This window comes from Pseudomonas sp. Marseille-P9899 (assembly GCF_903166565.1).
GTDB lineage: Bacteria > Pseudomonadota > Gammaproteobacteria > Pseudomonadales > Pseudomonadaceae > Aquipseudomonas > Aquipseudomonas huaxiensis.
In genome coordinates, this window is the sequence record NZ_CAESCG010000004.1 from 111,882 (window position 1) to 169,552 (window position 57,671).

27 protein-coding genes (2 of these 27 cut by a window edge) are annotated in these 57,671 nt (G+C 63.0%); 10 read left to right on the forward strand and 17 right to left on the reverse strand.

The genetic code is table 11. The annotated features are described in order from the left end of the window. Positions 1 to 905: the end of a cyclic di-GMP receptor LapD gene (gene lapD / locus HWV67_RS20350; protein ID WP_175652558.1), read on the forward strand. The gene continues 1,027 nt to the left of window position 1, outside the view; 905 of the gene's 1,932 nt are visible here — the last part of the coding sequence; the start codon falls outside the window, past its left edge; its stop codon occupies positions 903 to 905. A gap of 31 nt (positions 906 to 936) precedes the next feature. On the opposite strand, the gene HWV67_RS20355 is transcribed toward lapD, so the two are convergent. Beyond that, on the reverse strand, positions 937 to 1,278 hold the full coding sequence (locus tag HWV67_RS20355; protein WP_110973413.1) for a tryptophan synthase subunit beta: 342 nt from the start codon (positions 1,276 to 1,278) through the stop codon (positions 937 to 939). Positions 1,279 to 1,430: 152 nt separating this feature from the next. Beyond that, positions 1,431 to 28,712: a retention module-containing protein gene (locus HWV67_RS20360; RefSeq protein ID WP_175652559.1), complete on the reverse strand. Its 27,282-nt coding sequence runs from the start codon at positions 28,710 to 28,712 to the stop codon at positions 1,431 to 1,433. Between the two features lie 346 nt (positions 28,713 to 29,058). Here HWV67_RS20360 and HWV67_RS20365 point away from each other — a divergent pair, with 346 nt between their 5' ends. From HWV67_RS20365 to HWV67_RS20375, 3 genes are read left to right on the forward strand one after another with little or no spacing between them, the layout of a single operon-like run. Beyond that, the gene (locus tag HWV67_RS20365; protein ID WP_175652560.1) at positions 29,059 to 30,411 is read left to right on the forward strand and encodes a TolC family outer membrane protein; all 1,353 of its coding nucleotides are present in this window, start codon (positions 29,059 to 29,061) and stop codon (positions 30,409 to 30,411) included. Positions 30,412 to 30,445: 34 nt separating this feature from the next. After that, positions 30,446 to 32,599 carry a type I secretion system permease/ATPase gene (locus HWV67_RS20370; protein ID WP_110970667.1) on the forward strand — a complete coding sequence of 718 codons (2,154 nt, stop codon included), beginning with the start codon at positions 30,446 to 30,448 and terminating at the stop codon, positions 32,597 to 32,599. Then, positions 32,589 to 33,962 carry an HlyD family type I secretion periplasmic adaptor subunit gene (locus tag HWV67_RS20375; RefSeq protein ID WP_175652561.1) on the forward strand — a complete coding sequence of 458 codons (1,374 nt, stop codon included), beginning with the start codon at positions 32,589 to 32,591 and terminating at the stop codon, positions 33,960 to 33,962. Before HWV67_RS20370 ends, HWV67_RS20375 begins: the two co-directional genes overlap by 11 nt. Positions 33,963 to 34,048: 86 nt before the next feature. On the opposite strand, the gene xpt is transcribed toward HWV67_RS20375, so the two are convergent. Together xpt and rep are read right to left on the reverse strand one after the other, a co-directional pair. Then, positions 34,049 to 34,618, reverse strand: a complete 570-nt coding sequence (xpt, locus tag HWV67_RS20380) for a xanthine phosphoribosyltransferase (protein ID WP_095159861.1) — start codon at positions 34,616 to 34,618, stop codon at positions 34,049 to 34,051. 66 nt (positions 34,619 to 34,684) lie between these two features. Next, positions 34,685 to 36,694 (reverse strand): DNA helicase Rep, encoded by a 2,010-nt coding sequence (gene rep / locus HWV67_RS20385; protein ID WP_175652562.1) that lies wholly within the window; start codon positions 36,692 to 36,694, stop codon positions 34,685 to 34,687. 266 nt (positions 36,695 to 36,960) lie between these two features. On the opposite strand from rep, the gene HWV67_RS20390 reads away from it, so the two are divergent. Then, entirely contained in the window at positions 36,961 to 38,625 is a 1,665-nt protein-coding gene (locus HWV67_RS20390) for a putative bifunctional diguanylate cyclase/phosphodiesterase (RefSeq protein WP_175652563.1), read from the forward strand. Between the two features lie 372 nt (positions 38,626 to 38,997). Here the strand turns inward: HWV67_RS20390 and HWV67_RS20395 are convergent, their stop codons facing one another. Beyond that, on the reverse strand, positions 38,998 to 40,380 hold the full coding sequence (locus tag HWV67_RS20395) for a NorM family multidrug efflux MATE transporter (RefSeq protein WP_175652564.1): 1,383 nt from the start codon (positions 40,378 to 40,380) through the stop codon (positions 38,998 to 39,000). Then, positions 40,358 to 40,513, reverse strand: coding sequence for a hypothetical protein (locus HWV67_RS20400; protein WP_159985348.1), 156 nt, complete (start codon positions 40,511 to 40,513; stop codon positions 40,358 to 40,360). Before HWV67_RS20400 ends, HWV67_RS20395 begins: the two co-directional genes overlap by 23 nt. Between HWV67_RS20400 and HWV67_RS20405 the strand changes: the two genes are divergently transcribed. Further along, the gene (locus HWV67_RS20405; RefSeq protein WP_110970672.1) at positions 40,512 to 41,456 is read left to right on the forward strand and encodes a LysR substrate-binding domain-containing protein; all 945 of its coding nucleotides are present in this window, start codon (positions 40,512 to 40,514) and stop codon (positions 41,454 to 41,456) included. The genes HWV67_RS20400 and HWV67_RS20405 overlap by 2 nt on opposite strands. A 149-nt stretch (positions 41,457 to 41,605) precedes the next feature. Beyond that, a complete protein-coding gene (locus HWV67_RS32380; RefSeq protein WP_175652565.1) occupies positions 41,606 to 43,585 on the forward strand; it encodes a methyl-accepting chemotaxis protein in 1,980 nt (659 codons plus the stop codon). Positions 43,586 to 43,690: 105 nt separating this feature from the next. On the opposite strand, the gene hglS is transcribed toward HWV67_RS32380, so the two are convergent. Both hglS and HWV67_RS20420 read right to left on the reverse strand, forming a co-directional pair. Continuing rightward, complete coding sequence (hglS, locus tag HWV67_RS20415) at positions 43,691 to 45,079, reverse strand: 2-oxoadipate dioxygenase/decarboxylase HglS (RefSeq protein ID WP_175652566.1); 1,389 nt, start codon at positions 45,077 to 45,079, stop codon at positions 43,691 to 43,693. Positions 45,080 to 45,177: 98 nt separating this feature from the next. After that, positions 45,178 to 46,077, reverse strand: a complete 900-nt coding sequence (locus tag HWV67_RS20420) for a LysR family transcriptional regulator (protein ID WP_110970675.1) — start codon at positions 46,075 to 46,077, stop codon at positions 45,178 to 45,180. A 138-nt stretch (positions 46,078 to 46,215) separates the two neighbouring features. On the opposite strand from HWV67_RS20420, the gene amaB reads away from it, so the two are divergent. Together amaB and amaA are read left to right on the forward strand one after the other, a co-directional pair. Then, on the forward strand, positions 46,216 to 47,706 hold the full coding sequence (amaB, locus tag HWV67_RS20425) for an L-piperidine-6-carboxylate dehydrogenase (RefSeq protein ID WP_175652567.1): 1,491 nt from the start codon (positions 46,216 to 46,218) through the stop codon (positions 47,704 to 47,706). A gap of 100 nt (positions 47,707 to 47,806) precedes the next feature. Next, complete coding sequence (amaA, locus tag HWV67_RS20430; protein ID WP_175652568.1) at positions 47,807 to 49,093, forward strand: L-pipecolate oxidase; 1,287 nt, start codon at positions 47,807 to 47,809, stop codon at positions 49,091 to 49,093. Here the strand turns inward: amaA and HWV67_RS20435 are convergent. After that, a complete protein-coding gene (locus HWV67_RS20435) occupies positions 49,090 to 50,520 on the reverse strand; it encodes a mechanosensitive ion channel family protein (RefSeq protein WP_175652569.1) in 1,431 nt (476 codons plus the stop codon). The two genes, amaA and HWV67_RS20435, sit on opposite strands and share 4 nt — an antisense overlap. A gap of 348 nt (positions 50,521 to 50,868) precedes the next feature. Here HWV67_RS20435 and HWV67_RS20440 point away from each other — a divergent pair, with 348 nt between their 5' ends. Then, a complete protein-coding gene (locus HWV67_RS20440) occupies positions 50,869 to 51,186 on the forward strand; it encodes a DUF6124 family protein (RefSeq protein WP_175652570.1) in 318 nt (105 codons plus the stop codon). Here HWV67_RS20440 and HWV67_RS20445 read toward each other — a convergent pair. The 8 genes from HWV67_RS20445 to HWV67_RS20480 all read right to left on the reverse strand — a co-directional run. Next, entirely contained in the window at positions 51,155 to 51,463 is a 309-nt protein-coding gene (locus tag HWV67_RS20445; protein WP_175652571.1) for a Txe/YoeB family addiction module toxin, read from the reverse strand. The two genes, HWV67_RS20440 and HWV67_RS20445, sit on opposite strands and share 32 nt — an antisense overlap. Continuing rightward, positions 51,444 to 51,713 (reverse strand): type II toxin-antitoxin system Phd/YefM family antitoxin, encoded by a 270-nt coding sequence (locus HWV67_RS20450; RefSeq protein WP_095159874.1) that lies wholly within the window; start codon positions 51,711 to 51,713, stop codon positions 51,444 to 51,446. Before HWV67_RS20450 ends, HWV67_RS20445 begins: the two co-directional genes overlap by 20 nt. A gap of 106 nt (positions 51,714 to 51,819) precedes the next feature. Next, the gene (locus tag HWV67_RS20455; RefSeq protein ID WP_175652572.1) at positions 51,820 to 53,316 is read right to left on the reverse strand and encodes a YifB family Mg chelatase-like AAA ATPase; all 1,497 of its coding nucleotides are present in this window, start codon (positions 53,314 to 53,316) and stop codon (positions 51,820 to 51,822) included. A gap of 260 nt (positions 53,317 to 53,576) precedes the next feature. Then, complete coding sequence (gene dmeF, locus HWV67_RS20460) at positions 53,577 to 54,512, reverse strand: CDF family Co(II)/Ni(II) efflux transporter DmeF (protein ID WP_175652573.1); 936 nt, start codon at positions 54,510 to 54,512, stop codon at positions 53,577 to 53,579. A 16-nt stretch (positions 54,513 to 54,528) separates the two neighbouring features. Beyond that, positions 54,529 to 54,804: a metal/formaldehyde-sensitive transcriptional repressor gene (locus tag HWV67_RS20465; protein WP_175652574.1), complete on the reverse strand. Its 276-nt coding sequence runs from the start codon at positions 54,802 to 54,804 to the stop codon at positions 54,529 to 54,531. A gap of 162 nt (positions 54,805 to 54,966) precedes the next feature. Beyond that, the gene (locus HWV67_RS20470; protein ID WP_175652575.1) at positions 54,967 to 55,797 is read right to left on the reverse strand and encodes a hypothetical protein; all 831 of its coding nucleotides are present in this window, start codon (positions 55,795 to 55,797) and stop codon (positions 54,967 to 54,969) included. Then, positions 55,798 to 57,495: a PXPV repeat protein gene (locus HWV67_RS20475; protein WP_175652576.1), complete on the reverse strand. Its 1,698-nt coding sequence runs from the start codon at positions 57,493 to 57,495 to the stop codon at positions 55,798 to 55,800. A 15-nt stretch (positions 57,496 to 57,510) separates the two neighbouring features. Continuing rightward, positions 57,511 to 57,671, reverse strand: the 3' portion of a protein-coding gene (locus HWV67_RS20480; protein ID WP_256680160.1) for an OmpA family protein. It continues 1,513 nt past the right edge of the window; the window shows 161 of its 1,674 coding nt (coding positions 1,514-1,674); its start codon lies off the right edge, out of view; its stop codon occupies positions 57,511 to 57,513.

Here is a 57,671-nt window from a genome sequence, read left to right on the forward strand (position 1 = left end):
CCGGCTTGCGCGGCATTTCTGATGTCACCCCGTCGGCGTGCATCGGTCTGGCACCGTTCAGTCCGGGAGATGAGCCCAAGGCCCTGCTGGCGTTGGCGGACGAAGCCCTTGCGCGTGCGCAGAGCCAGCCGGAGCCGTCGTGGGTTTGCCTGGAGCAGGGCTCGGCGACGCAGGCCAGTGATATCCATCGCCAGTGGCACTCGTTGCTGGACGAGGCACTGAATCAGGGCCGCTTCGAGCTGTTCTTCCAGCCTGTGGTAGACAGCAACGCGCTTGACCGGGTGTTGCACTACAAGGTGCTTTCGCGGCTGATCGATGACAAGGGCGAGGCCATTGCCGCCGGCCGCTTCCTGCCGGCGCTGGAGCGTTTCGGCTGGGCGACCCGGCTCGACCTGATGATGCTGGAGAAAGTCCTCAAGCAGATGCATGGCCACGACCAGTCGCTGGCGCTCAACCTCTCGGCGACGACCGTCGTCAATCCGGCCAGCCAGCAAAAAGTCCTGGACCTGTTGGCTCAACACGCCGTCCTTGGTCCGCGGCTGACCCTGGAAATTGCCGAAGAGCAACTGCCGGAACAGTCGGTGCTGGAACAATTGACCCGTCGCCTGCGCACCCAGGGCTTCAGCCTGAGCCTGCAGCACTTCGGCGGGCGCTTCAGCATGATCGGCAACCTGGCTCATCTCGGCCTCGCCTACTTGAAGATCGACGGCAGCTACATTCGCGCCATCGACGAAGAACAGCACAAGCGCATCTTCATCGAGGCCGTGCAGCGCGCAGCCCACAGCATCGACCTGCCACTGATCGCCGAGCGCGTGGAGACGGAAGGGGAGTTGAGGGTGTTGCGGGAGATGGAGATCCAGGGCGTGCAGGGCCGGCTGGTGGGAGAACCGGCACCCTGGGCGTGAAACCCGGCCCTGTTGTCAGGGCCGGCGGAATTCAGATCAGGCCGCCGTGCTCGTCTTCGTCAATCAGGTTGTTCAGCCCGCCGAGGGCAGCACGGGCGGTGTTGCGGTTGAGCAACTTGGCCTGAGCGCCGGGCGGCAGGTCGGTGATGCTGATCACGCCTTTGGTGGTCAGCACATCGATCAAGTCTTCCAGCACCCGAATCATGTCCAGGTCGCTCTGCTTGAGCTGCTTGAGGCTGTTCTCGACCACATCGTCGGCAAACCACTCCAGAACTTCGGCGTGATCGGCGGGCAGTGTTTCCGTGGCTTCGGCAAAGGCGGCGGCTTCGACCCGAAGCAACTGGCCTGCCATGTCGCGTTGCACGTAGAACATGGTCATCCCTCGTGATTGTGGTTCCATCATCTTCTTCTTAAAGCACTCAGCAGCTTAGGCCATAAACGGCGCACGAGTATGCGCCGCCTATGGCCGCCAGGCAAAAACCGCAGTGTTGTGCCGGCCCGCGAGGGCCGGCACACGCCAAGCGATTACGTGTTGTTGTGGTCGATCTTGATCGTTGGGTCGGCACCGGTTACCAGCGAGTTGATCGAGGTAGAGGACCAGTTCACCCCTTCGAGCTTGATCGTCACGTCCGCGTTGGCGATACCGCCGGCGGCATTGAGCTTGCCTTCGGAGCTGACCTGCAGCGTCGACTCGCCGTTGACCGTGGTGATCTTCAGGTAGTTGTCGATGGTGCTGGCCTTCTCGCCCTGGAGCAGGTCGCTCAGGTCCAGACGGTCGCCTTCGGCCGGCTTGAAGTCCTTGATGATGTCGTTGCCGATATCACCCGCCTTCCAGACGAAGGTGTCGGCACCGCTGCCGCCGGTCATGGTGTCGTTGCCCTGACCGCCGAACAGGATGTCGTTGCCCTCGCCACCCAGCAGGGTGTCGTTGCCGGTACCACCGAGCAGGATGTCATTGCCCTTGCCGCCATCCAGATAATCGTTACCGCCCTGGCCGAACAGAATGTCGTTGCCATCGCCGCCGTACAGCGTGTCGTTGCCGTCACTGGTACGCGAGATATCGAACTCGCTGACGTGCTCGGTGACGTACTGGTGCATGGCCTTGCTGTCCACCGCACTGGCATCCAGCCCGGTCTTCAGTGCGACGTAGCTTTGCAGCGCTTCCACGCCGTTGCCCGACACCTGCGAGAACATGATCAGGTCGCCGAACACGATGTCGTTGCCGTCGCCGGCATTGACCGTGTCGTTGCCTGGCAGCGTCGCCTCGGTGTGGCCGAGGATGGCGTTGGCCAGGTTGCTCGGGTCGATGTTGGTCTGCGGGCTGTTGTCGGAGTCGTACGGTTTCAGGTCGTTGACGTCCACGCCGCTGCCGATGCCGATGGCCTCGATGGTCGGCGAGAGCGCCTTGAGTACCGCGTAGGCGCTCTTCGAGTTGGCGGTGGTGTCGGAGTCGGTATAGCTACCTTGGCCGGCCAGGCTCGACAGTTCGTAGGTCCCGTCGCCCTGAGCGTGCAGGGTACCGCTGAGGGACGAATACCAGCTGCCGTTCTTGTACAGGTTCAGGTTGCCGCTGCTGTCGATGGTCAGCTTGTTGCTGCTGTCCAGGTTGACGTTGATCACCTGGCCGATCTTGTAATTGATCGACGTGAGGTAGGTGTCCATCGTCAGGTTGGCCTTGCTGCCGCTGTAGGTGATCAGCGTCGGGTTGGTGCGTTCGCCGGTCTGGTAGTAGGTCGGCTGGCCGTCGGTAATGAAGAACGTCTGGTTGGTACCGGTGGCACCGGAGTCCTTGAGGGCCTGGAACCAGTTGGCCGTGGTCTTGAAGGCGTCCTCGTAGTTGGTGCCGCCGTTGGCCGTCATGGCGGTCAGGGCGTTTTTCAGGGTCTGCAGGGAGCCGCTGTCGGCCAGGTTGACCGAAACCGTGGTCTTGACCTGCGTGGCGAAGTCCACCAGCAGGATGTTGACCGTACCGGAGCTGGCGCCCTGGACGCTGTTGGACAGCGTGGTGAATACCGACTGCAGGGCTTTCTGCGCCGCGTCCACCGAGTCTTTCATACTGCCCGAGGTGTCGACGATGAACGCCAGGTTGTAGTTCTGCCCGGCGACCACATGCAGGCCGTTGATGTCGGCGGCGATGATGTCGTTGCCATCGGTACCGTTCCAGTTGTCACTGTCGGCGGTGGCGTTGGTCGCCACGGCGTAAGTGTCGCCGTAGACGGTGACCTTGATGGTGCCAGGGGGGTTGGCAGTGCTGCCGTTGATGGTCTCGGTGGACGTGGCGTTGACCGTCACATCGAAGCTGCCGCTGTAGTAGGCCGGCGGCTTGATGGTCAGGGTGCTCAGGTTCCAGCCGGTGACGTCCACCGCGGTTGCGCCGACGGAGATGCTGTGACCGGCGCCGTCGCTGATCACCGAGCCGCTCGGGATACCGGCGAGATTGACCGCCAGGGTCTCGGAGCCGTCGGTGTCGGTCAGCGCCGAGCTGATGCCCACCAGCTTGACGGTGCCGTTCTCGCGGCCTTCGTTGAGTTTGTAGCCGTCGTAGTAGCCCTTGCCGCTGGAGCCGTGCAGGTCGGAGACGGTGACGCCGGCCGCTGCCAGTGCGGCGACGGTCGGGTACAGCGCGGTGCCGACCTGGCTGACGTCGATGGTCGCCCCGCCGTTGACCGACAGGTTGACGTCGTAGCTGCCCGGACCTGCCTGGTTGTAGTGGTAGATCTCGACGGTGTAGTAACCGCTCTTGGTCGGCGTGAAGGTGCCGCTGAGCTGGCCACCGGCGCCCCAAGTGGTGCTGGCCACGTCTTTACCGCCGACCACTACCGCCAGGCTGTCGTCGCCGACGCCGGTGAATTTGTAGGTCGAGCCGGCTTCCATGTACATCAGGCCGGAGGTCTTCGAGGCGATGCCCGGCGCCACGTCTCCGGTGGAGGCGACGTTGGTGGCGATGGCACTGGTCTGGCCTTTGCCGGCAGCGTCGATCACCGATTTCAGGGTGGCTGCGTCGGCGCCGTTGCCGTTGGTGCCCAGGCCGGACAGGCCGGTGCAGGTTTCTTTGGTCAGGCCGATCGAGGCCACGGCGTTGCTGCCGATGGTCAGGGTCGGTTTGTCGGCAACCGGGGTGATGTCGATTTTCAGCGTGGCTTCGTTGCCCAGATCCTTGCCGTCGAACGGCTTGTACTTGATCTGTGCGTAGTCGGCCTGCTGGTTGCCCACGCCGGTGCCGCCGTTGGCGGTAATGCCGGATTCGTTGGCTTTGGGCACGAACTTCAGGTTGCCGGCGTCGATGTCCGCCTTGCTGAAGACCTTGCCGGCATCGGCGCTGGTCAGGGTCTTCCAGGTGGTGCCGTCTTTGTATTGCAGGGTGCCGTTGGCGGGAAGCTGGGTGATGGTGACGCCCAAGGCGCTCTGCACGTTGTCCAGGTCGGTGACGCCGAGGCTGCTCCAGGTCACGGCCAGGTCGGTGTCTTCGGTGCCCGTCAGTTCGCCACCGGTGGCGGTTGGCGCGTCGTTCACCGGAATCACGTTGACCGTGGTGGTGGCGACGTTGGAGGTGTTGACCCCGTCGGTCACCGTCACGGTGATGATCCGTGGCGTGCTGCTCGGGTCATCGCTGGTGTTGATGAACGTGATGTTCTTCAGCGCCTGGATGTAGTTGGCGATCGTGGCGTTGCCGGACAGCGTCAGCACCACTTTGTCGTTGGTGTTGACCGCATTGATGGTGATGCCGTTGACGCTGTTGCCCAGGTTCAGCGCATCGCCAGCCATGCGGTTGGTCAGGGTGACGGTGGCACCGGTCATGTTGGTGCTGTCGATATCGGTGATGCTCAGGTCGACATCGCCGATGGACACGCCGCTGCCGGCCTGGCCTTCGGTGAAGGTGACCTGGTAATCCGCGCCGGTCTTGCCGCTGGAATCGTTGGCGTCCAGATCCAGAATTGGTGCTGGTTCGAAGATCTGCGTCGTCACGCTGCCCGCAGTACCGCTGACCACCACGCTCTCGAAGTTACCACCGGTGGCCGAATCGACCTTGACGGTGAACTGCTCGGTGCCTTCGGTGATGTTGTCCTTGATGGTCGGGATGGTGAAGTCGACCTTGCTGGCGCCGGCCGGGATGGTCACGGTGGTCACACCGGTGTAGTCCGAGCCGTTGGTGGCGGTACCGGAATAGCTCAGCTTGACCGTCACGGCAGTCTGCGACGGGTTGCTCAGGTTGATCGTGTAGGTCGCGGTGCCGCCCTCGGCCACCGAGGTAGTACCGGTGATGCTGATGGTGGTCGGGGTGTTGGTATCCGTGACCTGAGTCACCGCCGCCGTGGTGCTGTAGGCCAGGTTCTCGAAGCCGCCGCCGCTTGCGCCAGTGATCTTGGTGCTCAAGGTGGTGGCGTCGATGTACGGCGTATCCGCTGGTGCCGGCACGGTGATGCTGTTGGACAGTTGGTCCTTGCCGATGACGATGGTCGAACCGTTGGACAGGGTCACGGTCACTGGCGACGCGGCCGGGTTGGTCAGCGTTGCGGTGTAGGTGATCTGGCCGCCTTCGGCTACCGAGCTGGTGGCGCTCAGGCTGACGGTGGTGGTGTCGATCGGGCCGTCGGTGACCGTGGTGCTTGGCGTACCGGCGGGGACCAGGTTCTCGTAGTTGCCGCCGCTGGTGCTGGTGATGCTGTTGGTCAGCGCCGGGTTGGCGGTGTAGACGTTGTTCGGCGCGGTGTAGTTGACCGTGCCGGTGCTCTGGCCGACCAGGATGGTGATGGTCTGGTTGTTGGCCAGGGTCACTACCAGGTTCGAGCCGGTGACCGGCGCGCTGACGGTCGCGGTATAGGTGACGACGCCGCCCTCTACCACGCTTGGCGTTGCCGTCAGGGTCACGGTCGAGGTGTCGATGGTGTCGGTGACCGCGGTAACCGCAGGCGCCGAGCTGACATTCAACTTCTCGAAATCGCCGCCAGTGGTGCCGGTGATCGTGGCACTGACGTTGCCGCCATCCACATACACGGTGTTTTTCGGGCCATCGATAGTCACGCTGCCTTCGGTAGCGTTCTTGGCGATGGAGATGGTCGAGCCGTTGCTCAGGGTCACGGTCATCGCGGTGCCGGCCGGGTTGGTCAGCTTCGCGGTGTAGGTGATCTGGCCGCCTTCCTGGATAGTGCCGGTCGCGGTCAGCGATATGCCGGTGGTGTCGAGGTTGTTCGGGTTGTCATTGACGGTGGTCGACGGCGTGCCGGTGGTCACCAGCTTCTCGTAGTTACCGCCCGTGACACCGGTGATGCTGTTGGTCAGCGCCGGGTTGGTGGCGTAGATGTTGTTCGGCGCGACGTAGTCGACCGAGCCGCTGCTGGCGTTGACCGCGATGGTGATCGACTGGCCGTTGGCCAGGCTGATGACCAGCGGCGAGCCGGTTACCGGAGCAGTGACGGTGGCGGTGTAAGTCACGACGCCGCCTTCGGTCACGCTTGGGGTAGCGGTCAGCGTCACGGTCGAGGTATCGATCGTGTCGGTGACGGCGGTGACCGCAGGCGTCGAGCTGACATTCAACTTCTCGAAATCACCACCGCTGGTGCCAGTGATGGTGGCGCTGACGTTGCCGCCGTCCACGTACACGGTGTTTTTCGGGCCATCGATGGTCACGCTGCCTTCGGTAGCGTTCTTGGCAATGGTGATGGTCGAACCGTTGCTCAGGGTCACGGTCATCGCGGTGCCGGCCGGGTTGGTCAGCTTCGCGGTGTAAGTGATCTGGCCGCCTTCCTGGATGGTGCCGGTCGCAGTCAGCGATACGCCAGTGGTGTCCAGGTTGTTCGGGTTGTCATTGACGGTGGTCGACGGGGTGCCGGCAGTGACCAGCTTCTCGTAGTTACCGCCGGTGACACCGGTGATGCTGTTGGTCAGCGCCGGGTTGGTGGCGTAGACGTTGTTCGGCGCGACGTAGTCGACCGAGCCGCTGCTGGCATTGATCGCGATGGTGATCGACTGACCGTTGGCGAGGCTGATCACCAGCGGTGCGCCGGTGACCGGAGCACTGACGGTAGCGGTGTAGGTGACGACGCCGCCTTCCACCACGCTCGGGGTCGCAGTCAGAGTCACGGTCGAGGTGTCGATGGTGTCGGTGACCGCGGTAACCGCCGGGGCCGAGCTGACATTCAACTTCTCGAAATCACCACCGCTGGTGCCGGTGATGGTGGCGCTGACGTTGCCGCTGTCGACGTAGACCGTGTTTTTCGGCGCATCGATAGTCACGCTGCCTTCGGTAGCGTTCTTGGCGATGGTGATGGTCGAGCCGTTGCTCAGAGTTACCGTCATCGCGGTGCCGGCCGGGTTGGTCAGCTTCGCGGTGTAGGTGATCTGCCCGCCTTCCTGCACGGTGCCGGTCGCGGTCAGCGATACGCCAGTGGTGTCCAGGTTGTTCGGGTTGTCATTGACGGTGGTCGATGGCGTGCCGGTGGTCACCAGCTTCTCGTAGTTGCCGCCCGTGACGCCGGTGATGCTGTTGGTCAGCGCCGGGTTGGTGGCGTAGATGTTGTTCGGCGCGACGTAGTCGACCGAGCCGCTGCTGGCGTTGACCGCGATGGTGATCGATTGACCGTTGGCCAGGCTGATCACCAGCGGCGAGCCGGTGACCGGAGCAGTGACGGTGGCGGTGTAAGTCACCACGCCGCCCTCGGTCACGCTCGGCGTGGCGGTCAGCGTCACGGTGCTGGTGTCGATGGTATCGGTCACGGCCGTCACGGCTGGCGTGCTGCTGACGTTCAACTTCTCGAAATCACCACCGCTGGTGCCCGTGATGGTCGCGCTGACGTTGCCGCTGTCGACGTACACGGTGTTTTTTGGCGCATCGATGGTCACGCTGCCTTCGGTCGCGTTCTTGGCGATGGAGATGGTCGAGCCGTTGCTCAGCGTCACCGTCATCGCGGTGCCGGCCGGGTTGGTCAGCTTCGCGGTGTAAGTGATCTGGCCGCCTTCCTGGACGCTGCCGGTCGCGGTGAGGCTTACACCGGTGGTGTCGAGGTTGTTCGGGTTGTCGTTGACGGTGGTCGACGGGGTGCCCGCAGTGACCAGCTTCTCGTAGTTGCCGCCGGTGACGCTGGTGATGCTGTTGGTCAGCGCCGGGTTGGTAGCGTAGACGTTGTTCGGGGCGACGTAGTCGACTGAACCGCTGCTGGCGTTGACCGCGATAGTGATGCTCTGGCCGTTGGCCAGGCTGATCACCAGCGGCGAGCCGGTTACTGGAGCAGTGACGGTGGCGGTGTAGGTGACGACTCCGCCCTCTACCACGCTTGGCGTTGCCGTCAGGGTCACGGTTGAGGTGTCGATGGTGTCGGTGACGGCGGTAACCGCAGGCGCCGAGCTGACATTCAGCTTCTCGAAATCGCCGCCAGTGGTGCCCGTGATGGTGGCACTGACGTTGCCGCCGTCCACATACACAGTGTTTTTCGGCGCGTCGATGGTCACGCTGCCTTCGGTGGCGTTCTTGGCGATGGTGATGGTTTCACCATTGCTCAGGGTCACTTTCATCTCGGTGCCGGCCGGATTGGTCAGTTTCGCGGTGTAAGTGATCTGACCGCCTTCCTGGACGTTGCCGGTCGCGGTGAGGCTTACACCGGTGGTGTCGAGGTTGTTCGGGTTGTCGTTGACGATGGTCGACGGGGTGCCGGCGGTGACCAGCTTCTCGTAGTTGCCGCCCGTCACACCGGTGATGCTGTTAGTCAGCGCCGGGTTGGTGGCGTAGATGTTGTTCGGCGCGACGTAGTCCACCGAGCCGCTGCTGGCGTTGACCGCGATGGTGATCGACTGGCCGTTGGCCAGGCTGATGACCAGCGGCGAGCCGGTTACCGGAGCAGTGACGGTGGCGGTGTAAGTCACCACGCCGCCTTCGGTCACGCTCGGGGTGGCAGTCAGAGTCACGGTCGAGGTGTCGATCGTGTCGGTGACGGCGGTGACCGCAGGCGTCGAGCTGACATTCAGCTTCTCGAAATCGCCGCCAGTGGTGCCGGTGATGGTGGCGCTGACGTTGCCGCCATCCACGTACACGGTGTTTTTCGGCCCATCGATGGTCACGCTGCCTTCGGTGGCGTTCTTGGCGATGGTGATGGTCTCACCATTGCTCAGGGTCACCTTCATCTCGGTACCGGCCGGGTTGGTCAGTTTCGCGGTGTAGGTGATCTGGCCGCCTTCCTGGATGGTGCCGGTCGCAGTGAGGCTCACCCCGGTGGTGTCCAGGTTGTTCGGGTTGTCGTTGACGACGGTCGACGGGGTGCCGGCGGTGACCAGCTTCTCGTAGTTGCCGCCGGTCACGGCAGTAATGCTGTTGGTCAGCGTTGGGTTGGTGGCGTAGACGTTGTTCGGTGCGACGTAGTCGACCGAGCCGCTGCTGGCGTTGACCGCAATGGTGATCGACTGGCCGTTGGCGAGGCTGATGACCAGTGGCGCGCCGGTGACCGGAGCAGTGACGCTGGCGGTGTAAGTCACTACGCCGCCTTCGGTCACGCTTGGGGTGGCAGTCAAGGTGACGGTGCTAGTGTCGATGCTGTCGGTGACAGCAGTGACCGCAGCAGTCGGGCTGACTTCGAGGTGCTCGAAGTCACCGCCAGTGGTGCCGGTGATGGTCACGCTGACACTGCCGGCGTCGACGTACACGGTGTCTTTTGGTGCGGCGAAGGTGACAGAGCCTTCGGTGGCGTTCTTGGCAATGGTGATGGTCTCACCGTTGCTCAAGGTGATCTTCATTTCGGTGCCGGCTGGGTTGGTCAGCTTGGCGGTGTAGACGATGTTGCCGCCTTCTTGGACAGAACCGGTGGCGGACAGGGTCAGGCCGGTGGTGTCCAAACGGGCCGGATCGTCAGTGACGACGGTCGTCGGAGTGCCAGCGGTTTCCAGGTGTTCGTAGTTACCGCCAGTCACACCGGTGATGCTGTTGGTCAGCGGGGTGTTGGTATTCAGTACGTTGTTCGGGGCGATGAAATCGACCGAACCACTGCTCGCATTGACCGGGATGGTGATCGACTGGCCGTTGGCCAGAGTGATGACCAGTGGTGCGCCGGTTACCGGAGCCGTTACCGAAGCGGTGTAGGTCACCACACCACCTTCAACAGCACTGGCAGTCGCCGTCAGTGTGACGGTCGAAGTGTCGATGCTGTCGGTGACTGCCGTCACGGCAGCAGTCGGGCTGACTTCCAAGTGTTCGAAATCACCACCGGTGGTGCCGGTGATGGTCACGCTGACGCTACCGGCATCCACGTAAACAGTGTCTTTCGGCGCGGCGAAGGTGACGCTGCCTTCAGTCGCATCCTTGGCGATGGTGATGGTTTCACCGTTGCTCAAGGTGATCTTCATCTCGGTGCCAGCTGGGTTAGTCAGCTTGGCGGTGTAAACGATGTTGCCGCCTTCCTGGACAGAGCCAGTCGCGGACAAGGTCAGGCCAGTGGTGTCCAGACGGGCTGGGTCATCGGTCACGACGGTGGTCGGAGTACCGGCAGTTTCCAGATGCTCGTAGTTACCGCCAGTCACACCGGTGATGCTGTTGGTCAGCGGGGTGTTGGTGTTGAGCACGTTGTTCGGAGCGATGAAATCGACCGACCCGCTGCTCGCGTTAACTGGGATGGTGATCGACTGGCCGTTGGCCAGAGTGATGACCAGCGGGGCACCGGTCACCGGAGCCGTAACGTTCGCGGTGTAAGTCACTACGCCACCTTCAACCGCGCTAGCGGTGGCAGTCAGCGTGACGGTCGAGGTATCAATCGAATCCGTTACCGCAGTAACCGCAGCGGTTGGGCTGACTTCGAGGTGTTCGAAATCACCACCGGTGGTGCCGGTGATCGTCACGCTAACGCTACCGGCGTCGACGTACACGGTGTCTTTCGGTGCAGCGAAGGTGACAGATCCTTCGGTCGCATCCTTGGCAATGGTGATGGTTTCACCATTGCTCAAGGTGATCTTCATCTCGGTGCCAGCTGGATTGGTCAGCTTGGCGGTGTAGACGATGTTGCCGCCTTCCTGGACGGAGCCGGTGGCGCTGAGCGTCAGACCGGTGGTGTCGAGGCGAGCTGGATCATCGGTGACGACGGTGGTCGGAGTACCGGCAGTTTCCAAGTGCTCGTAGTTACCGCCAGTCACGCCAGTAATGCTGTTGGTCAGCGGGGTGTTGGTGTTGAGCACGTTGTTCGGTGCGATGAAGTCGATCGAGCCGCTCGAAGCGTTGACCGGAATAGTGATCGATTGGCCGTTGGCCAGAGTGATGACCAACGGAGCACCGGTGACCGGAGCAGTGACGCTCGCGGTGTAAGTGACCACGCCGCCTTCAACAGCGCTGGCAGTCGCCGTCAGCGTTACGGTCGAAGTATCGATGCTGTCGGTGACCGCAGTCACGGCCGCAGTCGGGCTGACTTCCAGGTGTTCGAAATCACCACCGGTGGTGCCAGTGATAGTCACGCTGACGCTGCCGGCATCTACATAAACAGTGTCTTTCGGTGCAGCGAAGGTGACGGAACCTTCGGTGGCGTCCTTGGCGATGGTGATGGTTTCACCATTGCTCAGGGTGATCTTCATCTCGGTGCCGGCTGGGTTGGTCAGCTTGGCGGTGTAGACGATGTTGCCGCCTTCCTGGACCGAGCCAGTGGCGGACAGGGTCAGGCCGGTGGTGTCCAAACGGGCCGGATCGTCGGTGACGACGGTGGTCGGAGTGCCTGCGGTTTCCAGGTGCTCGTAGTTACCGCCAGTCACGCCAGTGATGCTATTGGTCAGCGGGGTGTTGGTGTTGAGCACGTTGTTCGGGGCGATGAAGTCGACCGAACCGCTGCTCGCGTTAACCGGGATGGTTATCGACTGGCCGTTGGCCAGAGTGATGACCAGTGGTGCGCCAGTCACTGGAGCAGTGACCGAAGCGGTGTAGGTCACGACGCCACCTTCGACCGCGCTAGCGGTGGCAGTCAGCGTGACGGTCGAGGTATCAATCGAATCCGTTACCGCAGTAACCGCAGCGGTTGGGCTGACTTCGAGGTGTTCGAAATCACCACCGGTGGTGCCGGTGATCGTCACGCTAACGCTACCGGCGTCGACGTACACGGTGTCTTTCGGTGCAGCGAAGGTGACAGATCCTTCGGTCGCATCCTTGGCAATGGTGATGGTTTCACCATTGCTCAAGGTGATCTTCATCTCGGTGCCAGCTGGATTGGTCAGCTTGGCGGTGTAGACGATGTTGCCGCCTTCCTGGACGGAGCCGGTGGCGCTGAGCGTCAGACCGGTGGTGTCGAGGCGAGCTGGATCATCGGTGACGACGGTGGTCGGAGTACCGGCAGTTTCCAAGTGCTCGTAGTTACCGCCAGTCACGCCAGTAATGCTGTTGGTCAGCGGGGTGTTGGTGTTGAGCACGTTGTTCGGTGCGATGAAGTCGATCGAGCCGCTCGAAGCGTTGACCGGAATAGTGATCGATTGGCCGTTGGCCAGAGTGATGACCAACGGAGCACCGGTGACCGGAGCAGTGACGCTCGCGGTGTAAGTGACCACGCCGCCTTCAACAGCGCTGGCAGTCGCCGTCAGCGTTACGGTCGAAGTATCGATGCTGTCGGTGACCGCAGTCACGGCCGCAGTCGGGCTGACTTCCAGGTGTTCGAAATCACCACCGGTGGTGCCAGTGATAGTCACGCTGACGCTGCCGGCATCTACATAAACAGTGTCTTTCGGTGCAGCGAAGGTGACGGAACCTTCGGTGGCGTCCTTGGCGATGGTGATGGTTTCACCATTGCTCAGGGTGATCTTCATCTCGGTGCCGGCTGGGTTGGTCAGCTTGGCGGTGTAGACGATGTTGCCGCCTTCCTGGACCGAGCCAGTGGCGGACAGGGTCAGGCCGGTGGTGTCCAAACGGGCCGGATCGTCGGTGACGACGGTGGTCGGAGTGCCTGCGGTTTCCAGGTGCTCGTAGTTACCGCCAGTCACGCCAGTGATGCTATTGGTCAGCGGGGTGTTGGTGTTGAGCACGTTGTTCGGGGCGATGAAGTCGACCGAACCGCTGCTCGCGTTAACCGGGATGGTTATCGACTGGCCGTTGGCCAGAGTGATGACCAGTGGTGCGCCAGTCACTGGAGCAGTGACCGAAGCGGTGTAGGTCACGACGCCACCTTCGACCGCGCTAGCGGTGGCAGTCAGCGTGACGGTCGAGGTATCAATCGAATCCGTTACCGCAGTAACCGCAGCGGTTGGGCTGACTTCGAGGTGTTCGAAATCACCACCGGTGGTGCCGGTGATCGTCACGCTAACGCTACCGGCGTCGACGTACACGGTGTCTTTCGGTGCAGCGAAGGTGACAGATCCTTCGGTCGCATCCTTGGCAATGGTGATGGTTTCACCATTGCTCAAGGTGATCTTCATCTCGGTGCCAGCTGGATTGGTCAGCTTGGCGGTGTAGACGATGTTGCCGCCTTCCTGGACGGAGCCGGTGGCGCTGAGCGTCAGACCGGTGGTGTCGAGGCGAGCTGGATCATCGGTGACGACGGTGGTCGGAGTACCGGCAGTTTCCAAGTGCTCGTAGTTACCGCCAGTCACGCCAGTAATGCTGTTGGTCAGCGGGGTGTTGGTGTTGAGCACGTTGTTCGGTGCGATGAAGTCGATCGAGCCGCTCGAAGCGTTGACCGGAATAGTGATCGATTGGCCGTTGGCCAGAGTGATGACCAACGGAGCACCGGTGACCGGAGCAGTGACGCTCGCGGTGTAAGTGACCACGCCGCCTTCAACAGCGCTGGCAGTCGCCGTCAGCGTTACGGTCGAAGTATCGATGCTGTCGGTGACCGCAGTCACGGCCGCAGTCGGGCTGACTTCCAGGTGTTCGAAATCACCACCGGTGGTGCCAGTGATAGTCACGCTGACGCTGCCGGCATCTACATAAACAGTGTCTTTCGGTGCAGCGAAGGTGACGGAACCTTCGGTGGCGTCCTTGGCGATGGTGATGGTTTCACCATTGCTCAGGGTGATCTTCATCTCGGTGCCGGCTGGGTTGGTCAGCTTGGCGGTGTAGACAATGTTGCCGCCTTCCTGCACGGAGCCGGTGGCGCTGAGGGTCAGGCCAGTGGTGTCCAGACGAGCCGGGTCGTCGGTCACTACGGTGGTCGGAGTACCGGCGGTTTCCAGATGCTCGTAGTTGCCGCCCGTCACACCGGGGATGCTGTTGGTCAGCGGGGTGTTGGTATTCAGTACGTTGTTCGGGGCAATGAAGTCCACCGAACCGCTGCTCGCATTGACCGGAATGGTAATCGACTGACCGTTGGCCAGAGTGATGACCAGTGGAGCGCCGGTTACCGGAGCAGTGACGCTCGCGGTGTAAGTAACGACGCCGCCTTCAACAGCACTGGCAGTCGCAGTCAGCGTGACGGTCGAGGTATCAATCGAATCCGTTACAGCAGTAACCGCGGCGGTTGGGCTGACTTCGAGGTGCTCGAAGTCGCCGCCAGTGGTGCCGGTGATGGTCACGCTGACGCTACCGGCGTCGACGTAAACAGTGTCTTTCGGCGCGGCGAAGGTGACGGAGCCTTCGGTGGCATCCTTGGCAATGGTGATGGTTTCACCGTTGCTCAAGGTGATCTTCATCTCGGTGCCAGCTGGATTGGTCAGCTTGGCGGTGTAGACGATGTTGCCGCCTTCCTGGACGGAACCGGTGGCGCTGAGCGTCAGGCCGGTAGTGTCCAGACGGGCCGGATCATCGGTGACGACGGTGGTTGGAGTACCGGCGGTTTCCAAATGCTCGTAGTTACCGCCAGTCACACCGGTGATGCTGTTGGTCAGTGGCGTGTTGGTGTTCAACACGTTGTTCGGGGCGATGAAATCGACCGAGCCGCTCGAAGCATTCACTGGAATGGTGATCGACTGGCCGTTGGCCAGAGTGATGACCAGTGGTGCGCCGGTTACCGGGGCCGTTACGCTCGCGGTGTAAGTCACTACGCCGCCTTCAACAGCGCTAGCAGTAGCGGTGAGGGTCACGGTGCTGGTGTCGATGCTGTCGGTGACAGCGGTAACCGCGGCAGTCGGGCTGACTTCCAGGTGTTCGAAGTCACCACCGGTGGTGCCGGTGATCGTCACGCTGACGCTACCGGCATCCACGTAAACAGTGTCTTTCGGCGCGGCGAAGGTGACAGAACCTTCAGTGGCATCCTTGGCAATGGTGATGGTTTCACCGTTGCTCAAGGTGATTTTCATCTCGGTGCCAGCTGGGTTAGTCAGCTTGGCGGTGTAGACGATGTTGCCGCCTTCCTGGACAGAACCGGTGGCGCTGAGAGTCAGGCCGGTGGTGTCCAAACGGGCCGGATCGTCGGTGACGACGGTGGTCGGAGTACCTGTGGTTTCCAGGTGCTCGTAGTTGCCGCCAGTCACGCCGGTGATGCTGTTGGTCAGCGGCGTGTTGGTATTCAACACGTTGTTCGGGGCGATGAAGTCGATCGAGCCGCTCGAAGAGTTCACTGGAATGGTGATCGACTGGCCATTGGCCAAGGTGATGACCAGTGGAGCACCGGTTACCGGAGCAGTAACCGAAGCGGTGTAGGTGACCACGCCACCTTCAACGGCGCTCGCAGTGGCAGTCAGGGTTACGGTCGAGGTATCAATCGAATCCGTAACCGCAGTAACCGCAGCAGTCGGGCTGACTTCGAGGTGTTCGAAGTCGCCGCCAGTGGTGCCAGTGATGGTCACGCTGACGCTACCTGCGTCGACGTACACGGTGTCTTTTGGCGCTGCGAAGGTGACAGAGCCTTCGGTCGCATCCTTGGCGATGGTGATGGTTTCACCGTTGCTCAAGGTGATTTTCATCTCGGTGCCGGCTGGGTTAGTCAGCTTGGCGGTGTAAACAATGTTGCCGCCTTCCTGGACGGAGCCGGTGGCACTGAGGGTCAGGCCAGTGGTGTCCAAGCGCGCTGGATCGTCGGTCACGACAGTCGTCGGAGTGCCAGCAGTTTCCAGGTGCTCGTAGTTGCCACCGGTGACGCCAGTGATGCTGTTAGTCAGCGGCGTGTTGGTGTTCAACACGTTGTTCGGGGCAATGAAGTCCACCGAGCCGCTCGAAGCATTCACTGGAATGGTGATGCTTTGGCCGTTAGCCAGAGTAATGACCAGCGGGGCACCGGTTACCGGGGCAGTGACCGAAGCGGTGTAAGTAACCACACCGCCTTCAACAGCGCTAGCAGTCGCGGTGAGGGTCACGGTGCTGGTGTCGATGCTGTCGGTGACAGCAGTGACCGCAGCAGTTGGGCTGACTTCCAGGTGTTCGAAGTCACCACCGGTGGTGCCGGTGATCGTCACGCTGACGCTACCGGCATCCACGTAAACAGTGTCTTTCGGCGCGGCGAAGGTGACGGAGCCTTCGGTGGCGTCCTTGGCAATGGTGATGGTCTCACCGTTGCTCAGGGTGATCTTCATCTCGGTGCCAGCTGGGTTGGTCAGCTTGGCGGTGTAAACGATGTTGCCGCCTTCCTGAACGGAGCCGGTGGCGGACAAGGTCAGACCAGTGGTGTCCAGACGGGCTGGATCGTCGGTCACGACAGTCGTCGGAGTACCTGCGGTTTCCAGGTGCTCGTAGTTACCGCCAGTTACGCCAGTAATGCTGTTGGTCAGCGGGGTGTTGGTGTTCAACACGTTGTTCGGGGCGATGAAATCAACCGAGCCGCTGCTCGCATTGACCGGAATGGTGATGCTTTGGCCGTTAGCCAGAGTAATGACCAGCGGGGCGCCGGTCACTGGCGCGGTAACCGAAGCGGTGTAGGTGACTACGCCACCTTCAACAGCACTGGCAGTCGCGGTCAGGGTGACGGTCGAGGTATCAATCGAATCCGTTACAGCAGTAACCGCTGCGGTTGGGCTGACCTCGAGATGCTCGAAGTCGCCGCCAGTGGTGCCAGTGATGGTCACGCTGACGCTACCTGCGTCGACGTACACGGTGTCTTTTGGCGCTGCGAACGTGACGCTGCCTTCGGTGGCCTCCTTGGCAATGGTGATGGTCTCACCGTTGCTCAAGGTGATCTTCATCTCGGTGCCGGCTGGGTTAGTCAGCTTGGCGGTGTAAACAATGTTGCCGCCTTCCTGGACGGAGCCGGTGGCGCTGAGCGTCAGGCCGGTAGTGTCCAGACGGGCCGGATCATCGGTGACGACGGTGGTCGGAGTACCTGCGGTTTCCAGGTGCTCGTAGTTGCCACCAGTTACGCCAGTAATGCTGTTGGTCAGCGGCGTGTTGGTGTTGAGCACGTTGTTCGGTGCGATGAAGTCGATCGAGCCGCTCGAAGCGTTGACCGGGATGGTGATCGACTGACCGTTAGCCAGAGTAATGACCAGCGGGGCACCGGTTACCGGGGCAGTGACCGAAGCGGTGTAGGTCACTACGCCGCCTTCAACCGCACTGGCAGTAGCCGTCAGAGTGACAGTCGAAGTGTCGATGCTGTCGGTTACTGCAGTTACTGCTGCGGTTGGGCTGACTTCCAAGTGTTCGAAGTCGCCACCGGTGGTTCCGGTGATGGTCACGCTGACGCTGCCGGCGTCGACATACACGGTGTCTTTTGGTGCGGCGAAGGTCACGGAGCCTTCGGTGGCGTCCTTGGCGATGGTGATGGTTTCACCGTTGCTCAAGGTGATCTTCATTTCGGTGCCAGCCGGGTTAGTCAGCTTGGCGGTGTAGACGATGTTGCCGCCTTCCTGAACGGAACCGGTGGCGCTGAGGGTCAGGCCGGTGGTGTCGAGGCGAGCCGGGTCGTCGGTCACTACGGTGGTCGGAGTGCCGGCGGTTTCCAGGTGCTCGTAGTTGCCGCCGGTGACGCCGGTGATGCTGTTGGTCAGCGGGGTGTTGGTATTCAACACGTTGTTCGGGGCGATGAAATCGACCGAACCGCTCGAAGCATTCACTGGAATGGTGATCGACTGGCCGTTGGCCAGGGTGATGACCAGTGGAGCACCGGTCACCGGAGCCGTAACGCTCGCGGTGTAAGTCACTACGCCGCCTTCAACAGCGCTAGCCGTGGCGGTGAGGGTCACGGTGCTGGTGTCGATGCTATCGGTCACCGCAGTGACGGCCGCAGTCGGGCTGACTTCGAGGTGCTCGAAGTCACCGCCAGTGGTGCCGGTGATGGTGACGCTGACGCTACCCGCATCCACGTACACGGTGTCTTTCGGCGCTGCGAAGGTGACGGAACCTTCGGTGGCGTCCTTGGCGATGGTGATGGTTTCACCGTTGCTCAAGGTGATCTTCATTTCAGTGCCAGCTGGGTTGGTCAGCTTGGCGGTGTAGACGATGTTGCCGCCTTCCTGGACGGAACCAGTGGCGCTGAGCGTCAGGCCGGTAGTGTCCAGGCGCGCTGGGTCATCGGTGACGACGGTAGTCGGCGTGCCGGCGGTTTCCAGGTGCTCGTAGTTGCCGCCGGTGACGCCGGTGATGCTGTTGGTCAGCGGGGTGTTGGTGTTGAGCACGTTGTTCGGTGCGATGAAGTCCACCGAGCCGCTGCTTGCATTAACCGGGATGGTAATCGACTGACCGTTGGCCAGAGTAATGACCAGTGGTGTGCCGGTGACCGGAGCAGTGACGCTCGCGGTGTAAGTCACTACACCACCCTCGACTGCGCTGGCCGTGGCGGTGAGGGTCACGGTGCTGGTGTCGATGCTATCGGTCACCGCAGTGACGGCGGCAGTCGGGCTGACTTCGAGATGTTCGAAGTCGCCACCAGTGGTGCCGGTGATGGTCACGCTGACGCTGCCGGCGTCGACATACACGGTGTCTTTTGGTGCGGCGAAGGTCACGGAGCCTTCGGTGGCATCCTTGGCAATGGTGATGGTTTCACCGTTGCTCAAGGTGATCTTCATCTCGGTGCCAGCTGGGTTGGTCAGCTTGGCGGTGTAGACGATGTTGCCGCCTTCCTGGACGGAACCAGTGGCGCTGAGCGTCAGGCCGGTAGTGTCCAGGCGCGCTGGGTCATCGGTGACGACGGTAGTCGGCGTGCCGGCGGTTTCCAGGTGCTCGTAGTTGCCGCCGGTGACGCCGGTGATGCTGTTGGTCAGCGGGGTGTTGGTGTTGAGCACGTTGTTCGGTGCGATGAAGTCCACCGAGCCGCTGCTTGCATTAACCGGGATGGTAATCGACTGACCGTTGGCCAGAGTAATGACCAATGGTGCGCCGGTTACCGGAGCAGTGACGCTCGCGGTGTAAGTCACTACGCCGCCTTCAACAGCGCTAGCCGTGGCGGTGAGGGTCACGGTGCTGGTGTCGATGCTATCGGTCACCGCAGTGACGGCCGCAGTCGGGCTGACTTCGAGGTGCTCGAAGTCACCGCCAGTGGTGCCGGTGATGGTGACGCTGACGCTACCCGCATCCACGTACACGGTGTCTTTCGGCGCTGCGAAGGTGACGGAACCTTCGGTGGCGTCCTTGGCGATGGTGATGGTTTCACCGTTGCTCAAGGTGATCTTCATTTCAGTGCCAGCTGGGTTGGTCAGCTTGGCGGTGTAGACGATGTTGCCGCCTTCCTGGACGGAACCAGTGGCGCTGAGCGTCAGGCCGGTAGTGTCCAGGCGCGCTGGGTCATCGGTGACGACGGTAGTCGGCGTGCCGGCGGTTTCCAGGTGCTCGTAGTTGCCGCCGGTGACGCCGGTGATGCTGTTGGTCAGCGGGGTGTTGGTGTTGAGCACGTTGTTCGGTGCGATGAAGTCCACCGAGGCGCTGCCTTCATTAACCGGGGTGGTAAGCGGCGGACCGTTGGCAAGAGTAATGACCAGTGGTGTGCCGGTGACCGGAGCAGTGACGCTCGCGGTGTAAGTCACTACACCACCCTCGACTGCGCTAGCAGTAGCGGTGAGGGTCACAGTGCTGGTGTCGATGCTATCGGTCACCGCAGTCACGGCGGCAGTCGGGCTGACTTCCAGATGTTCGAAGTCGCCACCAGTGGTGCCGGTGATGGTCACGCTGACGCTGCCGGCGGCGACATACACGGTGTCTTTTGGTGCGGCGAAGGTCACGGAGCCTTCGGTGGCATCCTTGGCAATGGTGATGGTTTCACCGTTGCTCAAGGTGATCTTCATCTCGGTGCCAGCTGGGTTGGTCAGCTTGGCGGTGTAGACGATGTTGCCGCCTTCCTGGACGGAACCAGTGGCGCTGAGCGTCAGGCCGGTAGTGTCCAGGCGCGCTGGGTCATCGGTGACGACGGTAGTCGGCGTGCCGGCGGTTTCCAGGTGCTCGTAGTTGCCGCCGGTGACGCCGGTGATGCTGTTGGTCAGCGGGGTGTTGGTGTTGAGCACGTTGTTCGGTGCGATGAAGTCCACCGAGCCGCTGCTTGCATTAACCGGGATGGTAATCGACTGACCGTTGGCCAGAGTAATGACCAGTGGTGTGCCGGTGACCGGAGCAGTGACGCTCGCGGTGTAAGTCACTACACCACCCTCGACTGCGCTAGCAGTAGCGGTGAGGGTCACAGTGCTGGTGTCGATGCTATCGGTCACCGCAGTCACGGCGGCAGTCGGGCTGACTTCCAGATGTTCGAAGTCGCCACCAGTGGTGCCGGTGATGGTCACGCTGACGCTGCCGGCGTCGACATACACGGTGTCTTTTGGTGCGGCGAAGGTCACGGAGCCTTCGGTGGCATCCTTGGCAATGGTGATGGTTTCACCGTTGCTCAAGGTGATCTTCATCTCGGTGCCAGCTGGATTGGTCAGCTTGGCGGTGTAGACGATGTTGCCGCCTTCCTGAACGGAACCGGTGGCGCTGAGCGTCAGGCCGGTAGTGTCCAGACGGGCCGGATCATCGGTGACGACGGTGGTCGGAGTGCCGGCGGTTTCCAGGTGCTCGTAGTTGCCGCCGGTGACGCCGGTGATGCTGTTGGTCAGCGGGGTGTTGGTGTTGAGCACGTTGTTCGGTGCGATGAAATCGATCGAACCGCTGCTCGCATTGACCGGAATGGTGATCGACTGGCCGTTGGCCAGGGTGATGACCAATGGTGCGCCGGTTACCGGAGCAGTGACGCTCGCGGTGTAAGTCACTACGCCGCCTTCAACAGCGCTAGCCGTGGCGGTGAGGGTCACGGTGCTGGTGTCGATGCTGTCGGTGACAGCGGTAACCGCGGCAGTCGGGCTGACTTCCAGGTGTTCGAAGTCACCACCGGTGGTGCCGGTGATCGTCACGCTGACGCTACCGGCGTCGACGTACACGGTGTCTTTCGGCGCGGCGAAGGTGACAGAGCCTTCGGTGGCGTCCTTGGCAATGGTGATGGTTTCACCATTGCTCAAGGTGATCTTCATCTCGGTGCCGGCTGGGTTGGTCAGCTTGGCGGTGTAAACGATGCTGCCGCCTTCCTGAACCGAGCCAGTCGCGGACAGGGTCAGGCCAGTGGTGTCCAGGCGGGCCGGATCATCGGTGACGGCGGTGGTCGGAGTACCTGCGGTTTCCAGGTGCTCGTAGTTGCCACCAGTTACGCCAGTAATGCTGTTGGTCAGCGGCGTGTTGGTGTTGAGCACGTTGTTCGGTGCGATGAAGTCGATCGAGCCGCTCGAAGCGTTGACCGGGATGGTGATCGACTGACCGTTAGCCAGAGTAATGACCAGCGGGGCACCGGTTACCGGGGCAGTGACCGAAGCGGTGTAGGTCACTACGCCGCCTTCAACCGCACTGGCAGTAGCCGTCAGAGTGACAGTCGAAGTGTCGATGCTGTCGGTTACTGCAGTTACTGCTGCGGTTGGGCTGACTTCCAAGTGTTCGAAGTCGCCACCGGTGGTTCCGGTGATGGTCACGCTGACGCTGCCGGCATCCACATAAACGGTGTCTTTCGGCGCGGCGAAGGTGACGGAGCCTTCGGTGGCGTCCTTGGCAATGGTGATGGTTTCACCATTGCTCAGGGTGATCTTCATCTCAGTGCCAGCTGGGTTGGTCAGCTTGGCGGTGTAAACGATGCTGCCGCCTTCCTGGACAGAGCCGGTCGCGGACAGGGTCAGGCCGGTGGTGTCCAGACGAGCTGGGTCATCGGTGACGAGGGTGGTCGGAGTGCCGGCGGTTTCCAGGTGCTCGTAGTTGCCACCGGTGACGCCGGTGATGCTGTTGGTGAGCGGCGTGTTGGTATTCAACACGTTGTTCGGAGCGATGAAATCGACCGAACCGCTGCTCGCGTTAACCGGGATGGTGATCGACTGGCCGTTGGCCAAAGTGATCACCAACGGAGCGCCAGTCACTGGTGCGGTAACCGAAGCGGTGTAGGTGACGACGCCGCCTTCAACGGCACTGGCAGTCGCAGTCAACGTGACAGTCGACGTGTCGATGCTGTCGGTGACAGCAGTCACGGCGGCAGTCGGGCTGACTTCCAGGTGTTCGAAGTCACCACCGGTGGTGCCAGTGATGGTCACGCTGACGCTACCGGCATCCACGTAAACGGTGTCTTTCGGCGCTGCGAACGTGACGCTGCCTTCGGTGGCGTCCTTGGCAATGGTGATGGTCTCACCGTTGCTCAGGGTGATCTTCATTTCAGTGCCGGCTGGGTTAGTCAGCTTGGCGGTGTAGACGATGTTGCCGCCTTCTTGGACAGAACCGGTGGCGCTGAGCGTCAGGCCGGTAGTGTCGAGGCGAGCTGGGTCATCGGTGACGACGGTAGTCGGAGTACCTGCGGTTTCCAGATGCTCGTAGTTACCGCCAGTCACGCCAGTGATGCTGTTGGTCAGCGGGGTGTTGGTGTTGAGCACGTTGTTCGGAGCGATGAAATCGACCGAACCGCTGCTCGCATTGACCGGGATGGTGATCGATTGGCCGTTGGCCAAGGTGATGACCAGTGGTGCGCCGGTGACCGGGGCGGTGACCGAAGCGGTGTAAGTAACGACGCCGCCTTCAACAGCGCTGGCAGTCGCAGTCAGTGTGACGGTCGAGGTATCAATCGAATCCGTTACAGCAGTAACCGCTGCGGTTGGGCTGACTTCGAGGTGCTCGAAGTCGCCGCCAGTGGTGCCGGTGATGGTCACGCTGACGCTACCGGCGTCGACGTAAACAGTGTCTTTCGGCGCGGCGAAGGTGACGGAGCCTTCGGTGGCATCCTTGGCAATGGTGATGGTTTCACCGTTGCTCAAGGTGATCTTCATCTCGGTGCCAGCTGGATTGGTCAGCTTGGCGGTGTAGACGATGTTGCCGCCTTCCTGGACGGAACCGGTGGCGCTGAGCGTCAGGCCGGTAGTGTCCAGACGGGCCGGATCATCGGTGACGACGGTGGTTGGAGTACCGGCGGTTTCCAAATGCTCGTAGTTACCGCCAGTCACACCGGTGATGCTGTTGGTCAGTGGCGTGTTGGTGTTCAACACGTTGTTCGGGGCGATGAAGTCGACCGAACCGCTGCTCGCGTTAACCGGGATGGTTATCGACTGGCCGTTGGCCAGAGTGATGACCAGTGGTGCGCCAGTCACTGGAGCAGTGACCGAAGCGGTGTAGGTCACGACGCCACCTTCGACCGCGCTAGCGGTGGCAGTCAGCGTGACGGTCGAGGTATCAATCGAATCCGTTACCGCAGTAACCGCAGCGGTTGGGCTGACTTCGAGGTGCTCGAAATCACCGCCGGTGGTGCCAGTGATGGTCACACTGACGCTACCCGCATCCACGTACACGGTGTCTTTCGGCGCTGCGAAGGTGACGGAACCTTCGGTGGCGTCCTTGGCGATGGTGATGGTTTCACCGTTGCTCAAGGTGATTTTCATCTCGGTGCCGGCTGGGTTGGTCAGCTTGGCGGTGTAAACGATGTTGCCGCCTTCCTGGACCGAGCCCGTGGCGGACAAGGTCAGGCCAGTGGTGTCCAAACGAGCTGGGTCATCGGTGACGACGGTGGTTGGCGTGCCGGCGGTTTCCAGGTGCTCGTAGTTGCCGCCAGTGACACCGGTGATGCTGTTGGTCAGCGGGGTGTTGGTGTTCAACACGTTGTTCGGGGCGATGAAATCGATCGAGCCGCTGCTCGCATTAACCGGGATGGTGATCGATTGGCCGTTGGCCAAGGTGATGACCAGTGGTGCGCCGGTGACCGGGGCGGTGACCGAAGCGGTGTAAGTAACGACGCCGCCTTCAACAGCGCTGGCAGTCGCAGTCAGTGTGACGGTCGAGGTATCAATCGAATCCGTTACAGCAGTAACCGCTGCGGTTGGGCTGACCTCGAGGTGCTCGAAATCGCCGCCAGTGGTGCCGGTGATGGTCACGCTGACACTGCCGGCATCCACGTACACGGTGTCTTTTGGCGCTGCGAACGTGACGGAGCCTTCAGTCGCATCCTTGGCAATGGTGATGGTCTCACCGTTGCTCAGGGTGATCTTCATTTCGGTGCCAGCTGGGTTAGTCAGCTTGGCGGTGTAGACGATGTTGCCGCCTTCCTGGACGGAGCCAGTTGCGGACAGGGTCAGACCGGTGGTGTCGAGGCGAGCTGGGTCATCGGTGACGACGGTAGTCGGAGTACCTGCGGTTTCCAGATGCTCGTAGTTACCGCCAGTCACGCCGGTGATGCTGTTGGTCAGTGGCGTGTTGGTGTTCAAGACGTTGTTCGGGGCAATGAAGTCCACCGAGCCGCTCGAAGCGTTAACCGGAATCGTGATGCTTTGGCCGTTAGCCAGGGTAATGACCAGCGGGGCACCGGTTACCGGAGCAGTGACGCTCGCGGTGTAAGTAACCACACCGCCTTCAACAGCACTGGCAGTCGCCGTCAGGGTTACGGTCGACGTATCAATCGAATCCGTAACAGCAGTAACCGCTGCGGTTGGGCTGACTTCCAGGTGTTCGAAGTCACCGCCAGTGGTGCCAGTGATGGTCACGCTGACGCTGCCAGCATCCACGTACACAGTGTCTTTTGGTGCGGCGAAGGTGACAGAACCTTCGGTCGCATCCTTGGCAATGGTGATGGTTTCACCGTTGCTCAAGGTGATCTTCATTTCGGTGCCAGCCGGGTTAGTCAGCTTGGCGGTGTAAACGATACTGCCGCCTTCCTGAACAGAGCCAGTCGCGGACAACGTCAGTCCGGTGGTGTCCAGACGAGCCGGATCATCGGTCACGACGGTAGTCGGAGTACCCGCAGTTTCCAGGTGCTCATAGTTGCCACCCGTCACACCAGTGATGCTATTGGTCAGCGGCGTATTGGTATTCAACACGTTGTTCGGCGCAATGAAGTCCACCGAACCACTCGAAGCATTGACCGGAATAGTGATCGACTGACCGTTGGCCAGAGTGATCACCAACGGAGCGCCAGTCACTGGCGCAGTAACCGAAGCGGTGTAAGTAACCACACCACCTTCAACAGCACTGGCAGTAGCCGTCAGAGTAACGGTCGACGTATCAATCGAATCCGTAACAGCAGTAACCGCTGCAGCCGGGCTGACTTCCAGGTGCTCGAAGTCACCACCAGTGGTGCCGGTCACGGTCACGCTGACGTTTCCGCCATCTACGTACACCGTGTCTTTCGGCGCCGCGAAGGTCACGCTGCCTTCAGTCGCATCCTTGGCAATGGTGATGACCTCACCGTTGCTCAAGGTGATCTTCATCTCGGTGCCAGCCGGATTGGTCAGCGTGGCGGTGTAAACGATGCTGCCGCCTTCCTGAACAGAGCCAGTCGCGGACAAGGTCAGGCCAGTGGTGTCGAGGCGAGCCGGATCATCGGTGACCGTGGTGGTGGTCGTGCCGGTGCCTGCAACGAGATTTTCGTAGTTGCCACCGCTGACACCGGTGATGCTGTTGGTCAGCGCCGGGTTGGTGACGGTGACGTTGTTCGGTGCGGTGAAGTCAACCGAGGCCGAACTCTGGCCGACCGGGATCACGATGGTCTGGCCATTGGCGAGGGTGACGGTGACCGGGGTGCCGGTAACCGGCGCAGTCACGGACGCGGTGTAGGTCACCACGCCGCCTTCGGTCACGCTCGGGGTGGCGGTGAGGACGACGGTGCTGGTGTCGAACGTGTCGGTCACGCTGGTGACGGCAGGCGTACCACTGACCGCCAGGTTCTCGAAGTTGCCGCCATCGACTTTGTCGACAGTGACGCTGATGTTCCCCGCGCTTTTGTAAACGTCGTCCGCCGGGGCGGCGACCGCCACGCTGTTGGTGGTCTGGCCGGCGGCGATGACGATGATCGCGCCGTTGGACAGGGTGACGGTGGTCGCGGTGCCGGCCGGGTTGGTCAGGGTGGCGGTGTAGATGATCTGGCCGCCTTCGGCGACGGTACCGGTGGCGCTGATGCTCAGGCCGGTGGTGTCGGTGCTTTCGGTGACGGTGGTCACCGCCGGGGCAGTATTTGGTACCAGGCTTTCGAAGTCGCCGCCGCTCACACCGGTGATGGTGGTGCTGATCGGCGTCTCGCCCTTGTAGACGTCATTTGGCGCAGTGAACTGTGCGGTGCCGCTGCTGCTGCCGACCGGGATGGTGATCGACAGTCCGTTGGACAGGGTCACAACCACCGGGGCGCCGGTCACCGGCGAGGTGACGCTGGCGGTGTAGGTGATCACGCCGTTTTCGGCCACGCTCGGGCTGGCGCCCAGGCTGACGGTGGTGGTGTCGGTCGAGTCGGTAACGGTGGTTACGGCCGGCGCCGGGTTCGGCACCAGGTTTTCGAAGTTGCCACCGGTCACGCCGGTGATGGTGGTGCTGATCGGCGCGGCGCCGTTATAGACGTCGTTTGGTGCGGTGAACTGCACGGTGCCGCTGGTGCTGCCGACCGGGATGGTGATGGTCTGACCGGTGGACAGGGTGACGATCACGGGTGCGCCGGTCACCGGCGAGGTGACGCTGGCGGTGTAGGTGATCACGCCATTTTCGGCAACGCTCGAGTTGGCGCCGAGGGTGACAGTGGTGGTGTCCACGCTGTCGCTGACGGTGGTCACGGCCGGCGCTGGATTCGGTACCAGGCTTTCGAAGTTGCCGCCAGTTACGCCGGTGATGGTGGTGCTGATCGGCGTAGCGCCGTTGTAGACGTCGTTCGGTGCGGTGAATTCAACGCTGCCGCTGCTGCTGCCAACCGGAATGGTGATGGTCTGGCCGTTGGACAGGGTCACGACCACGGGTGCGCCGGTCACCGGCGAGGTGACGCTGGCGGTGTAGGTGACCACGCCGTTTTCCGCCACGCTCGGGCTCGCGCCCAGACTGACGGTGGTGGTGTCGGTCGAGTCGGTAACGGTGGTGACCGCTGGCGCCGGGTTCGGCACCAGGCTTTCGAAGTTGCCACCGGTCACGCCGGTGATGGTGGTGCTGATCGGCGCGGCGCCGTTATAGACGTCGTTCGGTGCGGTGAATTGCACGCTGCCGCTGGTGCTGCCGACCGGGATGGTGATGGTCTGGCCGGTGGACAGGGTGACGATCACCGGAGCGCCGGTCACTGGAGAGGTGACGCTGGCGGTGTAGGTGATCACGCCATTTTCGGCAACGCTCGGGTTGGCGCCGAGGGTGACGGTGGTGGTGTCCACGCTGTCGGTGACGGTGGTGACGGCCGGGGTGGTGCTCGGCACCAGGCTTTCGTAGTTACCGCCGGTCACGCCGGTGATGGTAGTGCTGATCGGCGTGGCGCCGTTGTAGACGTCGTTCGGCGCGGTGAACTCCACGCTGCCGCTGCTGCTGCCGACCGGAATGGTGATGGTCTGGCCGTTGGACAGGGTGATGACCACAGGCGAGCCGGTCACCGGCGCGGTGACGCTGGCGGTGTAGGTGATCACGCCGTTTTCGGCAACGCTGGCGCTGGCGCCCAGATTGACGGTAGTGGTGTCGATGGAGTCGGTGATGGTGGTGACGGCAGGCGTCGTGCTCGGCTCCAGGTTCTCGAAGTTGCCCCCCGACGCGCCGGTGATGGTCACGCTGACGGTGCTGCCGTTGGCGTACACGTCATTGGCTGGGGTCGGCACTTGTACGGTGCCGGTCACTTCGCCGGCCGCGATGGTGATCACTGCGCCGTTGGACAGGGTCACGGTCACCGGCGTTTGCGCCGGGTTGGTCAGGCTGGCGGTGTAGGTGATCACGCCGCCTTCGGTGACGCTGCCGCCCGCGGTCAGATTGAGCGTGGTGGTGTCGAGAGTGTCGACGATCTGGGTGACCGCCGGGGTGGTGTTCGGGGTGAGGGTCAGACCGTCGCCACCGGTGGTGCCGGTGATGGTGGTGGAGATCTGGCGGTCATCCAGGTAGACGTTGTCGCTGGACGGAATCACCACGGTGACATTGCCGGTCAGCTGGCCAGCGGAAATGACGATGACCTGGCCGTTGGACAGGGTCACGCGCAGATCGGAGGTCGGCGCCTGGGTCAGGGTCGCGGTGTAGACGATCGCGCCGCCGGCCTCGGACACGCTTGGCGTGGCGCTCAGCGTCAGGCTGCTTTCCTGGGTGGTGGCGGTGGCGTCGAGGGCCTGGGTGGTGGTATCAGGCGCGCCCGTGAAGTCTTCATTCAGCGTGGCGGCAAAGTTCAGGCCTTCGGTTTCATAACCAATAACCGGCGCCACCGAACCGGCAGTCGCATCCAGCATCACCACACTGTGACCACCACCCGCAGCACCACCGCCTTGGGACTGCGGACCGGCCGCAGTCGCTTCAAGGTCTTGCGTCGGGTCAGCACCGGCGGCGATGGCCTGCTGCAGCTCCTCGACCGAAGGCGCGGCCTGAGCGGCGATCTCCTCGATGTTGGTGGTGCTGTCCGGAGAGTCTGCGCTCCACTGCGTATCACGACCCAGGTCGATGGTGCGCCCGTCGGTCAACTCCAGGGTGATAGCGCCGGAGAGGCCCGTCAAAACCTGGTCGCCGGCAAACAGGCGGTCGCCTTCTACCAGTACACGTTGAACACCTTCAGGGGATACAGCCATTACCTGGCCAATAACACGTTGGACGATGGCGACAACACTGCTCATGACACTCTCCGAACTAACCGTTCTAATGTGGCTTCCATACGCATTGGGCTGTTGTTGCCGCTATCTGCTTGGAATGTTTCGCAAGACGTTCTGACTTACTGTCAAACTTATGGCGCCGAGTTCTTTTTAATTCTTTTGAGTCAAACTATTGACCCGGTGGTCGCCATCCTAAACAATCGGCCTACTAATGTCACATTGATATTTCAACCGGTGAAGCCCTGTTGATCTGTGATGTGGTTCTCATTAGGAAATTTCCGACACGCGGTTTCTTTTTATAGCCATTTTCTGGCGAGATGCCATGTTTTGCGCTGATTTGGGACAAAAAGGTCCCTGGGGAAAATACGAAATGCGTTTGCCCGTCCTGACTGCCGCAGCACTGTTTTTTGGCGCCAATTTTTGTTCCGCACAGACCCTGCCCCAAGCCATGCAACAAGCCCTCGAAACGCACCCGGAAATCCAGGCTGGAGTGAACGGTAGACTCGCGGCCGACAAACAGGTTCGCGTCGCCCAGGGCGGCTACCTGCCCAAGGTCGATGTGCTGGCCGGCTACGGCCGCGAAAGCACCGACAGCACCACCACCCGTGCCGCTGGCGGGAGCGACCACTGGGAAACCCTGAATCGCGGCGAGTCCAGCGTCCGTCTGCGGCAGATGGGGTTCGACGGCTTCGCCACCTCCAATGAAGTGGGTCGCCAGCAGGCCACCGCCAACTCCCGCGCCTATGCGCTGCTGGATTCCTCCGAGCGCACCGGCCTGGCCGTGTCCCGGGTCTACCTCGATGTGCTGATGCGCCGCGACATGGTGCGTCTGTCCGAGGACAACCTGCGCAGCCACGAACGCATTTACGACCAGATCCGCCTGCGCACCTCTCGCGGTGTAGGACGCCAGGCCGACATGGACCAGGCCGAAGCGCGCCTGGCCTCGGCAAAAAATAACCTGCTGACGGAACAAACCAACCTGGCCGACGCACAAACCAATTACCTGAGTGTCGTTGGTCAACTGCCCGATGAACTGAGCCCGCCCCCGCCGTTCATCGACCTGCTGCCCGCGACCCTCGATGAAGCCCGCCATCAAATGGTCGAAAGCAACCCGGCCCTGCGCTCGGCGGAATCGGACATCGCCGCCGCCGACAAGCAATACGAAACTGCCAAATCACGGTTCTACCCGCGCTTCGACGCCGAACTGGGCCGCAGCGCGAACAACAACGTCGACGGCGTGAGCGGGCACAACAACGAGTGGCAGGCCATGGTGCGGATGAGCTTCAACCTGTACGACGGCGGTAGCGACAAGGCGGACCTGGAATCCAAGTCCTACATGGCGAGCCAGGCGCTGGATATTCGCAACAATGCCTTGCGTCAGCTCAATGAGGAGTTAGGCTTGGCGTGGAATGCTAAGCAGAACGCCGATGCGCAGGTGCCGATCGCTCAGCAATATGTTCAGCACAGCAGCAACGTGCGGACCGCCTACCAGAGCCAGTTTGGCCTCGGTGAGCGCACACTGCTCGACCTGCTCGACAGCGAGAACGAATTGTTCAGTGCCCAGCGCCGTCTGGCGGAAGTCAAAACCGTTCAACTGTTTACTCAGTACCGGATCAAAGCGACCATTGGTCAGTTACTCCGGAGCCAGGGCGTCGTGGCACCGATGGCAACCGTCGTACAGAACGACATCAAGCCCAGAGTAAACTTGCCCGGGCTCAACTGATTAACGGCCCCCCCTAGCCAGCAAGGAAGTCCGCGTGGATTCATCTGTCAGCAGAAACCTCACCCATGACCCGCGAAGCCTGCACGACGATCCGCTGCTGGACAGCCTGCTGTCGCTCTGCGTGTTGCACCAGAAACCCGCCAGCCGCGCCATGCTCACCACGGGCCTGCCGCTGCCAGCGCAGCGCCTGAGTCCCGAGCTGCTCTCGCGAGCGGCGGCCCGGGCCGGGCTGCAAGGGCGCCTGTTGCAGCGCAAGCTGGAGCACATCCCGAGCATCGCCATGCCGACCATGCTGCTGCTCAAAGATGGGCGCAGCACCGTCCTGCTCGGCTGGGAGAATGAAAACACCGCGCGCTTGCTGCTCAGCGAGAGCGACGGCGGCGAGGTGCATGTCAGCCGCGAGGCACTGGAAGCGGACTACGCAGGCCGGGTGTTCTTCGCTCAGCCGCAGCACAAGTTCGATGTGAACCACGGCAACCTGATCCCCCGGGCCCGTTCCTGGTTCCGCGACACCCTCAAGCGCTCGCGCTGGCTCTACGCCGACGCCATCGCCGCCAGCCTGATCATCAACATCATCGCCATGGCCGCGCCGCTGTTCGTGATGAACGTCTACGATCGCGTGGTCCCCAACCAGGCCACCTCGACCCTGTGGGTGCTGACGATCGGCATCGCCGGCGCCTACGTCTTCGACCTCATCCTCAAGGGCTTGCGCAGCCTTTGCCTCGATCTCGCCGGGAAAAAGACCGACCTGATCATTTCCGCCACGCTGTTCGAACGCATCGTCGGCATGTCGATGAAATACCGCCCGGCGCGGGTCGGCAGCTTTGCGCAGAACATCCATGAGTTTCAGGGCCTGCGCGACTTCCTCGCGTCATTGACCCTCGCCAGCCTGATCGACCTGCCGTTCACCCTGCTGATCCTGATGGTGATCGGCATCATCGGCGGCCATCTGGTGTGGGTGCCGATCGTTGCCTTCCCGTTGGCCCTCGGCATCGGCTATGCCCTGCAGCGGCCGCTGACGGCGACGTTGGAGCGAACCATGGCCCTGGCCTCCGAGCGCCAGTCGAGCCTGATCGAAACCCTCGCCGGGCTGGACGCGGTCAAGGTCAACAACGCCGAAAGCGAACGCCAGTACATGTGGGAGCAGACCATCGGTACGCTCAGCCGCCTCGAACTGCGGGTGAAAGTGCTGTCGGGCCTGGCCATGAACATCACCTTGCTGATCCAGCAACTGGCCGGTGTCGCGCTGATCTGCTTCGGTGTCTACCAGATCATGGCCGGCAACCTCAGCATGGGCGGCCTGATCGCCTGCTACATGCTCAGCGGCCGCGCTCTTGGTCCGCTGGGCCAACTGGCCGGTCTGCTGACCCGCTACCAGCAGGCCAAGGTGACCATGGTGTCCACCGACCAGATGATGGAGCTGCCGCAGGAGCGCAATTTCGAAGAGCGCCCGCTGAGCCGTCAGGTCCTGCAAGGCGCCCTGGAATTCCGCGGTGTCGACTTCACCTACCCGAACCAGCAGAACCCCGCGCTGAAGAACATCAGCATGGCCATCCGTCCCGGCGAGAAGGTCGGCATCATCGGCCGCAGTGGCTCGGGCAAAAGCTCGCTGGCCAAGCTGGTGGTGGGCCTGTACGAGGCCGACGCCGGCTCGCTGCTGGTAGACGGCGTGGACATTCGCCAGATCGACGTCAGCGAACTGCGCCACAACCTCGGCTATGTACCGCAGGACATTCAACTGCTGGCCGGCACCCTGCGTGACAACCTGGTCAGCGGCGCCCGTTACGTCGAAGACGAGATGGTCCTGCAGGCCGCCGAACTGGCCGGCGTGCACGAGTTCGCCCGGCTTCACCCGCAAGGCTATGAACTGCAGGTCGGCGAGCGCGGCCAGAATCTCTCCGGTGGTCAGCGGCAGAACGTTGCCCTGGCCCGGGCGCTGCTGCTCAACCCGCAGGTCCTGCTGCTCGACGAGCCCACCGCGGCTATGGACAACACCGGTGAAGAGCGCCTCAAACAGCGCCTGCAAGCCGTTATCGAACACAAGACGGTGGTGCTGGTGACACACCGCGCCTCGTTGCTGTCACTGGTAGACCGGTTGATCGTCATCGACCGCGGCCAGATCGTTGCCGATGGCCCGAAAGCGGCCGTCATGGATGCGCTCAAGAAGGGGCAGATCAGTGTTGCTTAAGTCAGGAGTTGGGCGCTTCAAGGATGTCTTGCGCGGCTATTTCAAGGGGTCGCAATCGTTCGGCGGCGAGCCGCTGCCAGAGGTCAACAAGGCATTGGTGGAGGATGCGCCGCGCATCGTCCGGCTGACCATCTGGGGCATCATCTGCTTCTTCCTGTTCCTCGTGCTGTGGGCCAACTTCGCCGTGCTGGACGAAGTGACCCGCGGCGACGGCAAGGCCATCCCGTCCTCGAAACTGCAAAAGATCCAGAACCTGGAAGGCGGCATCGTCGCGCAGATTTACATTCACGAAGGCCAGGTGGTCGAGGCCGGTGCGCCGTTGCTGCGCCTGGACGACACCCGCTTCGTCTCCAACGTTGGCGAGACCGAGGCCGACCGCGTGGGTCTGTCGCTGCGGGTCGAGCGCCTGAGCGCCGAGGCCGAGGACCGGCCGTTGAACATCGATGCCGAGCTGCGCAAGGCCGCGCCGAGCCAGGCGTCCAGCGAAGAGTCCCTGTATCAGAGCCGACGTCAGCAATTGCAGGACGAAGTCGGCGGTCTGCAGGAGCAACTGGTGCAGCGTCAGCAAGAGCTTCGCGAGTTTTCCTCCAAGCAGTCGCAGTACCGCAACAGCCTGCAACTGCTGCGCCAGGAGATCGGCATGTCCGAGCCGCTGGTGGCGCAGGGCGCGGTGTCCCCGGTGGAAGTGCTGCGGCTCAAGCGCGCCGAGGTGGAAAACCGTGGCCAGCTTGATGCAACGTCCCTGGCGATCCCGCGGGCCGAGTCGGCGATCAAGGAAGTCGAGCGCAAGATCGACGAAACCCGCGGCAAGTTCCGCAGTGACGCGCTGACCCAGCTCAACGAGGCGCGCACCGACCTGAACAAGACCCAGGCCACTGGCAAGGCGCTGGAAGACCGGGTCAGCCGTACGCTGGTCACCTCGCCGGTGCGGGGCATCGTCAAGCAGGTGCTGGTCAACACCATCGGTGGCGTGATCCAGCCGGGCAGCGACCTGGTGGAAATCGTGCCGCTGGACGACACCTTGCTGGTGGAAGCGCGGATCCGTCCGCAGGACATCGCCTTCCTGCACCCGGGCCAGGAAGCCATGGTCAAGTTCACGGCGTATGACTTCACGATCTATGGCGGCCTGAAGGCCAAGCTGGAGCAGATCGGCGCCGACACCATCACCGATGAAGAGGGCAACACCTTCTACCTGATCAAGCTGCGTACCGATCGCAGCCACCTGGGCACGGATGAGAAGCCGCTGCTGATCATCCCAGGCATGGTGGCTTCGGTGGATATCATCACGGGCAAGAAGAGTGTGCTGAGCTACCTGCTCAAGCCGATTATCCGGGCGCGGGCGGAGGCTCTTCGGGAGCGGTGATCAAGGTTTAACGCCCCAGCCATGAAAAAGCCCGCCGCCACATCACTGTGGCGGCGGGCTTTTTACATCCGGGCCGAGGGGCTCGGTCAGAGGAAGGTGACCTGGCCGCCTTCCAGCGATTTGACCCGGGCCAGCGACTCAACGCGGTAACCCTGGCTGTCCAGCTCGGCACGGCCGCCCTGGAACGACTTCTCGATGACGATACCCAGGCCGGCAACGGTCGCGCCCGCCTGCTTGATGATCGAGATCAGCGCCTGGGACGCCTTGCCGTTGGCCAGGAAATCGTCGATGACCAGTACGCGGTCGCTGCTGTTGAGGTGACGCGGCGAGATGGCCACGGTGTTCTCGGTCTGCTTGGTGAAGGAATACACCGAGGCGGTCAGCAGGTTTTCAGTCAGGGTCAGGGACTGATGCTTGCGCGCGAACAGCACCGGCACGCCGAGCTTCAGGCCGGTCATCACCGCCGGGGCGATGCCCGAGGCTTCGATGGTGACGATCTTGGTCACGCCGGAGTCGGCGAACAGGCGGGCGAACTCGTCACCGATCAGTTGCATCAGCGCAGGGTCGATCTGATGGTTGAGAAACGCATCGACTTTCAGTACCTGGTCGGAAAGCACGATGCCTTCTTCGCGAATCTTCTGGTGCAGTGCTTCCACTGGTGTTTCCTCGGATGTAAGCAAAAGGCCCCGGCAATGAGCCAGGGCGATTAAAGGGGTGATTATCTACCGTTTGAGCATGGCACGGATATCGGCCAATGCCGTATTGCCTCGCGCTGCCTTGACCTCGGTGGGTGCGTCGTCCAGGCCTTCCCAGGCCAGATCGTCGGCCGGCAGCTCATCCAGGAAGCGGCTCGGCGAACAATCAATGATCTCGCCGTACTGCTTGCGCTTGGCGGCGAAGGTGAAGGCCAGGGTCTGGCGAGCCCGGGTAATACCGACATACGCCAGGCGGCGTTCTTCCTCGATGGTGTCGGCTTCGATGCTGGAGCGGTGCGGAAGAATCTCCTCCTCCATGCCCATGATGAACACGTAGGGGAATTCCAGGCCCTTGGACGCGTGCAACGTCATCATCTGCACGCCCTCGGCGCCGTCCTCTTCTTCCTGCTGGCGCTCCAGCATGTCGCGCAGCACCAGCTTGCCGATGGCGTCCTCGATGGTCATGTCGCCTTCTTCGTCCTTCTCCAGCGTGCTTTTCAGCGCGTCGATCAGGAACCAGACGTTGCCCATGCGGAAGTCCGCGGCCTTGTCGCTGGAACTGTTGGTGCGAATCCAGTTTTCGTAATCGATGTCCATCACCATGCTGCGCAGCGCGGCGATCGGGTCTTCCAGCGCCACCTGCTCGCGGACCTTGTCCATCCAGGTCTTGAAGCGGTGCAGGCGGTCGGTGAAGCGGGTATCGAGATGCTCGCGCAGGCCCAGTTCTTCGCTGGCGGCGTACATCGAAATCTTGCGCTCAGTGGCGTAGTTGCCGAGCTTTTCCAGGGTGGTCGAGCCGATTTCCCGGCGCGGCACGTTGATCACCCGCAGGTAGGCGTTGTCGTCGTCCGGGTTCACCAGCAGGCGGAAGTAGGCCATCAGGTCCTTCACTTCCTGGCGGCCAAAGAAGCTGTTGCCGCCCGACAGGCGGTACGGCACCTGGTGGTGCTGCAATTTCAGCTCGATCAGCTTGGCCTGGTAGTTGCCGCGGTAGAGGATGGCGAAATCGCTGTACGGGCGGTCGGTGCGCAGGTGCAGGCTGAGGATTTCCATGGCCACCCGCTCGGCCTCGGCTTCCTCGTTCTTGCAGCGGATCACGCGGATCTCGTCACCGTGGCCCATCTCGCTCCACAGCTGTTTCTCGAACGCGTGCGGGTTGTTGGCGATCAGCACGTTGGCGCAGCGCAGGATGCGGCTGGTGGAGCGGTAGTTCTGCTCCAGCATGACCACTTTGAGCGACGGGTAGTCGTCCTTGAGCAGCATCAGGTTTTCCGGCCGCGCGCCGCGCCAGGCGTAGATCGACTGGTCGTCGTCGCCCACCACGGTGAACTGGTTGCGCGTGCCGATCAGCATTTTCACCAGCAGGTACTGGCTGGCGTTGGTGTCCTGGTATTCGTCCACCAAGAGGTAACGCACCCGGTTCTGCCACTTTTCGAGGATGTCGGCGTGCTCTTCGAAGAGCTTCACCGGCAGCAGGATCAGGTCGTCGAAGTCCACCGCGTTGAACGCCTTCAGCGTGCGCTGGTAGTGGGCGTAGACGATGGCGGCGGTCTGCTCCTTGGGATTGCGGGCTTTTTCCAGTGCTTCGGGCGGCAGGATCAGGTCGTTTTTCCAGGCGCCGATCATGTTCTTGATCTCGTCGACGCCGTCTTCCCCGGAGTATTCCTTCTGCATGATGTCGGTCATCAGGGCTTTCACGTCGGTTTCATCGAAGATCGAGAAACCGGGCTTGTAGCCCAGCCGCTGGTGTTCCTTGCGGATGATGTTCAACCCCAGGTTGTGGAAGGTCGACACCGTCAGGCCACGGCCCTCGCCCTTGCGCAGCAGGGTGCCGACCCGCTCCTTCATCTCCCGCGCGGCCTTGTTGGTGAAGGTCATGGCCACGATGTACTGGGCACGAATCCCGCACTGCTGGATCAGGTAGGCGATCTTGCGGGTGATCACGCTGGTCTTGCCGGAGCCCGCGCCGGCAAGTACCAGAAGCGGGCCGCCGACGTAGTTCACGGCTTCTTGCTGCCGGGGATTGAGTCGGGACATGACGTAAACCGGGGGTGGTTGAAAAATAGCCGCGCAGTTTAACAGGGGATCGTCGCCATGGCGCGACCGTCTGACAGTGTGACGCAGCACAATATCCAGATTTGCCGGCTTTGCTACTTTCCATCAGGATGCGTGCCCGGATTGAACGGTTTTCTGGAAACGGCAATACCGTGTTCCAAGTGAAAATCATTTACATTAGTGCGTGGTGTCGTTTTCCTATCATTCAGCGTCAATGACTGCGTCCGCGTGCTAACTAAGGAGAGAGCTTGTCTACGCCTGCCGAACCGTTGCGTTTGCTCCTGCTGGCCGAAGAGCCCGAATGGGCCGTGGCCCTCGGTGAATCGCTTTTGCCGCTGGCGGGCGCCGCGGTATTGCTGACAGCCCCGAGCTGGGAATCGGTGGACAGCCTGTTCGCCCGCGACCGCAACGCCGTCGTCCTGGCCACGCCGGGTCGCCAGCCGGCGCCGGGCCGCTGCGACCTGCCGATGGTGCTGTTGCTGGAAGACGAGCCGGTCAGCGCGCCGCCCGGCGTCAGCGACTGGCTGGTGCGTGGACAACTGGGCAGCGACACCGTGCGCCGCTGCCTGCGCCATGTGCGCGAGCGCGGTGTGCTGGAAAACACCCTGCAACGCCTCGCCGAACAAGACCCGCTGACCGGCATCGCCAACCGCCAGGGCTTCCAGACCCTGCTGGCGGCACGCCTGGCCGAGAACGAAGGCCGTGGCGTTGCCCTTGGCCACCTCGACCTCGACAACTTCCGCCATGCCAACGACGCCCTCGGCCACCAGGGCGGCGACCGCCTGATCCTGCAGGTGGTGGGCCGGCTCAAGAGCCAACTGGAAGCCGGTGACCGTCTGGCCCGTCTCGGCAGTGATGAATTCGCCCTGCTGATCGACACCCGCCGTGAGCCGCAACGGGCCGAGTGGATGGCCGAACGCATCGTCGAAGCCCTCGCCGAACCCTATTGGATCGACGGCGAAAGCCTGCTGGTCGGCTGCAGTCTGGGCGTTGCCCACGCCCGCGCGCTGGCCGGTGCCGACCCGCTGATGTGGCACGCGCACATCGCCATGCAGCAGGCCAAGAGTACCCACGGCTGCACCTTCCACATCTTCGACGAACGCATCAACCAGAACGCCCGCAGCATGGCTGACCTGGAAAGCGAACTGCGCCGCGCCCTGCGTCGCGACGAGCTGGAGCTGCACTACCAGCCGCGTCTGGACCTGAGCGAAGGCCGCATCGTCGGCCTCGAAGCCCTGGTTCGCTGGCGCCATGCCGAGCGCGGCCTGCTGCCGCCGAGCGAGTTCGTCCCGCTGGCCGAGCAGAGCGGGCTGATCGTGCCGCTGGGTTACTGGGTGATCTCCCGTGCGTTGCGCGATGTCCAGGTTTTGCGCGAGCGCGGGCTGGCGCCGCTGCACATGGCGGTGAACCTGTCGTTCCGCCAGTTCCAGGACAGCCAGTTGCTGGCGACCCTGAGCCGACTGATCGTGCAGCACGGCGTCGATGCGCGCTGGCTGGAATTCGAACTGACCGAAACCGCGGTCATGCGCCGCAACGACCTGGTCAAACAGACCATGGACGCCCTCGGGCGGCTGGGCGTGCGTTTCTCGCTGGACGACTTCGGCACCGGCTTCTCGTCGTTCGTGCACCTCAACAGCCTGCCGATCGCCCTGCTCAAGGTCGATCGCAGCTTTGTCGCCGGCATGGAACAACGTGAAGAAAACCGCAAGCTGGTCCACGCCATGATCAACCTGGCGCACAACCTTCACCTTGAAGTGGTGGCCGAAGGTGTGGAAACCACCGAGCAACTGGAGCTGCTGCGCAGTTTCGGCTGCGACCAGGTGCAGGGTTACCTGATCAGCAAGCCGCTGGCGATCGAGCCGCTGGTGGAGTTTTTGCTGGCGAACGCGGCGCAGCGGCCGGTGGCGTTGTAATCAACGCGGAGGCCAAAAGGCGCTAGCCGACAGCTTTTCAGCGCTCTCAAGATCGAGCGCCGCCCGCGCGGCGCATCGCGAGCAAGCTCGCTCCTACATTTGTTGCACCGTACCTATGCCTGTCAGGCCATGGTTGACCGCCTTGTTTGTACGACGCGGTATCGAGTCGACCTCAACAGCCTCCTCGCGATCCATCGCCAAACGCCAAGGGCTGGCAACCCAACTCTTACAGGCCATGGCACGTTGCAACCCATGTAGGAGCGAGCTTGCTCGCGATGCGCCGCGCGGGCGGCGCTCGATCTTGAGAGCGCCGAAGAACTATCGGCTAGCACCTGGTGAACCTGCGAGGATGTAGATACCCATGCCGCGATATCAAGGTCGAACAGGCACTCCCACACCCGCGCCGCCCATCATCCGCTTCATCCGCCACTCAAACGCCCACGTCAGGCTAATCGCCGCGCACGCCAGCCCCAGCGCCAGTCCCCACCAGACGCCCACCGCGCCCATGCCCAGCGGGAAGGCCATGATCCACGCCGCTGGCGCACCAATCAGCCAGTAGCAGCCCAGGCCCACCAGGAAGGTGGTCTTGGCGTCCTTGAGGCCGCGGATCGAGCCCATGGCGATGGTCTGGATGCCGTCGAACAGTTCGAACCACGCCGCCACCATCAACAGGCTCACCGCAAGCTGAATCACACCGGTGAAGGCCGGGTTGTCGCGGTCGAGGAACAGGTTCACCAGCGGCTCCGGCACCAGCCAGAACAACACCGAGAAGCCCAGCATCAGCGCCGCACCAAAACCGATGCCGATCCGCCCGGCATGCCGCGCCGCCAGCAGGCGATCAGCGCCGTAGTGCAGGCCGACGCGCATGGTCACCGCATAGGACAACCCCGCCGGCACCATGAACGCGGTCGAGACGATCTGCAGCGCAATCTGGTGCGCCGCCAGTTCAGTACTGCCCATGGTGCCCATGCACAGCGCCGCGAAGGCAAACAGCCCGACTTCCACGGTGTAGGTGCCGCCAATTGGCAGGCCCAGCCGCCACAGCTCACGCAGGGCCGGCAGCGACGGCCGCGAAAGCTGTTTGCGGATCGGGTAGGGCGCGTAGGCCGGGTGCTTGCGGATATACAGCGCCAGCGCCACCGCCATGCAGTTGGCGACGATCGCGGTGACCAGGCCAATCCCCATCAGGCCGAGCTTGGGCAAGCCGAACATGCCTTCGATCAACGCATAGTTGAGCAGGAAGTTGAGCACTGTCCCCACCACGCTGATGACCATCACCGGCGATGACCGTCCCAGCGCGCTGGTGAAACCGCGCAGCGCCATGAACGTCAGGTAGCCGGGCAAGGCGAACGGCAGCAACAACAGGAACTGGCTGGCGTTTTCGACGTTGCCGGGCGTCTGCCCCAGCAGCAGGAGCACCGGCGACAGGTTCCACAGCACCAGCGCCGCCACCACCGCCATCACCCAGCCCAGCCACAGACCGGCCTGGGTCAGGCGGGTGGCGCCGTCGGTGTCGCCGGCGCCATGGCGGATGGCGACCAGCGTGCCCACCGCAGCAATCACGCCCAGGCAGAAGATCGACACGAACGAATAACTCGCCGCGCCCAACCCGCCGCCGGCCAGCGCCTCGGGGCTGATCCTGGCCATCATGAAGGTGTCGGTGAGCAGCATCAGCATGTGCGCCAACTGCGAGGCAATCAGCGGCCCCGCGAGCCGCAGCAGTGCCTTGAGTTCATGAGTCGACGCGGCCTGCATGATCGGTGTCCTTGCCTGAAGAAGAGAGAAGCCAGCAATTTTCAGCCTTTGCAGCGCGGCGCACAAAAGGATAAAAACGATCACTGGCATGATTAAAACTCATGCGAAGATGCGCGCCAGGAGGTTCGCCCATGTCCCAACGTCTTCCCCCGCTGTACGCGCTGCGCGCCTTCGAGGCGGCGGCGCGGCACAGCTCGTTCACCCGCGCGGCGGATGAGTTGAACGTCACCCAGAGCGCGGTGAGCCGGCATATCCGCACGCTTGAAGAACACTTCGCCTGTCGCCTGTTCGTGCGCAATGGCCGCAGCCTGCAACTCAGCGAGGCCGCGCGGTTGCTCTTGCCCGGCGTGCGCGAAGGCTTCGCCGCGCTGGAGCGGGCCTGCAGCACCCTGCGCAGCGAAGACGGCGTATTGCGCATGAAGGCGCCCTCGACCCTGACCATGCGCTGGCTGCTGGCGCGGCTGAGCCGCTTCCGCCATCTGCAGCCCGGCAACGAGGTGCAACTGACCAGCGCCTGGATGGATGTCGATCATGTCGACTTCAACCAGGAGCCATTCGACTGCGCGGTGCTGCTGGGCGACGGGCACTTCCCGCCGGACTGGGAAGTCAGCCGGCTGTTCTCCGAGCTGCTGGTGCCGGTGGGCGCGCCCGAATTGCTCAAGGAAGGCCCGTGGACCGCAGAGCGCCTGGCCGCCTGCGAGCTGCTGCACCCAACCCCGGACAAACGCGACTGGCGCACCTGGCTGGCGCGCATGGGCCTGACCGAACAGATTTCGCTCAAGGGCGGCCAGGTGTTCGACACCTTGGAACTGGGCATGATCGCGGCGGCGCGGGGCTACGGCGTGTCCATGGGCGATCTGCTGATGGTCGCCGAAGACGTCGCCCAGGGCCGGCTCAGCCTGCCGTGGCCGTCGGCGGTGGCCAGCGGTCTGGATTACTTTCTGGTCTGGCCGCGCACCCGCCCCGGCGGCGAGCGCCTGCGCCGGCTGAGTGATTTTCTGCAGAGCGAGGCGCGGGCGATGCAGTTGCCAGAAGTGGAAATGCTGCAGGCAAATGAGCTTAACGGCAGCGAATGATCGTTTGCGCTGAATATCCGGGTGGGCCACTCAAGTAATCCACCGCAAAGCCGAATCTAAAGGGCGAGGGCCTCAGGAGAAAGGCCCGCTCTTTTTATGCCGACGGTGCAGCGATCACGATGATCCCTGCCGGATTGCCAGGAGTTTTCATGTCTCGACCTCGCGCCCGGATTGCCTCGCAGCTCGGTATCGCCCTCGCCGCCGTGCTGGCCGTGGTGATTACCGGCAGCACCCTGTTCGCCCTGCGCTCCCTCGACCACGCCAACCTGATCACCCGCCAGGAACACCTGGCCAGTGAAGCGCGGCTGCTGGCCGACCAGCTCAACACCTTCCACAGCACCCTGCGCGAAAGCACCCAGCGCCTCGCCGGCCTGTTCGAACAGCGCTTCAAAAGCGGCCTCAGCGTGCAGGCCGGCACTTCGATTCCGGTGGCCGGTGTAGCGACGCCGGGCCTGTTTCTCGATGGTCAGGCGCTGAACAACGACTTCAGCGAAGTGGACGAATTCCGCAACCTGACCGCCGGCGCCGCCACCGTGTTCGTGCGCAGCGGCGACGACTTCGTGCGCATCAGCACCTCGCTGACCAAGCAGGACGGCAGCCGCGCCATCGGTACCCTGCTGGACCGCCAGCACCCGGCCTACGCCCGCCTTATGGCCGGGCAAGCCTACGTCGGCCGCGCGCTGCTGTTCGAGCGCGCGTACATGACCCAATACACCCCGGTGCGCGACAGTGGCGGGCGGGTGATCGCGGTGCTGTTTGTCGGCTTCGACTACACCGGCGCGCAGAACGCCCAGTTCGCCAACCTCAAGCGCTTCCGCATCGGCCAGACCGGTTCGCTGGCGCTGCTCGACGAACAAAAACGCTGGCTGGTGACGCCGGCCGGCTCCACCTCCGCCGAGCCCAAGGCGCTGGATGATGTTCTCGCGCACCCCGGCGAGGGGCGTTTCTGGAATGACGGCAGCGATGAGTTGTACAGCGTTGCCGCGCCGTTTGCCGATGGCCCGTGGACCGTGCTGGCGAGCATGCCTGAGGCGGAAATCCGCGCGGTGACCTGGAGCGTCGGCATGCGCCTGGCCATCGGCAGCCTGCTGTCGATGCTGCTGGCGGTGGGCGCCACGCTCTGGTTGCTGCGGCGCAAGTTGCGCCCGCTGAGCGATCTGGTGCATCAGGCCGAAGCCCTCGGCGCTGGCGATCTGAATGTGCGTTTGAAGGTGACTAGCGAGGATGAAATCGGCCAGCTCGCGCAGAGCTTCAACCAGATGGGCGAAGCGCTGGCGAGCATGGTCCTGCGGATTCGCGAGGCCGCGCAGCAGGTCGGCAACCGCGCCCACGCCCTGGCCGATTTGTCGTCCGGCGCCTGCGATGGCATGGAGCAGCAATCCGGCGAGATCAACAGCATGGCCGGCGCGGTGGAAGAGTTCAGTGCCACTTCGATGAACATCGCCGACAGCATGGGCAGCACTGAGCGCATGGCTCAGGACAACGCCCAGCAAACCCGTATCGGTCGTTCATCGATGGAGGAGGCTTCGTCGTCCTTGCAACAAATTGCCGGCGCGCTCGGCGACACCGCCAAGGTGATCGACGTGCTTGGTGCCCGTTCCCAGGAAATCGGTGGCATTGTCGGGGTGATCACCTCGATTGCCGAACAGACCAACCTGCTGGCGCTCAATGCCGCCATCGAAGCGGCGCGGGCTGGCGAGCAGGGCCGTGGCTTTGCCGTGGTTGCCGACGAAGTGCGTAGCCTGGCAGCGCGCACCCGCAAGGCCACCGATGAAATCTCGGTGATGATCGACAGCGTGCAACAGCAGACTGGCAACGCCATCAGCACCATGGAACAGGGCAACCGCCTGATGCAGGAAGGTCTGGAGCGTAATGTCCGGGTGGCCGAGGCGCTGATGCGGATCGACGAGCAGAGCCGCAGTGCTGGCGAGCAATTCGCCGCCATCACCACCGCGACCCAGGAACAGAGCGCCACGGCCACGTTGCTCAGCAGCAACCTGCAGAGCATTGCGTTGGCCAACAGTGAGCAGCGGGAAGTGGCGAGCAACCTTGCGGCGACGGCGCGCGAGCTGGAGGGGCTGGCGGGGCAGTTGCGGGAGGAAGTGGGGCGGTTTCGGGTCGGTCGTTGACCGAGGGGCCTGATCGCGAGCAAGCTCGCTCCTACAGGTCACACCGGCTCAGAACCCTGTAGGAGCGAGCTTGCTCGCGAAGGGCCGCAAAGCGGCCCCCGTTTTTCAGATAGAAACAGGCAACTTCAACGCCTCAGCACAAGCAGCAAGCGACCGCCGCTCACTCTCCGCATACAACGCCAACTCATCCTGCACCCGCTGCCCCAGCGCTTCCTCGAACGCTTCGCGGTTGGCATTGCTGCCGTATTCGGCCTGGCCGTCATCCCCAAGGTTGGACTGGAAGATCCCCGCCGCACTGACCGGCAGGAAATCCTCGTACACCAGCGCTTCATAGTGGATATGCCCAGCCTCGATCAGCGCCTCCAGGCCGGTCGGCCGCTGCGCTGAATCCCGCGCGGCCAGTCCCTTTTCCGTCGGGAAATAACGGAAGTACGCCAGGCCCTGCTCGCGCATCTGCCGCAGGTCGTCGGGGAAGGCGCGGAACTGCTCGGCCAGCAGGCTCATGTAGCGGTTGGCGTTACTCTCGGCCGGCGCGCCGCCCAGGGCGTCGCGGGTGGCGTCGAGCAGTTGGTCGTAGAGCTGGCGGCCTTTCGGCGTCAGCGCCGCGCCGCGCTGTTCGATTTCCCCAAAGCGCGCAGTGTGGCTGCCCTCGGCGTCACTGAAGGCGATGGTCTCCTGCAATGCCTTGAAGCTGGTCTGCCGCAGCAGGATCGGGTGACGCCGGGTGGGCGGGCCTTCGACCACCGCCTTGGGCGGAATACCCGCCGTCGGCATGCCCAACTGGATCGCATCGATATCCAGGGTGCGCGGGGTCAGGTGATTGATGTGCGGGCCTTTGAACGCCACCACATCGGCGATCAAACGGTGCTGGTCGTGCAGTTGCTTGTACTGCTCGGCGGTCACCGTGGCTTCGTGGTGCCAGCGGAAGGTGTGCAGGGCTTCGTTGACGAACGCGGTGGCATCCTCGTCATTCAGGCCGCCATCACGTTCGCTTTGCTCGATCAGTTGCAGCGCGCGGGGAGTGAAGATCTGCCGCTGTGCGAGGATTGAGCGGGCCAGCTCGCGCAGGGCGGGATTGTCGATCAGTTCCAGACGCAGCAGCGAGGTGAAGACCCGGAACGGGCTGACATGCAGCGACTGCTCATGCACCGGGCGAAACGCCGTGGAATGCACCGGCACGCCCGCCGAGCTGAGGTCGTAGTAACCCACCGGCTGCATGCCCATCACCGCGAACAGGCGGCCAATGGTGGCCAGTTCTTCTGCGGTGCCGACGCGGATGGCACCGTGACGTTCCTGGTCGAGGCGCTCGATTTCGCCGGTCCAGCGCAGGGCCTCGGCGACTTCCGGCCGGCTGGCCATCACCTGTCGATTGACCTCGCTCACCAGCTTCAGCAGCGTGCCGTAGAGCGGGACTTCCTGCTTGTACATGAGCGACATGGCGGCGGAGAACCGTGCGCGGATGAGGTCCGGGCTGACGAAATCTTGAGCGGGCATCGCAAGCTTCCTGGTGAGTGATCGGGGCGCTGATACATGAAAGCGAGGAATGCTGGTGGACTTCAAGCGAAAAAAAGTCGAGCAGTCATTCCGTCAATTCAGGATCTCTCGTCCGCCACCTGCTGATTGATCCAGTCCACCAGGCAGCGCACCTTCGGCACCTCGGCGGCATGCTCGGAAAACGCCAGGAAGTGCGCGCCGTTGCTGCGCATGCGGTGCGGCCACGCCACCACCAGTTTGCCCTCGGCCAGCTCGGTCTGCGCCAGGTAACTCGGCACCAGCGCCACGCCGCAGCCGGCCTGGGCGGCGCTCAGGCACATATGAAAAGTGTCGAAGCGCGGGCCGTGGTAGCTGTTGGCCGAGTGCAGGCCCTGTTCAAGAAACCACTCGTGCCAGGCTTCCGGGCGGGTGGTGCTTTGCAGCAGCACCAGATCGCCCAGCTCGCTGGCGTCATTCAGGGTGCGGCCCTGCAACAGCTCCGGCGCGCAGACCGGCAGCACATCCTCGCCGAATAGCTCGATGCAGGTCGCCCCCGGCCACGTGCCCTGGCCATAGAAGAACACCACATCGGCCTTGGCCTGGAGCAGGGCGAAGGGCTCCATTTCATTGCGAATATCCAGGTGGATGTTCGGGTGGCGCTTGCCGAAGCCCTTCAGGTGCGGGATCAGCCAGCGCACGCCGAAGCTGGGCTGGGTGGCGACCTTGAGCACTTCGGTCTGCTCGCCGTAAGACAGGATGTAGCGGCTGGACATGTCCACCTGGGTGAGGATCTTGTTCACCTCCGCCAGGTACAGCGCGCCGGCCGGCGTCAGTTGCAGGCGCCGGCGGATACGCAGAAACAGGTGATGGCGGAGCATTTCTTCCAGTTGCGCCACCTGCTTGCTCACCGCGCTCTGGGTCAGGTGCAACTCTTCGGCGGCGCGGGTGAAGCTCAGGTGCCGGGCAGCGGCTTCGAAGCATTGCAAGGCCGCCATCGAGGGCACCAGACGTTTGGACATAGCGGCGACTCCTGGCCGAAAGATCATTACCTGGCGGAATGATGTGCGGAATAAAGGTCGTTTGTTGCGCCAGAGTGATCGGATTAATACTGATCCCCACAACGATTACAACCTCTCACCGCCTTGCAGGAGAACAACATGGTTGATGGATTGCTTGACCGCCTGGGTGTCCCGGCCAGCGCCTACACCCACGGCAACCATCCGGTTCACACCCCCATCGACGGCAGCGTGATCGCCTCGGTGCACCTGGAGCCGGCCGCCGCGGTCAGCGCAAAGATCGACCAGGCCCAACAAGCCTTCCTGGCCTGGCGCAATGTGCCGGCGCCGCGTCGCGGTGAGCTGGTGCGCCTGTTTGGTGAAATCCTGCGCGAGTACAAGGCGCAACTGGGTGAACTGGTGTCGGTCGAAGCCGGCAAGATCACCCAGGAAGGCCTGGGCGAAGTGCAGGAAATGATCGACATCTGCGACTTCGCCGTCGGCCTGTCGCGCCAGCTCTACGGCCTGACCATCGCCTCCGAGCGTCCTGGCCACCACATGCGTGAAAGCTGGCATCCGCTGGGCGTGGTGGGGGTGATCAGCGCCTTCAACTTCCCGGTCGCGGTCTGGGCCTGGAACACCACCCTGGCGCTGGTCTGCGGTAACGCCGTGGTCTGGAAACCCTCCGAGAAAACCCCGCTGACCGCCCTGGCGTGCCAGGCGCTGTTCGAAAAAGCGTTGGCCGCGTTCGGCGATGCGCCGCAAGGCCTGAGCCAGGTGATCATCGGTGACCGCGACGCCGGCCAGGCGTTGGTGGACGACCCCCGCGTGCCGCTGGTCAGCGCCACCGGCAGCACCCGCATGGGCCGCGAAGTCGGGCCGCGAGTGGCGGCGCGTTTCGGTCGCAGCATCCTCGAACTGGGCGGCAACAACGCGATGATCCTCGCCCCCAGCGCCGACCTTGATCTGGCCGTGCGCGCCGTGCTGTTCAGCGCCGTGGGCACCGCCGGCCAACGTTGCACCACCCTGCGCCGGGTGATCGTGCACCGCTCGGTCAAGGATGAAGTGGTGGCGCGGGTCAAATCCGCCTACGGCAAAGTGCGTATCGGTGATCCGCGCGAAGGCAACCTGATTGGCCCGCTGATCGACAAGGCCTCGTTCCAGTCCATGCAGGACGCGCTGGCCCGTGCTCGCGATGAAGGCGGCCAGGTGTTCGGCGGCGAGCGTCAACTGGCCGAGCAGTATCCGAATGCCTATTACGTGGCGCCGGCGATTGTCGAAATGCCGGGGCAGACCGAGGTGGTGCGCCATGAAACCTTCGCGCCGATTCTCTATGTGCTGGCCTACGATGACTTCGACGAAGCGCTGCGCCTGAACAACGAAGTGCCACAGGGGCTTTCGTCCTGCATCTTCACCACCGACCTGCGCGAGGCCGAGCGTTTCCAGAGCGCCGCGGGCAGCGACTGCGGGATTGCCAACGTCAACATCGGCACCAGCGGTGCGGAGATTGGCGGGGCGTTTGGTGGCGAGAAGGAGACTGGCGGCGGTCGTGAGTCGGGGTCGGATAGCTGGAAGGCCTACATGCGCCGGCAGACCAACACCGTGAACTATTCCCGGGAGCTGCCGTTGGCGCAGGGGATTGTGTTCGACTGACTGACGTCTCGCGAGCGAGCTCGCTCCTACAACAACTGTAGGCGCGAGCTCACTCGCGAGAAGGCCCTAAAAATGACATGACCACCGCCGGAGCCAGGCCATGCCCGAACTGCGTCAACAATGCTTGTGGGAATACGTCACCCCGCCCGCGGCGCCCGCTGCGGCATTGGCGGCTGAGGTCAAGGCCGATGTCTGTGTGATCGGTGGCGGTATCACCGGTCTCTCGGCCGCGCTGCACTTGCTCGAACAGGGCAAGTCGGTGGTGCTGCTCGAAGCCAGCGTCATTGGCCACGGCGGTTCCGGGCGCAATGTCGGGCTAGTCAACGCCGGCACCTGGATTCGTCCCGACGACGTCGAGACCACCCTCGGCCAGCAACAGGGCAGCCGTCTGAACAAGCTGCTGGGCGAGGCCCCGGCGCAAGTCTTCGCCTTGATTGAGCGCCTCGGCATCGACTGCCAGGCGCGCAACGAAGGCACGCTGCACATGGCCCACAACGCCACCGGCGTGGCCGACCTGCAAGCCCGTCACGAACAATGGACCCGCCGCGGCGCCGACGTCGAACTGCTCACCGGCGCCCGCTGCGAGGACTACTGCGGCACCGACAAGATTTCCGCCGCGCTGCTCGACCGCCGCGCCGGCACCATCAACCCCATGGCCTACACCCGTGGCCTGGCCGAAGCGGTCACGCGCCTTGGCGGCAAGATTTATCCACAGTCCCCGGTGCAAGGGCTGGTGCGCAACGGCAGCGGCTGGCAGGTGAAAACCGCCAAAGGCGCCGTCAGCGCCGAGAAAGTGGTGATCTCCACCGGCGCCTACACCGAAGGCGACTGGACCGACCTGCAGCGCCACTTCTTCCGCGGTTATTACTACCAGGTCGCTTCGGCGCCGCTGCACGGTGCCGCCGCCGATAACGTGCTCAAACACGGGCAAGGCTCCTGGGACACCCGCACCGTGTTGAGCAGCATCCGCCGCGACGACCAGGGCCGCCTGCTGCTGGGCAGCCTCGGCCGGGTCGACAACAAGCCCGCGTGGTTCGTGCGCAGTTGGGCCGACCGCATCCAGAGCCATTACTTCCCGCAACTGGGCAAGGTCGAGTGGGAAATGCACTGGACCGGCTGCATCGATTTCACCCCCGACCACCTGATGCGCCTGTTCGAACCGGCACCGGGCATCGTCGCCGTGACCGGCTACAACGGTCGCGGCAACACCACCGGCACGGTGATCGGCAAGGCGTTCGCGCAGTTCCTGCTGCAGGATGATCCGGACACGCTGCCGATTGCCTTTTCACCCATGAAACCCGTGGCCGTACCTGCGCTGCGGACCGGCTTCTATGAAACCGGGTTCTCGCTGTATCACGCGGGGCAGTGCCTTCGCGTTGTGCTTTAGGCCTTCTTGAGCCAGTTGAGGAAACCGCCTTTCTTGATCACGGCGGGTTTCTGCAAAACCAACGACTGGCTGTTCTGCTCGCGCACGCGCTGCAGCTTGCTCAGTGCAGCCTTCACCTCGTCGCGTTTCTCCAGGCAGTCGCGCACCTCGGCCTTGTCGATGCGGTAAAGCAAGCAACTGGTCAGCGTGCGGAACTCGGCACTGGAGGCGTCGCCGTCCAGCAGTCCTTCCACGCCCAGCACTTCGCCCGGGCCCATGCGCCCGGCTTCCAGCAGCCGCTCACCGTCGTGGACCGCCGCCGACACCACACCGGTGCCGATCACCAGCACATGCTCGGAAGCCTGATCGAGGCCGAGGATCACCTGATCGACCGGGTACTCGATGGCGATCATGCGCTGGCTCAGGCTGTCTTTTTCCTCGCTGCTCAGGGCACGGAAGATCCGCACGTCTTCCAGCAGACTGCGCTGGCGGCTCCACGGGCGGACCTCGCTATCGCCATTCCAGATAACGCCGGCAGCGACGAGGTGACGGTGGGCGAGGTCGAACATCTGGTTGCGCACCGGGTTCTTCTGGTCCATTGAACTGACGAAACCGCTAGCCTCGTATTCCACCGATTCCAGGGTCGAAGCCTTGATCGTCGCCTTCGGCTTGGGCGTGGTCAGCAGCGCGCTGCTGCCTTGCAGGGTCTTCTCCAGCGCATCCAGCACCTTGCGCGGCCGCACGCTGGCCGGCACCACCACGGTAATGGACACGCCGTGAACATCGTTGGGCCGGCTGAAATTGAGCAGCTTGGCCTTGGCTGCCACCGAGTTGGGGATCACCGCCATGCTGCCGTTGCCGGTGAGCAGGCGAGTGGCGCGCCAGTCGATATCGATCACCCGGCCTTCGGTGCCGTCGATGCTGATCCAGTCATCAATCTGATAGGGCCGGGTGGTGTTGAGCACGATGCCGGAGAACACATCGCTCAGCGTGCTTTGCAGCGCCAGGCCGATGACGATGGCCATCACCCCGGACGTCGCCAGCAGGCCCTTGACCGGCAACTGCATCACATAGGCCGCGGCGGCGACGATCGCCACCAGGAAAATCACCGCGCCCACCACATCCTGCAACAGCCGCCCGGTGTGACCGCTGCGGGCAATCAGCAACAGGCCGATCACCACCGTCAGCGTCCGCGCCGCGAACAGCCACCAGACAATTTCCAGCACCGTCGCCAGCAGATTGCGCGCGACGTCCTCGGGCCAGGGCGGCGGCTGCAGCGGGCTGATCCCGGCGCTCAGCAGCACCCCGGTAAACAGCAGGAACGCCACCACCCGCGCGGCGATGCGCCAGTTGCGCTTCTCGATGGGAATCGCCCGCCACAGCAGCAGATCGAGCCCGAGCAGGAATATGCCGAGCAGAAGAGGGTAGTCCTGGAGGAGTGCGGGCATGGAGTTCTCTGGCGTGGTGGGGCGCTGATGGTTTCAACTGTTATTCGAAACAATAGATTTCACAATGCCCTGTAGCCGTTTTCTGTAGGGCTCTTCTGAATCATACTCCGCGCCCTGTTGCTCTGTTGCGCCCGCCTGGGTGGCTGCTTAGGCTCCGAGCGTCGCTGATTTTCAGTGATCGGGTGTCGCAGCCCAAAGCAATAGTCATGGCTTCCCTCTACGGCGGCTGTGCGTGGGGCACCTTCGGGTGCGCCGGTTCCTATTGCCCGGTCTGCGAACCCGCGTACAGCTGCCACCTTTCGTTTCGCAGCGCTTCGGTGGTGGCTCCACAGCAGTAGGAGTCGCCCAATGAAAAAGCCCGTCCCCGATCCCCCGACCCTCGAACTCACCCGCGTGTTGACCTGCCCGGTCCCGTTCGGCCCGACCGATTTCCATGGCAATCCGATGTTCATCGCCCGCGAAGGCATCTGCGCCGAAGACGCACTGGTCCATGTCAGCCAGATACTCAACAGCGTTCAGGCCTACGCCTACGACAGCGCCGAATACCTGAGCTTGAACGACAAGGCGATGGCACTGGGGATCGCCCAGCAGGCAGAGATGGCGAAAGCGCTGGTGGATGCGGTGCTGGCGGGCGTCACTCGTAGTGGTAGCGGCAGGCCAGGATAGTCAGCGTACCCGCTTCATAGAAATAGATCAGGCGGGGCTCGATGGTGATCCGGCGAGAGTGGTAGCCGCTCAGGTCGCCCTTGAGTGCTTCAGGTTTGCCCGCGCCGGAAAAAGGCGTGCGCAAGCACTCCAGAATCAGTCGGTCTACCGCAGCGGAGATTGCCTCGTCATTGGCCTTCCAATGCTGATAGTCCTTCCAGCCATTGGGTGTGAAGGCGATTGAAACGCCGTGGCGGGCTTCTTGTTTGTTGCGCTGTTTAGTCTTCTGTTGGGACATTCAACGACATCTCCTGCGTGAAGACCTTTCCCGCTTTATGTTGCGCAATGGACTCGCGCAGCCATGCCGCATTCTTCTCGTTGCCCAGCAGGTAGACGGTTTCCGCCATTGAGTTGTAATCCTCAAGGGACATGACCACTACAGGTTCACCGCGTTGGCGGGTGATCACCGCCGGCTCGTGATCCCGGCAAACGTCATCCATGGTCTGTTTCAAATTGGCACGTGCCTCGCTGAAAGTAAGGATCTGCATGATGTGGTTTCCGTAGGAGAGCGGGCGGAGGAACTGAGAGCGAATCATGGTACAGAGCTTTGTACGCATCAAGGTCGATTCGTCTGAAGTTGCCCATGCCCACGTCCTATTCCTGCCCCGCCGGCCGATACTGCAACGCCTCCGCCAGATGATCCCGGCGAATGTCCTGGGCTTCTTCCAGGTCCGCCAACGTCCTCGCCACCTTGAGCAAGCGATGCGCGGCGCGGAGGGAAAGGGTCAGCCGCTCACATGCGTTCTCCAGCCAGCGCTCGTCGTCTGTGGATAACCCGCAGTGCCGACGCAGGCCGGGCAGGTCGAGGAAGGCGTTGGCACAGCCCTGTCGGCGCTGCTGGCGCTCGCGGGTGATGGCGACCTGATGGGCGAGGGTGGCGCTGTCGGGGCCGTTGTCGATGGAGGGTGAAAGGGCGGTGGCTTCGCGGGCGACGGTGAGGTGCAGGTCGATGCGGTCGAGCAGCGGGCCGGAGAGTTTGTTGCGATAGCGCTGGACCATTTCACTGCTGCAGCGGCAGCGGCCAGTGGGGTCGCCAAGATATCCACAGGGGCAAGGGTTCATCGCCGCGACCAGTTGAAAGCGTGCCGGAAAGCGCACCCGGTCCCGCGCTCGCGCCACCACGATCTCGCCTGATTCCAGAGGCTCGCGAAGCACCTCCAGCACGCGGCGCTCGAACTCGGGGAGTTCATCGAGGAACAGGACGCCGTGATGGGCGAGGGTGATTTCGCCCGGCGTCGGGCGTGAACCACCACCAACCAGTGCCGGCCCGGAAGCCGAGTGGTGCGGGTGGCGAAAGGGTCGTTGCGGCCAACAGTCCAGCGGCTTGGAGCTTGCCACGGACTGAATCGCCGCGACTTCCAGCGCCTCGCGCTCATCCAGTGGCGGCAACAGGCCGGGCAGGCGGCTGGCGAGCAGTGTCTTGCCGGTGCCAGGCGGGCCGGTGAAAAGCAGATTGTGAGCCCCCGCGGCCGCCACCAGCAGCGCGCGTTTGGCGGCGAGCTGGCCCTGCACTTCGCTCAGGTCCGGGTAGGGGCGGGGCTGCATGAGCAAGCCGTTGGCCTTGTAGGGTTCCATCGGTTGTTGCCCGCTGAAATGTCCGACCAGTTCCAACAGATGTCCCGCCGCATACACCACCAGCCCCGACGCCATGCACGCTTCTTCGGCATTTTCCTTCGGCACCACCAGTGCGCGTCCGGCTTCGCGGGCGGCAAGGGCGGCTGGCAGCACGCCCTGCACTGGACGCACCGCGCCGGACAACGCCAACTCGCCCAGGCATTCCACCCTGTCCAGCGCCGCCAGCGGGAACTGTCCATTGGCGGCGAGTAGCCCCAGGGCAATCGCCAAATCGAAGCGGCCGCCATCCTTGGGCAAATCTGCAGGCGCCAGGTTGAGGGTGATCCGCCGCGCCGGAAACTCCAGCTTCGAATTGAGAATCGCGCTGCGCACCCGGTCCTTGCTTTCCTTGACCGTGGCTTCAGGCAGACCGACCAGCGTCAGGGTTGGCAAACCGTTGGCGAGGTGGGCTTCGATGATGACAGGCGGGGCCAGCACGCCCACCTGGGCGCGGCTGTGGACAAGGGCGAGGGACATGAACGCTCCATGATCATTGCGGGGCCGCGTCGTGCGGCTTTGCAAGGATAGTGGCGGGTTCACGGGGTGCAGGCGGGAGAGTGAATCCGGGTGTTGCCGAGGGCCAGGAGTTCGTTCCCGAAAAGCTGACCTTGCGCAGTAATGCCTGTCAGTTAAACCCATTGGGGTGCGGTTCACGCACCCGTAGGAGCGAGCTTGCTCGCGAAGGGCCCCAAGAGGTTTGGTTGACCGGCATGACCCTGCGCGGCACGTTCGACTGATCAGCCCGGCTGCACCTCGATGGTCAGGTGCCGCACCTCATGCACCGGCAGCAAGCGCTGCCGGATGCTCGCCAGGTCCGCGCTGGCCGCACCCACCACGCTGACGATCGCCGCATGGGCCTGCGGCCCGACCCGCCAGACGTGCAGGTCGGTGATCCGCGCATCCCCCGGTTTCTCCACCAGCGTGCGGATTTCCTCGGCGACGTGCTCGTCGGTCTGGTCCAGCAGCACGCCGGCGGTGACTTTCATCAGGCTCCACGACCAGCGCGCGATCACCAGCGCACCGACGATGCCCATCGCCGGGTCCAGCCACACCCAGCCCAGATAACGCCCGGCCAACAGTGCGGCGATGGCCAGCACCGAGGTGAGGGCGTCGGCGATCACGTGCAGGTAGGCCGAGCGCAGGTTGTTGTCGTGACCGTGGTGGTGATGGTCGTGATCGTGGTCATGCGCGTGTTCGTGTTCGTGGTGAGGGCCATGGCTGTGACCGTGGCCCAGCAGCAGGGCGCTGATGAGGTTGACGATCAGCCCGACCACGGCGATCAGGGTCGCGGTGCCGAATTGCACCTCAGTGGGCTGGAACAGGCGCAGCGTCGATTCGATGCCGACGCTCAAGGCGACGATGCCGAGAATCAGCGCCGAAGCGAAGCCGCCGAGGTCGCCGACCTTGCCGGTGCCGAAGCTGTAGCGACCGCTGGAGGCGTGACGGCGGGCGTAGGCGTAGGCTGCGGCGGCGATGCCGAGGGCACCGGCATGGGTCGCCATATGGAAGCCATCGGCGAGCAGGGCCATGGAGCCTGTGAGGTAACCGGCGGCGATCTCGGCCACCATCATCACCAGGGTGAGAACCACCACCCACAGGGTGCGCCGGGCATTTTCATCGTGGGTCGAGCCAAGGAAGACATGGTCATGGGCGGGCGGTGCGCTGTGGTTCATGGCGGTTCCCCGGTGATTATCTGGAGTAGCGACGGATCGCTTCGAGCAGTTCCTCGACACCCTTGGCGCGCTCTTCATCGCTCAGCGCCGGGTTGGCCACATGGGCCTGGGCGTGGTCTTCGATGATTTCTTCCATCAGGCCATTGATGGCGCCGCGGGTCGCGGCAACCAGGTGCAATGTGGTGGCGCAGTCGTCGTCGCCCTCAAGGGCTTTTTCCACGGCCTGGAGCTGGCCGGCGATGCGTTTGATGCGCTTGAGCAGCGCATCTTTCTTGGAATGGATGTGCGACACGGTATACCCCCTCCCCCTATGTATGTCGCGCACAATGACATACCCCCACCCCCTATACAAGCGCGCAGACGAACGAACGCGGCGAACCTGTGTTCGCGGGGCGAAAAGAGTGCGGGGGAGAAAAACAGACCCGCCGCCTGGAGACGGCGGCGGGTGAGGGGATTACTTCAGATCGACGTTCAGGCTGGGGGTGCCGAACGCTACGAGGCTCGCATTGGAGCCGCTGAAGTAGCCTTTCCAGAAGCCTTCCAGCAGTTCCATGGTTTTGCCGGAACGGTAGGCCTGCTTCACGTCTTTGGTCACCAGGCCGGCACCGGCCACATAGACGCGGGCGCCTTGCAGGTCGGCGTAGAGCTGTTTCTCTTCGACGCGCTTGAGTTCGGCCTGGGCTTGCAGGTCACGAATCCGGTTGTTCACGTAGAAGCTGCCGAAGTCGCTGTTTTCCAGCATGTCGGAAATCAGCAGGATGACCCGCTCTTGCGCTGGCTGGGCGGCCAGGTCGTTGCCGATGTCACGCAGCGAATGGAAGATCTCGCTGCGCGGAATGTCTTCGGAGGCTTCGCGCAGGGTGGTGACGAAGGTTGCGCCGAACTTCTTGCGGAAAAAGTCCTGCTGCTGCGCCACACATTTGTCGAACGAGCGCAGCGACGACATGCCGACACTGTCACGCACCTTGCCTTCGAGTGGCACGTTCAACTCGCCGGCGAAACGCAGTTGCATGAACTGGTTGGGCAGAAACGCCGAGAAGCTGTACAGCCGCACCCGGTCGCCGGGGGCGACGAAGCGGTTGATCTGACCCCAGGTGGCTTTCTGGATGCTTTCGGGCATCGGAATGGTCTGGTCGACGATCACGGTCAGTTCGCGCCCGGAGCCGGGCTGACGGAAGCTGTCGATCTTGGCGTAGCTGTAGCAGTCGGGGATTTCGTTGCGCTCGGCCGCCTGCGCAAGCGCAGGCAGGCACAGCAGCAGGGCGAAGAGGTGCTTGAGCTTCATTCAGATCCCTTCGAATTCTTTGAGCAGGATTTGATCGGCGCGGATCTTCAGTACCGCTTCCGCGTCCAGGCCCTTCTTCTCGCTGACTTTGCGCAGGTCGTCTTCGCTGAAGCGGGTCAGGTCCATGGCACGCATCGCGTCCAGGCCACCGGCTTGCGCGGCGGGTGCTGCCTGCTCGACCGCTGCTGGCTGCACGGCGGCGACCGGCGCTGGCGCTGCAACAGGCTGTGGAGCAACGACCGGAGCGGGTGCTGCGACCGGCTGCGGTGCAACCACAGGCTCGGCAACCACCGCTGGCTGTGGCGCCACGGCAACCGGTGCCGGCTGGGGCACAGGTTGTGCGACCGGCGCGGCCACGGCGGGTTGGCCGGCTGCTGCTGCGGCGGCAGTGGCGGTAGCGGTGGCGTCACGGATAACGGCTTCTTCATGCATGCGCGCGGCATAGGCATTGAAGTCGCGGCCATGGGCGCCGCTGATGGCTTCCTGAATCGCGCGGCCGGTGGTGGGGCGCTGCGACAACTTCATCTGCAGCATGCGCAGCTTGTGGTCGGCATGACCGGAGATGCGGGTGCGCTGGGTCTCCATCCAGCGCTGCAACTCTGAAGCGCTGTTGAACTTGTGGGTGTATTCCCAGGCCTTTTTCGACTCGGCACCGGCGAAGCCGAAGATCGAGGCCATCCACACGCTCACCACCTGGATCGCGATGTAGATCACCGAGAGCACCACGAAGGTGATCAGCGACGCACTGCGGATGGCGTCCATCCGGTCTTCCAGGGTCTTGTCACCGGCTTCCTGATTGACCGCAGCCGACTCTGACGGGAGTTCGAACGGGCTGGCAGCGGACTCGTAGTTCTGTTCGGCGAACACGTTCGGATTGCCGACCATCTCCGTCTCGATGCTCTTGAGCTGATACGCCCGGATGCCAAAGGCGGCGCACGCCATGATCAGCACAACCGCGGCGCAGCCGATGATCATGCCGTGACGCGGGGTGACGGTCTGGTTGGTGCTCAGACGGGCAAGAATGCGGTTGTAGTCCTTGGCATTGCGGTCTTCATCCGTGTTCTTGATGCGGAAGCCCGGCAGGATCTGCTTGAGCGGGGTGTTGCCCTTGTCCGGGTCGATTTCCCACCAGTGACGTGCTTTGTTCACCAGCGAGTTTTTATGGATCGCTCGGCCGGCCGCTTCGGCCATGCCCGCCGAGAGGATCGAGAGCAGGAAGGCGCCGATCCAGGCCAGGTAGGTCTGGTCATTGGAGGACGCGTTCTGGTTGATGAAAGGCGCCAGCACATAGGCGAAACCCACGGCTTCGAACAGGATCAGCAAGAAAATCAGGATCAGCACCCAGGCCGGGCGCTCGCGGCGGTCACCTTCACCGATGGCGTCCAGATAGGCTTCGGACTTGTTGTAGTAGTCCGTGTCCTTGTCGGAGATCGAGTCGTAGTAGTCCCAGTAGTTGTTGCACAGCGCCACTTCGTTGGTCAGCCACTGCTTGCTGTCCAAGTTCATGCCTGAGCGCGACAGCCGCGCGACGGTGCCGATCAGCGGGAAACCGTGCCACACGCGCATGGCGAAGTAGCTGACCTGTTCCCAGTAGACCTTGATCAGAATCACCGAGAGCAAGGTTGTAACCACCGCCCCGGTGATCAGCTTGTTAGCCCCCGCGAGGGCCATGAGCGCTTTGAAGCTCAAGTCTTCCATTGTTCGTTCCTTGTATCAGGTGCGGGTGGGCACGTAGCGGGCGGAGTAGGTTTCACCGGAGCTTTTCGGGTAGAACAGCACCCCGTCAGTGGCCTGTGAGTTGCCTTTGCTGAACACCACGTCCATGCAGGACAGCGGTGCCTTGGGGTTCTGGATGAAGACGCGGTAGAGCACGC

What these genes read in the sequence shown, in the direction of transcription:
- HWV67_RS20355 (WP_110973413.1), bottom strand. Translation starts at nt 1,278, where the DNA reads ATGTTCTACGTGCAACGCGACATGGCAGGCCAGTTGCTTCGGGTCGAA.
- HWV67_RS20360 (WP_175652559.1), bottom strand. Translation starts at nt 28,712, where the DNA reads ATGAGCAGTGTTGTCGCCATCGTCCAACGTGTTATTGGCCAGGTAATG.
- HWV67_RS20365 (WP_175652560.1), top strand. Translation starts at nt 29,059, where the DNA reads ATGCGTTTGCCCGTCCTGACTGCCGCAGCACTGTTTTTTGGCGCCAAT.
- rep (WP_175652562.1), bottom strand. Translation starts at nt 36,694, where the DNA reads ATGTCCCGACTCAATCCCCGGCAGCAAGAAGCCGTGAACTACGTCGGC.
- HWV67_RS20395 (WP_175652564.1), bottom strand. Translation starts at nt 40,380, where the DNA reads ATGCAGGCCGCGTCGACTCATGAACTCAAGGCACTGCTGCGGCTCGCG.
- HWV67_RS20405 (WP_110970672.1), top strand. Translation starts at nt 40,512, where the DNA reads ATGTCCCAACGTCTTCCCCCGCTGTACGCGCTGCGCGCCTTCGAGGCG.
- HWV67_RS20400 (WP_159985348.1), bottom strand. Translation starts at nt 40,513, where the DNA reads ATGGGCGAACCTCCTGGCGCGCATCTTCGCATGAGTTTTAATCATGCC.
- HWV67_RS32380 (WP_175652565.1), top strand. Translation starts at nt 41,606, where the DNA reads ATGTCTCGACCTCGCGCCCGGATTGCCTCGCAGCTCGGTATCGCCCTC.
- hglS (WP_175652566.1), bottom strand. Translation starts at nt 45,079, where the DNA reads ATGCCCGCTCAAGATTTCGTCAGCCCGGACCTCATCCGCGCACGGTTC.
- HWV67_RS20420 (WP_110970675.1), bottom strand. Translation starts at nt 46,077, where the DNA reads ATGTCCAAACGTCTGGTGCCCTCGATGGCGGCCTTGCAATGCTTCGAA.
- amaB (WP_175652567.1), top strand. Translation starts at nt 46,216, where the DNA reads ATGGTTGATGGATTGCTTGACCGCCTGGGTGTCCCGGCCAGCGCCTAC.
- amaA (WP_175652568.1), top strand. Translation starts at nt 47,807, where the DNA reads ATGCCCGAACTGCGTCAACAATGCTTGTGGGAATACGTCACCCCGCCC.
- HWV67_RS20435 (WP_175652569.1), bottom strand. Translation starts at nt 50,520, where the DNA reads ATGCCCGCACTCCTCCAGGACTACCCTCTTCTGCTCGGCATATTCCTG.
- HWV67_RS20440 (WP_175652570.1), top strand. Translation starts at nt 50,869, where the DNA reads ATGAAAAAGCCCGTCCCCGATCCCCCGACCCTCGAACTCACCCGCGTG.
- HWV67_RS20445 (WP_175652571.1), bottom strand. Translation starts at nt 51,463, where the DNA reads ATGTCCCAACAGAAGACTAAACAGCGCAACAAACAAGAAGCCCGCCAC.
- HWV67_RS20450 (WP_095159874.1), bottom strand. Translation starts at nt 51,713, where the DNA reads ATGCAGATCCTTACTTTCAGCGAGGCACGTGCCAATTTGAAACAGACC.
- HWV67_RS20455 (WP_175652572.1), bottom strand. Translation starts at nt 53,316, where the DNA reads ATGTCCCTCGCCCTTGTCCACAGCCGCGCCCAGGTGGGCGTGCTGGCC.
- dmeF (WP_175652573.1), bottom strand. Translation starts at nt 54,512, where the DNA reads ATGAACCACAGCGCACCGCCCGCCCATGACCATGTCTTCCTTGGCTCG.
- HWV67_RS20470 (WP_175652575.1), bottom strand. Translation starts at nt 55,797, where the DNA reads ATGAAGCTCAAGCACCTCTTCGCCCTGCTGCTGTGCCTGCCTGCGCTT.
- HWV67_RS20475 (WP_175652576.1), bottom strand. Translation starts at nt 57,495, where the DNA reads ATGGAAGACTTGAGCTTCAAAGCGCTCATGGCCCTCGCGGGGGCTAAC.